This is a genomic window from Eubacterium sp. 3_1_31, assembly GCF_964249515.1.
Taxonomy (GTDB): domain Bacteria; phylum Bacillota_I; class Bacilli_A; order Erysipelotrichales; family Erysipelotrichaceae; genus Longicatena; species Longicatena caecimuris.
Map to the genome: position 1 here is coordinate 91,827 of NZ_CAXUBY010000003.1, position 57,671 is coordinate 149,497.

The 57,671-nt window shown below is 38.4% G+C and carries 45 protein-coding genes (2 of these 45 cut by a window edge); 5 read left to right on the forward strand and 40 right to left on the reverse strand.

The genetic code is table 11. The annotated features are described in order from the left end of the window. The 12 genes from ACESSZ_RS02115 to ACESSZ_RS02170 all read right to left on the reverse strand — a co-directional run. A protein-coding gene (locus tag ACESSZ_RS02115) for an HAD hydrolase family protein (RefSeq protein WP_008687330.1) crosses the window boundary here: on the reverse strand, positions 1-699 show its 5' portion. It extends 594 nt beyond the left edge of the window; the window shows 699 of its 1,293 coding nt (coding positions 1-699); it begins with the start codon at positions 697-699; its stop codon lies off the left edge, out of view. Between the two features lie 62 nt (positions 700-761). Continuing rightward, entirely contained in the window at positions 762-1,715 is a 954-nt protein-coding gene (locus ACESSZ_RS02120) for a type I phosphomannose isomerase catalytic subunit (RefSeq protein WP_008687329.1), read from the reverse strand. A 225-nt stretch (positions 1,716-1,940) separates the two neighbouring features. Beyond that, positions 1,941-4,538, reverse strand: coding sequence for a cation-translocating P-type ATPase (locus tag ACESSZ_RS02125; RefSeq protein WP_008687327.1), 2,598 nt, complete (start codon positions 4,536-4,538; stop codon positions 1,941-1,943). A gap of 250 nt (positions 4,539-4,788) precedes the next feature. Continuing rightward, positions 4,789-6,423: a putative manganese-dependent inorganic diphosphatase gene (locus ACESSZ_RS02130; RefSeq protein ID WP_008687325.1), complete on the reverse strand. Its 1,635-nt coding sequence runs from the start codon at positions 6,421-6,423 to the stop codon at positions 4,789-4,791. 186 nt (positions 6,424-6,609) lie between these two features. Continuing rightward, a complete protein-coding gene (locus tag ACESSZ_RS02135) occupies positions 6,610-7,365 on the reverse strand; it encodes an N-acetylmuramoyl-L-alanine amidase (protein ID WP_008687323.1) in 756 nt (251 codons plus the stop codon). Positions 7,366-7,539: 174 nt separating this feature from the next. Next, entirely contained in the window at positions 7,540-11,046 is a 3,507-nt protein-coding gene (gene nifJ, locus ACESSZ_RS02140; RefSeq protein ID WP_017144701.1) for a pyruvate:ferredoxin (flavodoxin) oxidoreductase, read from the reverse strand. Between the two features lie 411 nt (positions 11,047-11,457). Continuing rightward, complete coding sequence (locus tag ACESSZ_RS02145) at positions 11,458-18,741, reverse strand: MSCRAMM family protein (protein ID WP_008687321.1); 7,284 nt, start codon at positions 18,739-18,741, stop codon at positions 11,458-11,460. 127 nt (positions 18,742-18,868) lie between these two features. Continuing rightward, complete coding sequence (locus tag ACESSZ_RS02150) at positions 18,869-19,000, reverse strand: hypothetical protein (protein WP_008687320.1); 132 nt, start codon at positions 18,998-19,000, stop codon at positions 18,869-18,871. Positions 19,001-19,053: 53 nt separating this feature from the next. Continuing rightward, the gene (locus ACESSZ_RS02155) at positions 19,054-19,863 is read right to left on the reverse strand and encodes a hypothetical protein (protein ID WP_008687319.1); all 810 of its coding nucleotides are present in this window, start codon (positions 19,861-19,863) and stop codon (positions 19,054-19,056) included. A 31-nt stretch (positions 19,864-19,894) separates the two neighbouring features. Next, positions 19,895-20,665 (reverse strand): hypothetical protein, encoded by a 771-nt coding sequence (locus tag ACESSZ_RS02160; RefSeq protein WP_008687318.1) that lies wholly within the window; start codon positions 20,663-20,665, stop codon positions 19,895-19,897. A 61-nt stretch (positions 20,666-20,726) separates the two neighbouring features. Continuing rightward, complete coding sequence (locus tag ACESSZ_RS02165) at positions 20,727-21,188, reverse strand: hypothetical protein (RefSeq protein ID WP_008687317.1); 462 nt, start codon at positions 21,186-21,188, stop codon at positions 20,727-20,729. Positions 21,189-21,262: 74 nt separating this feature from the next. Next, the gene (locus tag ACESSZ_RS02170; protein ID WP_017144702.1) at positions 21,263-21,445 is read right to left on the reverse strand and encodes a hypothetical protein; all 183 of its coding nucleotides are present in this window, start codon (positions 21,443-21,445) and stop codon (positions 21,263-21,265) included. On the opposite strand from ACESSZ_RS02170, the gene ACESSZ_RS02175 reads away from it, so the two are divergent. Beyond that, positions 21,431-22,321 carry a mechanosensitive ion channel family protein gene (locus ACESSZ_RS02175; protein ID WP_008687316.1) on the forward strand — a complete coding sequence of 297 codons (891 nt, stop codon included), beginning with the start codon at positions 21,431-21,433 and terminating at the stop codon, positions 22,319-22,321. The two genes, ACESSZ_RS02170 and ACESSZ_RS02175, sit on opposite strands and share 15 nt — an antisense overlap. A gap of 197 nt (positions 22,322-22,518) precedes the next feature. Here the strand turns inward: ACESSZ_RS02175 and ACESSZ_RS02180 are convergent, their stop codons facing one another. After that, a complete protein-coding gene (locus ACESSZ_RS02180; protein ID WP_008687315.1) occupies positions 22,519-24,261 on the reverse strand; it encodes a DEAD/DEAH box helicase in 1,743 nt (580 codons plus the stop codon). Between the two features lie 341 nt (positions 24,262-24,602). Between ACESSZ_RS02180 and ACESSZ_RS02185 the strand changes: the two genes are divergently transcribed. Further along, entirely contained in the window at positions 24,603-25,121 is a 519-nt protein-coding gene (locus tag ACESSZ_RS02185; RefSeq protein ID WP_008687314.1) for an SECRET domain-containing protein, read from the forward strand. Positions 25,122-25,422: 301 nt separating this feature from the next. Here ACESSZ_RS02185 and ACESSZ_RS02190 read toward each other — a convergent pair whose 3' ends face one another. The 4 genes from ACESSZ_RS02190 to ACESSZ_RS02205 form a co-directional block, all read right to left on the reverse strand. Beyond that, on the reverse strand, positions 25,423-25,806 hold the full coding sequence (locus ACESSZ_RS02190) for a hypothetical protein (protein WP_008687313.1): 384 nt from the start codon (positions 25,804-25,806) through the stop codon (positions 25,423-25,425). A gap of 1,210 nt (positions 25,807-27,016) precedes the next feature. Next, positions 27,017-27,730, reverse strand: a complete 714-nt coding sequence (locus tag ACESSZ_RS02195; RefSeq protein WP_008687311.1) for a DUF554 domain-containing protein — start codon at positions 27,728-27,730, stop codon at positions 27,017-27,019. Between the two features lie 259 nt (positions 27,731-27,989). Then, positions 27,990-28,298, reverse strand: a complete 309-nt coding sequence (gene trxA / locus ACESSZ_RS02200) for a thioredoxin (protein WP_008687309.1) — start codon at positions 28,296-28,298, stop codon at positions 27,990-27,992. 53 nt (positions 28,299-28,351) lie between these two features. Further along, positions 28,352-29,230, reverse strand: coding sequence for a Cof-type HAD-IIB family hydrolase (locus ACESSZ_RS02205; RefSeq protein ID WP_008687308.1), 879 nt, complete (start codon positions 29,228-29,230; stop codon positions 28,352-28,354). Positions 29,231-29,345: 115 nt separating this feature from the next. On the opposite strand from ACESSZ_RS02205, the gene ybaK reads away from it, so the two are divergent. Then, positions 29,346-29,822 carry a Cys-tRNA(Pro) deacylase gene (gene ybaK, locus ACESSZ_RS02210; protein ID WP_008687307.1) on the forward strand — a complete coding sequence of 159 codons (477 nt, stop codon included), beginning with the start codon at positions 29,346-29,348 and terminating at the stop codon, positions 29,820-29,822. 37 nt (positions 29,823-29,859) lie between these two features. Here the strand turns inward: ybaK and ACESSZ_RS02215 are convergent, their stop codons facing one another. The 6 genes from ACESSZ_RS02215 to nagA form a co-directional block, all read right to left on the reverse strand. Beyond that, positions 29,860-30,723, reverse strand: a complete 864-nt coding sequence (locus ACESSZ_RS02215; protein WP_008687306.1) for a Cof-type HAD-IIB family hydrolase — start codon at positions 30,721-30,723, stop codon at positions 29,860-29,862. Between the two features lie 105 nt (positions 30,724-30,828). Then, positions 30,829-31,545, reverse strand: a complete 717-nt coding sequence (gene nagB / locus ACESSZ_RS02220; protein ID WP_008687305.1) for a glucosamine-6-phosphate deaminase — start codon at positions 31,543-31,545, stop codon at positions 30,829-30,831. 140 nt (positions 31,546-31,685) lie between these two features. After that, positions 31,686-31,952, reverse strand: coding sequence for a GNAT family N-acetyltransferase (locus tag ACESSZ_RS02225; protein WP_008687304.1), 267 nt, complete (start codon positions 31,950-31,952; stop codon positions 31,686-31,688). Further along, positions 31,952-32,815: an aldose 1-epimerase family protein gene (locus ACESSZ_RS02230; RefSeq protein WP_008687303.1), complete on the reverse strand. Its 864-nt coding sequence runs from the start codon at positions 32,813-32,815 to the stop codon at positions 31,952-31,954. Before ACESSZ_RS02230 ends, ACESSZ_RS02225 begins: the two co-directional genes overlap by 1 nt. A gap of 52 nt (positions 32,816-32,867) precedes the next feature. Next, positions 32,868-33,653 carry an HAD family hydrolase gene (locus ACESSZ_RS02235; RefSeq protein WP_008687302.1) on the reverse strand — a complete coding sequence of 262 codons (786 nt, stop codon included), beginning with the start codon at positions 33,651-33,653 and terminating at the stop codon, positions 32,868-32,870. Between the two features lie 78 nt (positions 33,654-33,731). After that, the gene (gene nagA / locus ACESSZ_RS02240) at positions 33,732-34,871 is read right to left on the reverse strand and encodes an N-acetylglucosamine-6-phosphate deacetylase (RefSeq protein WP_008687301.1); all 1,140 of its coding nucleotides are present in this window, start codon (positions 34,869-34,871) and stop codon (positions 33,732-33,734) included. Positions 34,872-35,230: 359 nt separating this feature from the next. On the opposite strand from nagA, the gene ACESSZ_RS02245 reads away from it, so the two are divergent. After that, complete coding sequence (locus ACESSZ_RS02245) at positions 35,231-36,430, forward strand: FprA family A-type flavoprotein (RefSeq protein ID WP_008687300.1); 1,200 nt, start codon at positions 35,231-35,233, stop codon at positions 36,428-36,430. 177 nt (positions 36,431-36,607) lie between these two features. Here ACESSZ_RS02245 and ACESSZ_RS02250 read toward each other — a convergent pair whose 3' ends face one another. The 17 genes from ACESSZ_RS02250 to ACESSZ_RS02330 all read right to left on the reverse strand — a co-directional run bounded on the left by ACESSZ_RS02250 (position 36,608) and on the right by ACESSZ_RS02330 (position 56,590). Further along, positions 36,608-38,446, reverse strand: coding sequence for an ABC transporter ATP-binding protein (locus tag ACESSZ_RS02250; RefSeq protein WP_008687298.1), 1,839 nt, complete (start codon positions 38,444-38,446; stop codon positions 36,608-36,610). Further along, positions 38,421-40,442, reverse strand: coding sequence for an ABC transporter ATP-binding protein (locus tag ACESSZ_RS02255; protein WP_008687296.1), 2,022 nt, complete (start codon positions 40,440-40,442; stop codon positions 38,421-38,423). Before ACESSZ_RS02255 ends, ACESSZ_RS02250 begins: the two co-directional genes overlap by 26 nt. 291 nt (positions 40,443-40,733) lie before the next feature. Continuing rightward, positions 40,734-41,918, reverse strand: coding sequence for a sensor histidine kinase (locus ACESSZ_RS02260; protein WP_008687295.1), 1,185 nt, complete (start codon positions 41,916-41,918; stop codon positions 40,734-40,736). Continuing rightward, positions 41,919-42,632, reverse strand: coding sequence for a LytR/AlgR family response regulator transcription factor (locus ACESSZ_RS02265; protein WP_008687294.1), 714 nt, complete (start codon positions 42,630-42,632; stop codon positions 41,919-41,921). A gap of 122 nt (positions 42,633-42,754) precedes the next feature. Continuing rightward, the gene (locus ACESSZ_RS02270) at positions 42,755-43,366 is read right to left on the reverse strand and encodes a thermonuclease family protein (RefSeq protein ID WP_008687293.1); all 612 of its coding nucleotides are present in this window, start codon (positions 43,364-43,366) and stop codon (positions 42,755-42,757) included. 247 nt (positions 43,367-43,613) lie between these two features. Then, positions 43,614-44,534 (reverse strand): SufB/SufD family protein, encoded by a 921-nt coding sequence (locus ACESSZ_RS02275; protein WP_008687292.1) that lies wholly within the window; start codon positions 44,532-44,534, stop codon positions 43,614-43,616. An 8-nt stretch (positions 44,535-44,542) separates the two neighbouring features. Continuing rightward, positions 44,543-45,247, reverse strand: coding sequence for an ABC transporter ATP-binding protein (locus ACESSZ_RS02280; protein WP_008687291.1), 705 nt, complete (start codon positions 45,245-45,247; stop codon positions 44,543-44,545). Positions 45,248-45,355: 108 nt separating this feature from the next. Beyond that, complete coding sequence (locus tag ACESSZ_RS02285; RefSeq protein ID WP_008687290.1) at positions 45,356-46,279, reverse strand: hypothetical protein; 924 nt, start codon at positions 46,277-46,279, stop codon at positions 45,356-45,358. 226 nt (positions 46,280-46,505) lie between these two features. Beyond that, on the reverse strand, positions 46,506-47,864 hold the full coding sequence (locus ACESSZ_RS02290; protein WP_008687288.1) for a PFL family protein: 1,359 nt from the start codon (positions 47,862-47,864) through the stop codon (positions 46,506-46,508). Between the two features lie 14 nt (positions 47,865-47,878). Further along, positions 47,879-48,148 carry an ACT domain-containing protein gene (locus ACESSZ_RS02295; RefSeq protein ID WP_008687286.1) on the reverse strand — a complete coding sequence of 90 codons (270 nt, stop codon included), beginning with the start codon at positions 48,146-48,148 and terminating at the stop codon, positions 47,879-47,881. Positions 48,149-48,268: 120 nt separating this feature from the next. Beyond that, on the reverse strand, positions 48,269-48,784 hold the full coding sequence (locus ACESSZ_RS02300; RefSeq protein ID WP_008687284.1) for a hypothetical protein: 516 nt from the start codon (positions 48,782-48,784) through the stop codon (positions 48,269-48,271). 60 nt (positions 48,785-48,844) lie between these two features. Next, positions 48,845-49,963 (reverse strand): sensor histidine kinase, encoded by a 1,119-nt coding sequence (locus ACESSZ_RS02305; protein ID WP_008687282.1) that lies wholly within the window; start codon positions 49,961-49,963, stop codon positions 48,845-48,847. Then, positions 49,960-51,060: a sensor histidine kinase gene (locus ACESSZ_RS02310; protein ID WP_008687280.1), complete on the reverse strand. Its 1,101-nt coding sequence runs from the start codon at positions 51,058-51,060 to the stop codon at positions 49,960-49,962. Before ACESSZ_RS02310 ends, ACESSZ_RS02305 begins: the two co-directional genes overlap by 4 nt. After that, a complete protein-coding gene (vanR, locus tag ACESSZ_RS02315) occupies positions 51,050-51,739 on the reverse strand; it encodes a VanR-ABDEGLN family response regulator transcription factor (RefSeq protein WP_008687279.1) in 690 nt (229 codons plus the stop codon). Before vanR ends, ACESSZ_RS02310 begins: the two co-directional genes overlap by 11 nt. 393 nt (positions 51,740-52,132) lie before the next feature. Continuing rightward, the gene (locus ACESSZ_RS02320) at positions 52,133-53,053 is read right to left on the reverse strand and encodes a transketolase family protein (RefSeq protein ID WP_008687277.1); all 921 of its coding nucleotides are present in this window, start codon (positions 53,051-53,053) and stop codon (positions 52,133-52,135) included. After that, positions 53,053-53,877 (reverse strand): transketolase, encoded by an 825-nt coding sequence (locus ACESSZ_RS02325; RefSeq protein WP_008687275.1) that lies wholly within the window; start codon positions 53,875-53,877, stop codon positions 53,053-53,055. Before ACESSZ_RS02325 ends, ACESSZ_RS02320 begins: the two co-directional genes overlap by 1 nt. A 559-nt stretch (positions 53,878-54,436) precedes the next feature. Beyond that, complete coding sequence (locus tag ACESSZ_RS02330; RefSeq protein WP_008687272.1) at positions 54,437-56,590, reverse strand: Tex family protein; 2,154 nt, start codon at positions 56,588-56,590, stop codon at positions 54,437-54,439. Between the two features lie 729 nt (positions 56,591-57,319). On the opposite strand from ACESSZ_RS02330, the gene ACESSZ_RS02335 reads away from it, so the two are divergent. Further along, positions 57,320-57,671, forward strand: partial view of a pentapeptide repeat-containing protein gene (locus tag ACESSZ_RS02335; protein WP_008687271.1) — the 5' portion only. 296 nt of this gene lie beyond the right edge of the window; the window shows 352 of its 648 coding nt (coding positions 1-352); its start codon is at positions 57,320-57,322; its stop codon lies beyond the right edge, outside the window.

The window sequence follows — 57,671 nt, forward strand, 5'->3', positions numbered from 1 at the left end:
ATCGTAACAACAGGCACCATTCATAGCAATTAACGGTAACTGCAAGGGAATATCCTTGAGTTCTGATAAAACATCCACCGGACTTTGCTCACTCATGATAGCAATATTGGCATGTCGTTCCAGCAACTGTTTCATTTTTACTTTGGTATATGCGCTGAGTTGTCCTTCTTCATTATATAAACCATGTTCTAAACTAACAACAAATAAGCTGGTATCATGATGATGGTTAGGCAAATGCACACCGTTAATGAATAATGCAACGAAAATACCGATTAATGTATCAATCATACGATTTATGGCAAATAGATAAGGATTTACATCCATTGCATGGGATACGGTTATACTCATAAATACGACACAAGAAATATAAGAAGCACTTTTCATATTTAACAATACGCTTAGATAGATGACAACGATAATCGTTACAGAAATGATGATATATTGAATCAGCATATAGTCCTGAGAAATAAAGCTTTGTTCAAATAATAATACCGCCATGCCGATAAAACCGCCTAAAAAAGTTCCTTTGATACGGTTAAAAGCGACACGTTTACTATTTGTAACATCTTGTTGAATGCATAATACCGCAGCGATACAGGAATAAAACACGATGCCTTCCTGCCCACGCAGCAAATAAATGACAAAGCATAAAAACACCGCAAGACTGGATTTTAAGATACGTCTTCCAATTCTTGGCATCCAATCCCTCCAATCTTCCTTATTATAAGCAGTTTGCTAGTAATTGTAAAGAAAAACGAGGCCTATGCCTCATCCTTCTCATTGCGATAACTTGCTAAAAACAAATCCATCACTCCTTTGAATTCTAACATGCCCATACCATGAGGCACTAGCATGGTTTCTCCTTGACGTATAGGTACGCCCTGAATGCTGCCTTCGCCTTTCACACAGGTATAAAAGGCGAAACGATCATGTTTAAAGCTTCCTTGTGCTTCCACTTGTAAGCGCAGCAGAGTATATAGACCGGGTTCATCCCAATAGCGTGTCACATGAATTCCTCTTTCATAGGCACTTGGATAGACGACAAATGTTGTGGAGGTGTCAGGTATATTCACATTATCATAAACCGCTTTTGGTTGGATATCACGTTTTTTCCCGGTTGCAGGATCAATGCGATCATAATCATATAAACGTAAGGTACAATCTGCATTGCGTGAAATATTGTAAGTCAAGACTCCTTTGCCAATGGCATGTAAGGTACCGCTTGGAATATCAATAAACCCATCCTTTACTGCCTTTAAGTATTTTAATAAATGCACAAAATCATTTGCTTCTGTCATTTGCATAAATTCTTCTTTGGTTTTCGCATGATGACCGAATTGGATTTCTCCATCTTCTGTAGTATCTAAGATGACCCAAGCCTCTGGTTTTCCACGGCCGCCATTATAGTGTTTCGCAAAAGCATCGTCAGGGTGAATCTGGACAGAAAGTTTATCCATAGGATCCAAGATGTTTACTCGAATCGGTAATTCAGCAGTTTCACATTGAAACCAATCCGGTTTTTGTTCATACAACTGAGATAAGGTCATCTGCAATTCTTCCACCATACAATCCGCGTGGTTCTTTAATGCGACAACATTGTACACCTCTCCAAGTGGCGCTATCGTTGTTTCGTAATGAAACTCCTCCCGTAAACGCTTGCCGCCTCCCCACATACGCGGCTCATAAAAGGGGGATATCTTCACAATCTTTTTCATACTATATCTCCTTACTTATCCATCGAATAAAGTTTTTTTACAAAAGTATCTTAGCATACTTTCTGTGCTTCCTCTAGCATGCACGTCAAATTACATTAATACCAAGCAACAAATATTGGCATTTGATTATTTCTATCATAAAAACACAAACGGGATACTTTCTTATCCTTTCACCCATTCTGTACATTATGAAAAAGATGCCCCTAAAAGAGCATCTTTCATACATTATAAATGATGAAACATTTTGTATGCCTGTATCAATATGGTTGGTGTGATGGCCAAACCTACGATTACCAAGAGCTGTTCCCATGATAAAGTAGTTACAGAGAATAAGCCATGCAATGCCGGTATCAATAAGATACAAGATAAGAATAGAACACCTATGATGAATGCTCCAATTGTATACAGGTTTGAAAAAAGACCGATACGATACAAGGAATGTTTGCTGCGACAGTTAAAGCCATGAAATAAACGAGCTAAACACAAGGTCGAAAATGCCATCGTCGTAGCAATCTCCCAACTGCTTTTTAATCCTATGAAATAAGCACTCATGGTTACCAAGGCAATCAATATACCTTGGATGCCTAATTGCTTCATAGTGGCTGGGGTTAAAATGCCTTCCTTAGGATTGCGTGGTTTCTCTTTTAAAATATCCTTAGTTGAATGTTCCATGCCGATGGCAATGGCTGGCAAGGAATCTGTTACAAGATTAATGAATAACAGATGCACTGGTAAAAAAGGTAGTGGTAATGCTAATAAAGAAGCCGCAAGTACACAGATGATGCCGGATAAATTCCCGCTTAATAAATAAATGATGCTGTTTTTAATATTGGCATAGATATTTCTTCCGGTAGCTACTGCTTTTACAATCGTCGCAAAGTTATCATCTGTTAAGATCATGCTGGCTGCATCTTTACTGACTTCCGTACCGGTAATACCCATGGCAATACCAATATCTGCTTGTTTTAACGCCGGTGCGTCATTTACGCCATCCCCTGTCATCGCTGCGATATGCCCCTTCTTTTGCCATGCATGAACGATACGTATCTTATGTTCCGGTGCCACACGTGCATAAACCTTGATGCTTTCTAAACGTTCCATAAGCTCTTCTTCACTCATAGCATTTAATTCATTGCCATCAATACATACATCGCCATCCTGGTAAATACCCAATGCTTTGGCAATACTACGGGCAGTCACCTTATGATCGCCTGTAATCATCACCGGTGTAATGCCTGCGCGAAGACAATGTTCCACAGCTGCTTTGCTTTCTTCACGCGGTGGATCCATTAACGATACCAGACCAAGGAAAATGAGTTCTTCCTCATCCGCTAACGTAATTTTAGTATAGCTATCCGGTAAGATTCGATAAGCAAAGCCTAAGACTCTTAGCCCTTGATCGGCAAATTGCATATTTCTTTGTAAGATTTCCTGACGCTCTTTCTCATCGATTTCATGAATCCCATCTGCCTTCATGATATGTGTCGTCTTTCGCAAGATTTCATCACAAGCACCTTTTAACAGCAATGTCTTTTTCCCATCAATAACATGTAAGGTAGACATCAGTTTTCGTTGGGAATCGAATGGATTCTCATCAATTCTTGGATATTTGCTTCTTGTTGTCAACTCATCAATATGGTGCAATTCTAATAGATCGACCAATGCCAATTCTGTAGGATCGCCAATGCGCTGGGAAGGCGTTGTCTGTGCATCACAGCATAAAGCAAAACCTAGCATCATCATGCGCTCCAATGGACGTCCTTCTTCCATATTGGCAGCGGCTAGTAAGGTATTGTTGCAATATACTTGTTGTGCAGTCATTTTATTTTGCGTCAGCGTACCGGTTTTATCGGAACAAATGACGGATACACAGCCTAAGCTTTCAACAGAATTGATATTTTTAATGATGGCATGTTCCTTTGCCATTTGGGATGTTCCCATCGCAAGCACGATCGTTACGATACTGGCAAGTGCCTCTGGAATTGCCGCAACTGCTAAAGCTACCGCAAACATCAAAGCATCTAAGATAGGATTTCCTTGCCATACATTTAAGCCAAAGACAATGATACAAATTGCGATGATTGCCATACTGAGCTTGCGGCTGAAATCATCCAATGTCAACTGCAATGGTGTCTTTCGCTCTTTTGTCGCATTCATCAACGTGGCAATTTTCCCGATTTCCGTTTGCATGCCAATGGCTGTGACAACGCATTTGGCTCGTCCATAGGTGACAAGACCGCTAGCAAACACCATGTTTTTTTGATCGCCCAATGCACATTCTCCATATAATGGCGCACTGCTTTTTTCCACACTTTCCACTTCACCGGTCAATGCACTCTCATTCACCTGCAATGAATAATTTTCAATGATTCTGGCATCTGCCCCAACAACATCGCCTGCCTCTAGCAACATGATATCGCCAACCGTTAATTCACTGCTTTTTACCTCCATCGTTTCACCATCACGCATAATGCGTGTATGAGGTGTAGAAAGCTGCTTTAATGCATCCAATGATTTTTGGGCTTTCACACTTTGATATGTTCCCAAAAATGCATTTAAGGTAATCACAGATAATATAACGATCGTACTTTCCACTTCTCCGCTAATCATCGAGATAATACCAGCCACAATCAAAATGATAACAAGCAGATCCTTAAATTGTGCTAAAAAAATCTGCCAGATTGGTTTTGCCTTAACTTCCTCTAATACATTTTTGCCATAGCGTTCCTGACGTTGCAAAACTTCTGTTTGGGATAAGCCAGCTTGCTTTGTTTCCAACAGCTGCAGAGTTTCTTCACATTCCATCTGATAAAACTGTTTCATCTAAAAAACCTCACTTTTCTTATGAGCACTTCTATAGTCTTGACCGTTTTATCAATAAAAAACAAGACTCATAAAAAGTGCATTCCTTTTATAAGTCTTGTCATATAAAGAATCTGACCAGAATAGGTTCTATTCGGGGTTGTTGACCAGATCCGCACCACGTATATGGTACTGACTACTCCCTTATTGTTAACGATTTTATCATTGTTTGTTCATAAAGTAAACCATAAACCACAATTTAACACAATCTTTACAATTCCCCCAACTGTTTTGAAAGAGCCGGAATGATTTGTTTTTTACGTGAGATTACGCCATCCACAAAATATAAATCATCCATGATATCTTCCTTAAATGCTTCATCTACTACACCAGCTAAAGGACCGATAAATAAGAGATTACTGCCACTGCCATCAGCAGAAGTAAAACACATCATCAATAAATCAAACTTATTGATTGCATTGATGGTTTCCATGTATTCTAAAAAGGCTTCGCGAACTTCTACGATTTCTTGTTCATCCGCAATATTAATCTGACCAATGGCGATACGCTTACCATCAATATTATATTCTTTGAAATCATTATATAAGATTTCTGACATCGTTCTTCCTTTAATGGTTGCTACGGCACCAAACATTTCCTTTGCTAGGGCATCAAGATCAACTTCTGCTAATTCCGCAAGTCCTTTGGCGATTTCTTTATCTGCGGGTGTTGTCGTTGGTGAATTAAAATTCATTGTATCAGAGATAATAGCACAGCATAAAATAGCTGCCGTTGTTTTTTCCGGTGCAATATGTGCTTCCTGATACATTTTCGCAATGATCGAGCAAGTACTGCCAATAATTTCATTACGGAAACGAATCGGTGTCGTTGTTTCTACATCTCCGATGCGATGATGATCGACAACTTCCAATACCTCAGCTTCTTTTAAATAATCGATACTTTGGCTTAACTCATTATGATCAACCAAAATAAATTTTTTCTTCTGATAATTTAATAGGTGATATCGTGAGATGGAGCCTAAGACCACCCCTTGATTGTTTACGACCGGATAAGAACGGAAACGACTCTTCGACATCTTATTGTAAACATCATCAATATACGCATGATTGTTAAAACATATGATCTTCCGTTTCATGATCATTCCTACACAAGGTGCTTTAAACACTCTTCTAACCGTACATAACATACTGAGATCAGTTTTGATAATCGTCGTATGTTTTTCCTTTGCTAAACGTTGTATGCCCTGGGAAATAATATCCACATCAACTAAGATCAGACAGGCTGCCCCATCTTGGATGACACGTTTTTGTAATGCCAAATCATCTCGCATGATGACGATACTATCTTTATAACTAATGTCCGCATAACAGTCTTTGCGACTGCCTAGGATATGCACTTCCCCATTGGGATGATAGCGTTCACTTTTAAATACATACTTTCCCTGTAACACCTTTACGATATTGTCGCTTGGTGTATTGCGCATTAACGTTTTATTTCCAGGCCCCTTATCATTTAATAAAATATTGGAAATATCCGACATGGACACAACTCCAATCAGCTTCTGTTCTTTATCCACAACATATAATGCACTTGTGCGATTGGCTGCTATACGCTCCCACGCCTCTTTGATCGTACATTCTTTTCGTATGATCAATGGATCATCAAAAGGTACATCATAAAGCTTTACTTTTGCATTTTGTATATACACCGGTTCATTCACATGAAATTTCTTTAAAACAAAATCCGTCTCTGGATTCAGATCGCCAATGCGGCAAGCAATAGCATTCATTCCCATCTTCCGTTTCAATTCTGCATAGGCAATGGATGCGACAATGGAATCTGTGTCTGGATTCTTGTGACCGATGATATGAATGATATCCTTCATACAGCACCTTCTCCCTTTTCTATAGTATCATTTTACCTTATCTGTCATGATTATGCCAGTAAATGCATAAGAAAAAGAGTGCAATTTTTGTCAAATGATAGCGTTCGCACTCGTTTGGTTTTATGATGCATTGTATTTGGCTTAGTTCTTCTTTTTCGTTCTTATGAATATCTTCTCATGTACCTATTATGAATGTTTCTTCTTTTCATCTTGTAAGGTCTTATATATTCCCTCAGCAATCTTATTCGCAAAAGCTTTGCGTCTGCCATCCTGCAAGAGATATGCTCGATCACGCTCGCTTTCCAGAAATCCTGCCTCTAATAAGACACTTGGCAATTTATTCTTATACAAAACTTGTAAAGGGGAAATAGCGACATCCTTCAACCCACGATCCATTGTATAACCTAATGTGTTAACACTGGTCTGGATATGCTTGGCGAAGTTTAAAATCGTTTTATCGTTATAATCGCCCCATATTTCAAAGCCACTACCCGTTTTGGTTTCACTGGCATTGGTATGAATCGATACAAATAGTTTTGCCCCACTTGTGTTTGCGATCTGAACACGTGCATCTAGATCCTTTATATTATCTGCAGGCCAAGCAACGTCATCACTCTCTCTTGTATAACAGACAGGAATTCCTTTTGCTTCTAAGGCAGCCCCTATATCTTTTGTTAATGCCAGCGTTACATCTTTTTCAAGAACCCCATTAAATTCGCTGCCACTATCATATCCACCATGTCCGGCATCCAAAACCACCTCAGGAATGGGATCTATCATTTTATGTAAGGCAGTGGATATCGGGTTATCAGGATGATAGATGTATAAATACAGCAGTATGCCAAGTAACACAACTAACTCTGTCAATAGAATGAAAAGAAAGCGTATGGGACTTTTTCCTTTTTTCTTTTTCCTTCGCTGCACTCTTTTCTTATTTGCCATACATCCACCTTCTTTGATGATATTCATTATAACAAAATATGCCTGAAATTCCTACATGACGTTAGAAAAGTGTTTTCTAAAACATGAAGAATGAAAAAAAGCATGATGTTGTATGCCTATCGCATAGCAGCAGATGAAAAAAGCTGACACGTTTGTGCCAGCTTTACAAGTTTCTTACATTGATTCTTTAGCGATAGCCAGTAATCTCTTATGACGTTTCATAGCATCTTTCTTTGTCTTTTCAAACATTTCGTATGCTGTTTCGCCTTTCAGCTTAGGCAGCTGAGAGTAGCGTGTTTCCGTCATCATGAAGTCTAACATCTTATCGTAATCAGGCTCTTTAGAGTCGATTGTCAAAGGCTGTTCTTTTCTTGGGTCATAACGATACAGATCGAAGTAACCACATTCTACAGCTTTCGCCTGTGTTCTCTGGTGGTTAGCTAAACCGCCCTTGATACCGTGTTCAGCACAAGGAGAGTAAGCCAAGATCAGAGATGGTCCATCATAGCTTTCTGCCTCTTTGATTGCTTTCAGTGTCTGTGCCTTATTTGCACCCATAGAGATAGCAGCTACATATACATGACCATATGCCATAGCAATCTGTCCTAAATCTTTCTTAGCTGTTGTCTTACCACCAGCTGCAAACTTCGCGATAGAAGCTGCCTGACTAGATTTAGAAGACTGACCACCTGTGTTAGAGTAAACTTCAGTATCTAATACCAAAACGTTTACGTTCAAATCGTTTGCCAATACATGGTCTAATCCACCGTAACCGATGTCATAAGCCCATCCGTCACCACCGACGATCCAGATAGATTTGCTTACTAAGTCAACTTCAGCCAATTCTTTTACAGCTGGAATGTCAGATTTAGCAGCCAATTCTTTAATCGTTGGAGCAATTGCTCTTTCCGCTTCACGATCACCGTGAACTTCCAGATACTTAGCAAATGCATCTTTCAGAGCTGGTTCAACATTTTCCATGTTGTCTTCCATAGCTTTCAAGATACGAGCTTCTTTGTAGTTCTGAGATAATGCCATACCATAACCGAATTCTGCATTGTCTTCGAACAGAGAGTTCGCCCAAGCAACACCTTCACCGTTTGCATCATTTACAAATGGAGTAGATGGAGTTGAAGAACAGTAGATCATTGAACATCCAGTAGCGTTTGCAACCAACATGTCTTTACCGAATAACTGAGAAACCAGTTTGTAGTATGGAGTTTCTCCACATCCAGGACAAGATCCACTTACTTCAAAGTAAGGCATCAAGAACTGAGAACCCTTCACTGTATCTGTTGGGAAGTATTCTGTTTTGTATTCTGTTTGTTTGAACAGGTAATCTGCCAATGGTTCCTGATCAAGTTTTTCATTGATATCAACCATTTCCAGAGCCTTGTTACCGCCCTTACCTGGACATTCAACAGCACACAATCCACATCCTACACAGTTAGCAGGAGTTACCTGGATACGGTATTTCAAGTTTTCAACACCTTTACCCATTGCCTGGATTGTCTTGAATTCCATTGGAGCGTTAGCAACTTCTTCATCTGTCAATAAGAATGGACGAATCGTTGCATGAGGACATACGAAGCTACAGATACCACACTGGATACAGTTTTCTGGATGCCAAGTAGGAACCTGAACAGCAATTGTACGTTTTTCATTAAATGCTACATTATTACGGATAGAACCATCCAGTAAGAAGTCTCCTGCAAATGCAGATACTGGCATATCGTATCCTTCCAAACCGTTGATAACTGCGACATGGTTATCGAAGTATTCATCACCAGTCAGTTTACGATCTGAGTTGTAAGGCAGATCAGCCCAAGTAGGGTCAACAGCGATTTCAACCAAGCCGTCTTTACCAGCATCGATAGCCTTGTAGTTCAGCTGAACAACAGCATCACCCTTCTTAGAGTAAGATTTCTTAGCAGCTGCTTTCATCAGATCAACAGCCGTTTCTAATGGCATGATCTGCTCATTCAATGCGAAGAATGCAGACTGCAGAATGGTATTTGTTCTACGTCCCATACCGATTTCCTGAGCAATCTTCGTTGCGTTGATGATGTAGAATTTCGCATGTTTCTTAGCCAACTGTGCTTTCATACGATTTGGCATATGCGCAACGATTTCTTCCTTAGAGAATGTTGTATTCAGCAAGAAAGTACCGCCTTCTTTAATATCTTTGACCATGTCATATTTGAACATGTAAGCGTCTAATGAACAAGAAATGAAGTCAGCGTTGCTGATGTAATATGTTGAGTGAATTGGAGAATGTCCAAAACGCAAGTGAGAACGTGTTACACCACCGGCTTTTTTAGAGTCATATGCAAAGTAAGCCTGTGCATACATATCTGTGTTATCACCAATGATCTTAACCGTAGATTTGTTTGCAGAAACGGTACCATCAGAACCTAATCCCCAGAACAGGCAGCTAGTGTAGTCTGCAGGGATATGGAAGTTTTCATCCCAAGGCAAGCTCAAATGCGTTACATCATCATTGATACCAACAGTGAAGCCATTGATCATTTTTTCTTCTTTCAAGTGATCAAATACGCCCTTAATGTGGTATGCCTGCGTATCCTTAGATCCCATACCATAACGTCCACCGATGATTTCGATATCTGTATCTTTTAATGCAGCAAGTACATCTAAGTACAGAGGTTCACCAGTAGCACCAGTTTCTTTTGTACGGTCTAATACAGCAATTTTCTTCACTGTCTTAGGCAATACAGCAGTTAAGTATTTTACAGAGAATGGACGATACAAGTGAACCTTGATCATACCAACTTTTTCACCCTGTGCAACTAATGCATCAATGGTTTCTTTTGCAGCTTCTGTTACAGAACCCATCGCAACGATGATACGTTCTGCATCTTCAGCACCATAGTAAGTAAATGGCGCATATTCACGTCCTGTGATCTCGCTGATTTTCTTCATGTAATCAGCAACGATATCAGGGATTGCTTCAAAGTGTTTATTTCTAGCTTCGACACCCTGGAAGAAAATGTCGTCGTTTTCAGCACCACCACGGGTAACTGGGTTCGTGTGTGGGTTCAAAGCATTTTTACGGAATTTAGCCAAAGCTTCCTGATCGATCAGGTCTTTGAATACTTCAGTATCCATTACTTCAATTTTCTGAATTTCATGAGATGTACGGAATCCATCAAAGAAGTGCAGGAATGGTACAGAACCTTTGATTGCTGACAAGTGAGCAACACCAGCCAGATCCATTGCTTCCTGTACAGAGTGGCTTGCCAACATACAAGCACCTGTCTGACGGCATGCATATACGTCTTCGTGATCACCGAAGATGTTCAATGCTCTTGTAGCTAATGCACGTGCAGCAACGTGGATAACGCCTGGCAGACATTCACCAACCATCTTATAGATGTTAGGAATCATCAGCAACAGACCCTGAGAAGCTGTAAATGTCGTAGCCAGTGTACCTGCCTGCAATGCACCGTGTACAGCACCAGCAGCTCCACCTTCAGACTGTAATTCAGCAACTTTTACTACGCTGTCAAAAATATTCTTGCGACCTTGAGTAGCCCACTGATCCACAACTTCAGCCATTGGTGAAGATGGAGTGATTGGGTAAATCGCAGATAGTTCGGTAAACGCATAGGCGCAATGAGCCGCAGCTGTATTACCGTCCATTGACATAAATTTCTTAGTCATTTGTTTTCCTCCTTGCATAACTTTATACTCCCATATTATAAAACTAAATTTGTGATTTTACTAGGTATTTTCTTGTATTTTTATGAGTTTCTAACTATTCTTACTCAAAAATTTCCAACTTTGAAAAGTTTGTTGCTTATTTTTTCACAAATTGTAAATAAATGATTTACAAATGAAAGAAAAGAGGCGTTTTCATCCTCTTTTCCTTTACCGATATTGTTATTTAGGCATGTGAAAAACCTTATGGATCCTCGTTTTTCATATGCTTCATTTCTCATGCATCAGTTCTTATAAAAGCCTTCCCCTCTGCTCTTTTTCTCTTTCAAAACATTCTGATTCGCAAGGCTTTCTCCACCTGTTTGCTTGTTTTTTTCATCATTTAATTCTTTTCCATTCCCTTATTTATTTCATTTATTGAATAACGATGGTCAGATCATCTAACTCGCTGCCAACATCGTAAAATAAATCATTACGGGTATTAATAATGGTGATCGTGCGTGTCGCATCACTATTGATATCCACGCTGGCTGTACTTGTTTCCTTTCCATCATCAATGATATAGCTGACGGCATAAGGACTGGACATTTCTTCGATCGTATAGCTTTGATATGCCAGATTTTCCAATCGCTCACTGAAGCCATTTTCCTTATCCAAAGTCACCATGCGCTCAAAGTCATTTCCACTGACTCGGATAATGAAGCTTTGCGTGGTTGGTAAGACCAAAGAACCATCTTTTTGACGCAGGCGTTTGGTTAAGGTCATCGTTCCATTTTGTACGTTAGGCAGACGATTGATGATACCGATGATATTGGTACGCTGGGCGGTTGCCTCAAAACGTGCTTCATCTAATAATTCAGCGGAATTCACCAAATATTGCACAGGATATGGAGAACCAATCTCACGAATTTCATACATGCCGCTTGGATATTGCGTCAAGGAACGATGCCAAGAATTTGCTTCGTTTAACTCATAGCTGTCACGAATATTTTCACCGATGATTTCAAAGCGGAAAACCTGTCCGCTAGCCGGTGGTAGATAGTTATCCTCATTATCCAACATATATTTAAATACTTCAATTGTATTTTGATTGATGGTTCGCTCATTAATGACTTCTACGATATGGCGTTTCCCCGGAGTAATGGTAACCGCTGCACTATCGGTTTCCGTTCCGCCATTGACACGATAGGTCACCCGATAAGCATCCTGATCAATTTCGCGAATATTATAAATTCCTTCACTTAAATCCCGTAGTGTATACGTGAACGCATTGCCCCCATTCAAAAGAAGTTGCTGCTGGAAGGAAGCATTGGATACCTCAACCACATATTCATCCCCATCGGCTGGACGTACCAGCGTACCATTTGCCTGACGGATAAATTTTGTAATTTCTAACGTCGATAAGATGGAAGCGCGAGTATTGAGAATCTTTACCGTATGCATCGTGCCATCAACATCAAACGCAGCCTGCTCGCTTTCTTCTTCATTATCTACAATATAAGAAACCTGATAATTTTTTGCCAGTTGCTCAATGACCTGATATCTTCCCCTTGGCAAGTCATTCACATGAATCTGCCAATTATTATCCTTATCTAATATAAAGCGACGTTCATATACATCACTGATGATATCCACATCAAAACGTTCATGATCATTTGGGACGACCAATTGACCTTGGGCATTGCGCACTACTTTATTAATTGTCAATGATCCAAGTGTACTCGTATTGCTTGTATTGATCATCAAAACCAGATTACGGTTGCCTTGCACCCTGACGATGCCATGACGTACCTCACTGCCGCCATTGACGATAAAGCTGACTTCATCATTTGTGTCGACCTCATCAATCACATATGTGCCATCCATCAGATTGCTAAGCGTAATCGCAAAACGATTGGCGGCATTTAAAGTAAACACCTCATTATAACCCGGTTTTGATACATGAACACGAATGCTGAAGGAGGCAGGAGGTAATTCTAATTCTCCACTTGTCAGATTGCGGACATATTTTTCGATACGGATACTGCCGGTTTCCTTTGGTTGTGCATCAATGATATTTACCGTATTGACATTATTGCGAACCGTTACCACAGCTCTGGCAACTTCGCTGCCGCCATTGATGATGAAACTCACATCATCCTGTGCATCAACTTCATCAATCACATAAATACCATTTTCCAGATGATCTAAACGAATCATCCAGTTATTCTCTTTATTTAAGATAAAGTTCTGATTAAAGCCTGGTTTGGATACATGCATGGTAATCTGGAAATCATTGGATGGTTTTACAAGAGCATGATTTCGACGAATAAATTTCTCCATCAAAATACTGCCGCCAGGCTGTTTTCGCGTATTGATGATTTGTACGGTATTACTATTTCCCGCTACTTCAACGATGCCATAATCACATTCACTGCCGCCATTGACGATAAAGCTGACCTTATCGCTAGTTGTTGTTTCCGCAATGACATATTGTCCGTCTTCTAAATGCTCCAAAGTAGCCATCCAGCCATTTTCTTCATTCAGTGTGACCAGCTGATTGAAATTTGGTTTTGAGATATGGAAGACATATTCCCCTTTGGTTGGTCGTATGAGTTCCCCATGCTCACGTACATATTTAGCAAGTGTGATACTGCCATGTTCTCTTTCATGGTTCACCACTTGCACACTTGTCTGATTGCCTGCTACCTTGATAATTGCCTCATCCAAATGTTGTGTGCGATTGATGATATATGAAACGCGTTCACCATGCAGCTCTATCACCTCATACGTACCAGGACGCAGATTCTTTACACTTGCTCTAAAATCATTTTCACTCGTCAAGGTAAAGGTTTTTTCTTCTCCATTGCCCCTTACCATGACTTCAAAAGATCCACTCGTTGGACGAATCAATAAATCACCACTCATGATATATTTCGAAATGTCAATACGTCCCAACTGTGTCTGATAAGGATTAATAACATTGACGGTGTTGGCATTGCCCTGTACATGCACCATGGCCCGTTTGCTTGGGGTGGCATTGTTTACTACATATAAGACATCACGACCACTTTCCTCACTTACCTCATACCAGCCATCCTCTAAATTCCGCACACTGGCATAAAAATGATTGGCATGATTTAATAATACCCTGCTACTATGCGTTTCTCCTTTGATCATGATCCAATACATAGCATCAACATCCGGATAACGATAACAACCTTCTTCATCCTTAAGCAGTTTACATATTTCAATACTTCCCTGATGGTGCGTTGTCTCATTGATGATCTTCACCGTATTCATCGTATTTGCAATCTGCAGCTGCGCCTTTTCACTTTCCATTTCGCCATTGACAATATAGCGCGTATCCTGTGCACCCAACTCTTTTACTTGATACATGCCCCATGCCAGATCCTGTAAATGCACACGCCATTTATTATCGGCAGATAGTGTCAGCACCTCACGGAAAGCATTTGGTCCACTTACTTCCACTTCATATTCCATATCGGTATCCGGACGTTTGAAACAGCCACAATTTTCATCACGGATGACCTTGCTGATTTCCAGTGTGCCTTTTGCACAATTGGCTACATTCACACTAGTGATACGCATATCCTTTTGTTTCAGCACAATGTCCACACTTGGCTGCTGCACGCCATCTACCAGATAATAATGTTCATCAAACGCTTCATTTGTCTGCTGCATGATACGATATGCACCACGATCGACTTCCACACTTTGACACCAATGATTTGCCTGATTTAAAACGAATGTTTTTTTCTTCTCTTGACTGATCACATCCATATAAAAGACATCAGACGCATTTGGAGATACGATATCCTGCGTACAATTTTTCACCACAGCCTCTAAATGCAATTTCACTCTGCTTGGTTGACGGTTAATTACATGCACCGTAACATCGTCTTTCCCCACTTCAAAATAACCGCGCTTACTTACTTCCCCATCATCGATTTGATAGACAACATCAGTTCCGCCATGCACCTCGATGATTTCATAAACCCCGCTTTCCTGCTGTTGCAGCACCTTCGTCCAATGATTTTTTGCATTTAGTTCAAACATCTGCTTGCGCCCATTATGCAGCAGTGTAATCTGAAACTGCTCCTCTGGCTTAGGCATCTGCAAACTTCCATCTGCATCCTGGATATGCTTTTGGATGGTGATATCCGCTTTTTTATTGGAAGATACCACAACATTGACACAAACATGTTCTCCATTTAATTCAATACATACCACATCTTCAAATACCTGACCTTCGATTTCAAAACGCACCTTGTAATTTCCTTGAACACTTACCGTATATGCCTGTGGTTTCAGATCACACAAGCAATCACAAAATTCATTTTCATCTTGTAAGGTTAACGTATATTCTTCCTGTTTGCTTGTAACTGTGACAGCTATCTCATCCTTTGGCTTTGGCATCAATAAGGTACCATCCTCATCTATGCAGCCTTGAAATTCAATACAGCCCTTCTTTATTGCATGATTGATAATCGTAACACAAACATCCTGTTCATCAAGATCAACAACAGCACTTTCACATGGCAATTCATTGACAATATAGCTGACATGATCCGCATTTGCTTCACGAACTTCATAATGACCTTTTGGCAAATCATACAGACGCATACAGAAATCATTCTCATGCGATAAGACGATTTTACGTTTATACTCTTCACTTTCCACAATGACATCAAAACGTTCCCAGCGTTGTGGGCGGCGCAGTGTGCCATCTTCATCTTCTACTTGCTTGTTGATTTCCATACAGCCAATGAAATCTTCTTCATTTATCAGCGTGATATGCTTTTCTTCTCCATCATATAAGAAATAACCGGTATCTTGTAAACTACCGTTGATATCAAACAGTTTGCATTCATGCTCTAGTTCACTAATTTCATAATGCTGCTTTGCCAGATTGGTAAGACAGACACAGAAGTCATTATCGTGATGCAATTCATAAATCTCATGACAGTTTTTACCTTTTAATAAGATACGATAACAGCTGTCAGGATCTGGCATAATGATACGATCAGCACAGCGCAAACGCTTTTCAATACATACCATACCATGCATACGTGGTGTATTGATGATATCTACATCGATATCTTCCATACCTAAGGTAACATCAGCTGAGGCTACCGGTTTCCCGTTTATGCGATAGGTGACATCATAATCCTCACATAACTCGCGAATGCTATACTGTCCCTCTTCTAAATCATCAAAATATACACAGAAATCGTTGCGTTCATTCAGGTGGTACGTGTGTGTAAAACCTCTGCCCTTTAATTCAAATGTGAAACTATCTTGAGGACAAGGCATGACAAGACTTCCATCCTCTTGCTGTACATATTTAGTAACGGTTAGCATTCCACTGCAATCTCTAACTTGATTAATGATACCAATCGAAATATCATTTAATCCCAATGTCACCTTAGCAAAATTAGATTCTTCACCATTGATGACATAGCTGACATGATACCCCATCGTATCCTTTTGAATGATACGATATACTCCTTCAGCCAGATCATCCAATAATACACACCAACCATTGCTGGCTTTTAAGGTCGTATGCACACAGGTGTCAACACCTTCCACAAGAACATCAAATGCCTCTTTGGGCTGTGGAAGACGTGTCGTTTTATCACAATCCCGAATAAGGGTATATAGTTTTAAACGTCCGCTGTGTTTACGATGATTGATAATCAAAACTTCCTGATTACAGGTTCCCAGATAAACAAAGGCTTCCTCCATCACTTCACGATTCACCAGATAACTGACATCATAATTCTCACAATCACATTCACGTATCTGATATTCTCCCGGCTGTAAGCCTTCTAATAAAATACACCAGTTATTGGAAGAGCGCAGGGTATAGTTTTCACAGAAACAAGGACCGCTGACTTCCACACAAAATTCTTCATCTTGACTTGGTTTTACCAGCTCTTGACTGTTGGTTTCTTCATATTTACAAATTTTTAAAATACCGCTGCTGCAAGTACGCACAGAATTGATGATTTTTACCTCGTTGTCGCAACAATCATCAATCACAAAACGCGCACTGCTGCATTCTTTCCCTCCATTGACCTGATATTGTACCTGATACTCTGAATCACTGCATTCTCTGACTTCATAGCCTCCAAAACGCAGATCACAAAAGCTCATGCACCAGTCATTATCAACATTTAATTCAAAATCACGTTTACAGAAATAAGAGCTCAGTGAGACTTGAAAGCACTCATCTTTTTGAGGCTTTACCAAATCACCATTGGCATTACGGACATATTTACAAATACTCACACTGCCCCGATTGCGTTCTTCATTGATAATCGCAACACTGTTACAGCCTCCACACATGATATCAACAATGGCACTGGTACGCTCTGGTCCATCGTTCACACGATAGGTCGTCATATAATCTTTATCTGAACATTCTACGACCTCGTAACAGCCTTCACAAAGATCTGCCACATCGACACAAAAATTATTATTGGCATTTAATAAGAAGGTATCATTACGACCACAACCACACAACATGACCTTGAAAGAGTCCTTCTTATCCGGCTGTGTGATACAACCATCACAGCGACGAATAAACTTACAGATGCGAAGAGGACTTTCTTGTTGTGGATTACAGGTATTGTCAGGATCGGTATTAATAATCAGCACCGATGCTTCCTCACAGCTGTTTAATTCTAAATTGGCATAATTTGTTTCTTTTCGCCCATTGACGATATAACTGACCTCATAGCTGGCATTATCGCTGATTTCCGTAATATCATAATAGCCCGGTTCCATATCGAATAAGGTGACACAGAAATTATTTCGCTCATTTAAACGAATGATGCGATCTTGATTCCAGGCGATAATACGGACCTGAAATTCTTCAAAACGATTTGGCCGGCATAATTCACCGCAAGTGCTGCGAATGTATTTCTCAATGGTTATGCTGGTCGTATCACTTTGGGCATTGATGATTTGCAAATGATTTTCACCCTGTGTCATTTCAAAGACATTATCGACATTCGCCACATCGTTAAAGCTATAACTGACAGAAAAGCCTCGCTGTGGCATTTCTTCAATTGTATAACGATTTCCCACACGCAGTTGCTCAATGACGATGTGAAATTGGTTTTCCACATTCAAAGTGAAGCATTGTTCACATCCTCGCATATCCACGATACGTATTGGAAATTCCCATTGCGGATCTATTGGCATACGGCAGCCATCACGATCCAGCACTACTTTTTCAATATGCAATGATGTTAAAGGAATGCGACGATTGATAATTTCAACTTCTCTTGTTTCGCTTGATCTCTCGTCAAAAACAAAATTGATATAATCCATTTCACTTTCTTCACCATCTAGTTTATAGGTGATGGCATATTCGTCTTCATGTAACATCTGTTGGCCATTTTCATCCACCTGTACTAAAGCCAACTGTACTCCTTCCACATATTCCACTACGACACTGCCCGTACCGCTTTGCGCATCAATGGGAATATCATATTCACGGCATACGTCCTGTGAATCGCAAAGTTTGACATGACGCGTCGTTTCATGCAGCCATGGCGTTCCATCTTCCTGCTGCTCTCTTACTGTAATCCGCATGGTTCCTACAAAATCACAGGGATCATTTTCTATCGTTTCAAGAAAGCTAATGTGCAGCCTGTTTGCCAAGACTTCCTTTAAGCGTTTGCTCATCTTCATCCTCCTATCGTATATAAGCAATCCAATCCTTATACATTCTAGTATATGAGCCCGCCCAGAAATTGTTCTATGTACCGTTCGAAAAGATAGGCAAATTCCACATCATCATTTAAAAAAACCGCTAATTCCAAAGCGGTTCTACTTGAATAAGCAAATAAGGCTGATCATCCTTGCGTAAGAAATGTATCCGCAAGGTCACATACGTATCGTCTAATTGAAGTGTAATAACGATCGGTATAGATACTTCATTCATCCATTCATCATCCTTTACCTTATAGTATGTTCCTATTTCAACATGTCACAAGCTTATACATGAATATCATCATCAAAAATACAAATTAAGACCATATAATAAAAACTTAAAGCAATGCACATGATTATGCCATAAAGTAGAGAAAGTATTGCCGGTATCGCAATATTCACATTATCCAGGACACTTGCCATTAACGTAAACAGTTGTAAAAAAGGATTTGCTCGTGTCATGATATCAATAACGGCCGTTGCCGGAACCAATGAAATAGAAATCTCAAACATCGCATCCATACAGCTATAATATATGGCAGCGATTGCTCCCAAAGCAAGCAATGAGTAAAAGACGGATTGATAATGTCGTAAAATAATCAGCAAGGCATCTTTCAATATGCGCAAGGGATGCTTCTTACCATTTAGTATTTCCAAAATAGCAAATACTTGCCAGGGAATATAAAGCATAAGCAGTAGCAGCAAGATTGGTGTCAATAGATATTGTAAAAACGCCAGATCTTGATTTTCCATAAGTAAGTAGGATACAAAACTGCCCCCAGCCATCAATAGAAAAAACACACTTTGGGTCATAATCAGCGGTATGCGACAAGCTTTCATATCCACACGCAAATCATCATCTCGCTTTTTCTTTAGAAACTGATACAATACCAGCATGTACACATAAGCAGAAACAATGACTAACACATATAAAATCCCATAAAATAATAGGGTATTTCCATTCCAATACATGAAATTCGCCAAAATTGTATATACGGAACAATACAAAAAGCTAGTCAGCATTAAGAGCATGACAAAATTCTTTACTTGTCCTTTAAGATTTGTAAATTCCATAAATTCTTTCCATGCTTTCATATCCTTACCTCATTTTTCTCTATCAGATTTATTACGAGCGTTCTCTGCTCATTTCATATACATTTGCTAAAAAGGTATACAGCACGACAAGTATTACATATTGTACTAAGAAATACACAATACAAAATGCTAATAACAGCCAGATCGTTTCCATATGATCTGCCCCTTGCTGAACAAGTGTTAACAAAGCCTGTTCTAAGGAATCGCTCTCCTTAATAAATGGCTTTAATACCATGCTTAAACCAATTTGCGATAGGATATTCCACAGCACATAGAAACCACCTGCCCAAAATAAGGCGGATGCCTGTACTTTCATAATGTGCAATGGTTTTATGAATAAATCTTTAATGTGTGTATCCTGATCATAGATCAGCCAGGCAATGCAGGCATACCAATAGACGAAAAACAGGCTGAGAAACGCAGATACCAGCATGTATAAGATTGGTAAAAAGGCACATACACTGACAGCTATCTGCAAAAACAGTTGCAACAAGCTTAAGCATAAACCAATGACAATCTGTTCACCGGCCTTAGAAAAAGAATAGCGGATATCCTGTTTGCGGAAACGTAAACTTCTGACCCTTTGAATAAACAGAAAGAGCATCGTATTATTGACCACTACACAAAGCAGCGATAATGCCAAAGAAAGCAAGGTTGCTCCTAACCCATTACCCAAAAAACCGCCAACATTTTGGATGAGTGCTATTAGTAAGGAAACAAACAGCAGCCATCCATATAGAAATAGGAAATGCCCTTTTAACTGCGTTTTCACCTGCATCTTGATTTCATGATAAGTATCCATGTCCATCTTCCTCTCAAACACAGTGTATTATATCATATCGTCCGTAAAGAAAAAAGCAACATTACAATGCATGCTGCTTTCCTATGGCTTTTTCACAGGGAGTGGACACATACGTAACAAAGTAACGTGCCACCTTTTTTCTTCCCAAACATTTTAAAGCAATGCTTTCCTGATTACGCAATACGATATTGAGTACATCCAGATCATTGCGACTGCTGCTAATACTCCATTTTTCAACATCTTCCCAAAACAGCAAGAAACATTCATCCTTGCCATTATTTAAATAAAAGATGGCATATTTATCATAAAACTCAATCAACGTCACATCTTTCACAAACAGCAGATAATATAAAAACATGAACGTAATAACGATACCAATCAGATATAGACGCGTAAACATCAATGCTAAGCCTATCGCAATACAAACCAAGATAAACAGATAAGGTTTTGCGTTGATATGGTCAATCAATTCTCCATCTGTGGGAAGATTTCGGATTTTTAATATCTTACTTCTAACGTTCATCTTCAGACACCTTCTTATCTAAAATTTATTATATCTGAAAATTTATTTATATCAATAATATCACACAATTCCACTTATTTACTTAGATATTTTCGACAATCATCCTCTACATTTCCATATTCTTCTGACATTGCCTCTTCACTGCAAGCTTTTGACGTTTTTCTCTTATGATCCACTTCTTTTTCTTTGACAAAGCATACAATCTGACATAAGATAATCTTGTTATAGAAAGGTGGCGTCACATGGACATTTTTCATGAAATCAATCAATGGGGCAAAGGCTCTGTGTTTAAATATGGATTCTTAGATACCCTAATGATCATGTTATGTTTTCTAGTATGCGCTTATCTGTTAAAACGTCTTATCAATCGTTCTATTAAGCGCCATGTTAAAGTAAATACCAGATTTGTTATGCGCTTAGTGAAAATCACGTTATATACCATTGCTATTTATGGCTGTTTATCCCTATTAACACCATTTGAAAGCGTACTGGGCAAAGTATGGGGATCTGCCGGCATCATTGCGGTTGTGATTGGTTTCGCGGCACAAGAGGCTATGGGGAATTTTGTAAATGGTCTTTTGATCACAACGTTTAAACCATTCAAGATCGGGGATTTGGTTAAGGTCAATCAAGGGGAATATGAAGGCTATGTCGTTGATATTTCCTTACGGGATACCGTCATTCAAACATATGAAAACACCAAGGTGATCATACCAAACAGTGTTATGAATAAAGCGGTATTGGAAAACGTTAGTTTAAATGACAATACCAAAGGAAACTTTTTAGAATTGGATATTAGTTATGAAAGTGATATGGATAAAGCTATGCGCATCATCAAGGAAGAAGTTATGGCACACCCTAATTTTTTGGATCATCGCAGCCAAGATGAAGTTACAGCTGGTGTAGAACCCGTCATCGTCCGTCTGATACGCTTTAACGATTCCAGTATTACTTTGCGAACAACGGTTTATTCTACGTCAAATGCGGAAGGCTTTGCTTTACTATCTGATTTAAGAATTGCCATCAAGCATCGCTTTGATGCTGAGGGGATTGATTTTCCTTATCCACATCGCACAATTATTACAAAATCCCAACACCCGAATGCTAACGACGATTCTATAGAAACAAGATAACTTGATAAGAAAAATGACTTCGGAGAACCTAGGCGATACGTTCTCCTTTTTTATAATATTTTCAATATCTTTACAGAAACAAGCCCTTTTCATGTTATTTCTTTACATGTACTAACGATAACCGTAAAAACAATGGAAAATTGAAGGAACACTACTTATATAAAAAAAAGAGGCACTATGCCTCTAACAATCTTTCTTTACTTTGCTTTCCTTTTTGCACTTTTGCGAACACTCTTATCATGATTTCCAGGACGTTTTGCTCCTCTTCGTGTGGAACCATCCCCAGCATGACGATTGTTTCGTCTAGATGCATCACGAGTGTTATTTTTTGCCCCATCACGGCGATTCGTCTTGCGTTTTGGCGCACTGTCAATTTCAACCATGACTTCCTGTTTACGAATGGTCGTACGCTGCATGTTATTCAACACAATGTCTACTTTATCTGCTGCAATATCAACCAAAGAGAAATTTGGTCGAACATCAATACGTCCAATCGCTTTCGGACTCATGCCACATTCTTCAATAATTGCCGCCACGATGTTACCAGGTTGAATGCCATGGGTGCGACCTACGGAGAATTTCAATGTGATGGCATCAAAATCTGATGCATAACGTTTTACATTTTCTTCTTCCTCAATATCAATGACCTCATTCTTATAGTTCATAGAAATCAAAGCACTGATGATATTTTCAAGGGCAATGCCATCTGCCATCAAAGCATTGGCAATTTCTATACTTTCTTCCGTGATTCCTTCATCGCAAGCTTCTTTAACTTTGGCAATAAAAGCATTACGATTCGCTTCCATCATTTGAGCACTGGTTGGCAGGGCATGACGAGTGATATTTGTTTTTGTATAGCGGATGACATCTTTGATAGCACCGCGCTGTTTTCCCCCACTGATTAATGTGATAGCAAGTCCTTTTTTACCGGCACGACCCGTACGCCCTACCCGGTGTATGTAATATTCCATATCCTGAGGAATATCAAAGTTTACAACCAGATCAATATCGTCTACATCAATACCTCTTGCGGCAACATCTGTCGCAATCAAGATAGGACTTGTCCCATTACGGAATTGTTCCATTACACGGCTACGGAATTCTTGTTTCATATCTCCATGCAAGGAAGTCGCTTTAATATCATGCTTATTTAATTCTTCGCATAATTCATCTACCATCTTTTTGGTATTACAGAAGATCATACACAGATCAGGATCATAATGATTTAAAAGAACCCGCAAGGCATTCGCTTTTTTGCCTCGTGGTGCTTCATAATAAATCTGTTCCACAGTATCTATCGTACGTTGAGAAGATTTAATTTCTACACGTACAGGATCTTTTTGAAACTGTTCGGTGATTTTTAAAATCGCTTGTGGCCATGTAGCTGAGAATAAAATTGTCTGATGCTCATTATCCGCCGGCATCATAGAAAGAATCTCTTCAATATCTTCCTTAAATCCCATGTTCAGCATTTCATCTGCCTCATCCAGAATGATCATGTTGACATCCTGCAATTTCAAGGTACGGCGATTTAGATGATCCATAATTCTTCCTGGTGTACCTACCACGATACCACAGCCGCGTTTTAACAGCTGAATCTGGCGATCAATGGGCTGACCACCATAAATCGGAACAATTTTTACACCTTCCTTATACTTGGAAAACTTGCGCAGTTCAGTTGCGACTTGCGTCACTAATTCTCTGGTTGGACAGATGATCAGTGCATTTGGAAACTTATTTCCAGGAATAACTTTTTCGATTGCTGGAATACCAAATGCGGCTGTTTTACCTGTTCCTGTATTAGAACGACCCAGCACATCTTTTCCTTCCAGAATGCATGGAATGGATTGTGCCTGAATGTCGGTTGCATTTTCGTATCCCATTTCCTCAACAGCCTTCATAATTTCGCTGCTGATTGGTAATTCATTAAATGTTGTCATTGTTACCTTCTTTCTATCATTCGCGATAGCTTTCACTTGACGCGATAACTCACTAAGTTTATCACATGTTGTTTCACACCGTCAATTCATTTCTTTTACATACTACCCAAAAAAGACCTAACTATTCGCATATCTCCCATATGTATCAAAATGTAACCTCTTTCCTGAAATACAAAGATGTGCTATAGTTAAAGAGGAGTAAGTTTACATGAAAGCGTTAAAACCGCAGATGATACGCATACTCATCCCCAATTACATTATATATATACCAATAACCGTCATCAACCACGGTTAAAAAGGTTGATAGAAAGGAAGCGTATATTGTAAGAATGACTGCTTAGATGCGTCATTATTCAGATATACCAGATAATCAGATGAAATTACGAAAATTACTGGCTGTATGGCTACTGTGTTTCGCTATGGCCGGCTGTTCTTCCAACGATAGTCCTTCCATGGAAGAAATCGATTTCCGTTTAGAAAATGCAGGATATGAAGTAACAGGCTATAAAGGCTCGGAAGATAAAATTATCGGTATGGTAATTATAAAACTCAATACAAAAATAACGTTAACGAATGAAAAAGGTAAATTGTCCAGCATTACGTATATGGATACGTTATCAAAAAATCAATATACCATTGATGTAACCAATGATTCTGCCATGTCCATCGTTAATCATAAACAGCAGGTATGCATGTATGATATTGAAGGTGGCAAGCAACAAAAAAATCCATCCATCTGTGATCAAAAGGATGAAGAACACGGCAAAAAATTGCATGATGATTTTTACGCTTTCTTAAAAGAACTTGATATTGATGTATCTGAATTGACGCAATATTACAACTGGTTTATGACGGATTAGGATGTTTCGTTGATTAACCTTTTGATATCTATGCAAGTCCTTCCCTTTTATCAATATCTAATTGAGTAGGAGGAAACAATTGAGTTTCCAAGCTCTCACACCACCTAGTATGTCCCATACCTGGCACACCACATAAAGAAGACCCTGACAAACAGGGTCTTCTTCACTATAGGGGATAGAATGATCAATACGTAAATAGGGATAGTCTTCGGGGATTATTTACGCATAGTAGCAGTTCTCACTGCCATCGTTAGTATACAATATAGCGAATAGAAAGATTTGTCGAATTATGTCAGACGCTTCATTTTTTTTCACAAATCGTAATTTGGTCCTTTATGAAATCATAAAAATCTTCATATAATACAAATTGTATGGCATTCTCTTGTTCATAAGCAACATAACAAATATCACGGCTGTCATAAATAATTTCATAGGCATCCTGCTTTGTATAGATGATTGATAAAGGTATTTTATAACGCGTTTTATTGCCGTTTACCATCTTATCTTCATATGCATAATGCGTACTAACATAAACCGGATATGTTACAGACATGATCTGCATTTCACCTTTTTCAATATCCGGAAGATAAAAATCAACATCATCCTGCTCAATATAGGCATGAGGGAATTGCTGTTTCGCCGCCGTAAGTATCTTTTCTTTATCTAAATTCAAAAAACTTATCATTTTTTACACCTCCCCATCATGGTAACATGATATCACATAACCATGGTTGGATTCCACATAATTTACCACAGATTCAACATACTTATCTGATGACTTTTTACTATACTATAGTCAGCAGGAAGGAACTAACCTCCTGCTAAGTATGACATATTTTCCCCTCAAAATTTCATACTTTCTCCCTTTCAAAAACATAATAATTTAAAGAAAAGAAACGAGAGCTTCCCCCTAAGTTCGCGTTTCTTTTCTTTATCCTATGCAAGAGATGTCTATCTAGCCAAAGCCTCATCGCTACAGATAAAAAATGTTATCTGCAGAGCCAGCAGAACATCACATAAGATTCTTCATACCTTCCTATTTCCATAGTACGAATAGAAAAAACCGCAGTTGCTATGATGTACCCTTAAAAGTAGACCTAAAATCAAACGATGGAAGGCCGATCAAAACATGGCTTTCCGTTGCTAATAAGCGATCCTTCTTTTCAGTTTCCCATAATTCAAAGAAAAACAATGCGATTTACACATAATTTTCCATACTCCTTACATACTTATCTCACATCTTTTTTGTATACTATAGTCAGCAGGAAGGGATATGACCTCCTGCGGTAAGTATGATGATTCCCTCAAAAATTCATACTTTCTCCCTTTCCATTTAATATACTATAATTTATCAAGCAAAAAAGACGTTTCCCCAAGTAACGTCTTTTTTGTTGGATGTTCTATTTTTTTAAGGCATATGCTTTTTATAAACTTCATAAAGTATTAGGATGAGCAGATTATAGATTTTTGTTTTAACCAAATTCTTTCATCACAAATTTATAACTTATGGATATGATGGCTTTTTATTATACTAGGTGTGTGCAAAAGGATTTACCTTACCTATAAATATGACCAATTTTCCAAATGACAAATCACACTACTCTTTTCCATAAATTAAAGGAAAAAGGTACAACGCCTTTTTGTTTATGATTTAATAAAAGAAAGAATACCTATCTCTTTTTTTCCAGAAAATTTCTCACATATTTTTACATGATTCAACGAAACTTGTCTGACATCCTTTTATTATACTATAGTTGACAGGAAGGAGTTCCTGTTAGAAGTATGACTAAATTTCCCCTCAAAGTTATTCATACTTTCTCCCTTTCAAAATTGAGTTTGAGTTAAGAAAAGAAGTACCATCCCTCAGGTACTTCTTTTCTTTGTATAGATATAATTTAGAAAATAAGCTGCATCAGCTCATATAATATCGGCACCAATAACGCAGGCAATAGATTGCCGATACGTATCTGTTTGCCAAAAAACAAATTAATACCGACACCAAAGATCAATACCGATCCAACATAAGATAAGTTTTGAGTCAAAGCATCAGAAAAAATAGGCGCCATGAAGGATGCCAGTAAGGTAATACCTCCTTGATATATGAGTAATGGCAAGGCCGCAAATATTACACCGATTCCTAATGCAGAAGCAAATACCATGGAGATAACGCCATCCAAAATAGCTTTTGTGATCAACATAGTAGGATCATGAAGCAAACCATCCTGTAATGCCCCAACGACTGCCATAGCCCCCACACAAATAATCAGACTGTTACTGACAAAACCCTCCACAAAGCGGCTATCACTGGATTTAGTTAGCTTCTTCAGATATTCTGCCAATGCCTCCATACGATCTTCTAGTCGTAATGCTTCTCCCAATAATGCCCCAATGCCTAAAGAAAAAATTAACAGCATAGTTCCACCGGAGATAAGCGTTGCCCCTTCTACCTTCATCATGCCACTGATAGCACCGCTAATCCCTATAAACATTGTACAAAGCCCAAGAGCTTGCATCAACAAATCGCGCATACGGGAAGGCAAACCGCCTTTCACAAATAATCCGATACCGCCACCGATAACAACAGCTATTACATTGATGATCGTACCCATGTCCCAAACCCTCTTTCTATCTTGTGTTTCACTGTACACGGAAGAAAAGTAATTGTCAACAAATATTTTCAAACATATGACATTTTCTTTCATATAACATGAAAATAATATCATTCCATTTCCATCACCATGTAAATTTTGTCGTTTAGCTTAATCTGTAAGCGCAGAAACACATAGGCAAAAAAAGAATTCCTGTAAGATCCATGTTAAACAACAGATCATACAAGAATACGTTTCTATTTATAGTAACGATGTTCTTTTAGATAACTTTCTTGAGTTCATTCATTAACTGTGCTTTTGGCATAAAGCCCTGTAGCTGTGTCATTGGCTGTCCATCTTTAAAAATAATCATAGTAGGAACTGACATGATGCCAAAACGCATTGCCAATTCACCATCCTGATCGACATCTACCTTTACAATATCCAGTTTTTCTTCTACTTCCTTTGCGACTTCTTCTAATACCGGAGACAGCATCTTACAAGGACCGCACCACGTCGCAAAGAAATCAACTAAGACAACACCTTGTGCAATTACCGAATCGAATTCAGATTTGTTTATAATTTTCATAGTCATTACCTCCAACTGTTTACAGTATAGCATGTTTTTTTTATTTCATGCATTTAAATGCCCAAATGCTTATGAATTGCGGCCACGATTCCATCTTGCATATTGGTAGCCGTCACATCATCCGCAATTCTCTTTACATTCTCCATCGCATTTCCCATGGCAATACCAAGCCCAGCCATCTGCAGCATTTCTATATCATTTTCCCCATCACCAATCGCCATCATCTCATCCAGTTTGATACCGGTAAGCATTTCTAATTTCTTTAATCCATATGCTTTTGTCACGTTTGGCATCATCACTTCTAACCATTTATCACTTGTTAAACCGATCCAATAACGGTCCTTTAAATCCTCTTTCGCCCGTTTAGCGACTTCTTTCATGACATATGGCCAATAAGTTACGGATATTTTATTTACATCTTCAATAATCTCTTCTTTTGTATGAATATAGCGTAAATCCGGATAACCTTGACGATTATCCATCATAAATTCAAATGCTCCTCCGGTCCATGGAAAATCATTTGGCAAAGAATGCAATTTGCGATACGCTTTCTTTTCTTCCAATAAAGCCGGTGGATTATAATCATACATTCCCTCATCCATATTTCCTATGATTTCTACTTTCCATTTTGAGAAATAGGTAAATACTTCTTGAGCGTTTTCTTTTGGCATCCGACCATCCACATGACGCTTCGCATGTGCCAGATCATACACCGCCATACCATTAACCTCAATCAAATAGCCGCCATATTTCTGCATCTGTAGCTGTTGTGCATACGGTAATAATTTAGCATAACTGCGCCCGCTTGCCAAAGCTAAGATGATTCCCTTTTTCTGTGCTTCTAATAATATATTTTTGGTATTTTGCGAAATGGTATTATCACTGCGTAATAAAGTGCCATCCATGTCCATTGCGATTAGTTTTATTGTCATAAACACCCTCCCAGCATAAGATGCATCTATGTTCATTATACACATTTTACGATGAATTTCATTACTTTTCTCATTTGCAAAAAAGTGTTATACTACTGGCAATGGAGGGATATCAATGAAATTGCAGAAGACCAACGCCATGCGTTTGTTAGATAAAGAACAGATACCTTATGAAGTATTTACTTATGCCCATGGCAAAGAAGCTATCGGTGGTACACATGTTGCTGAGTTACTTCAACAAAATCCCGATCAGGTGTTTAAAACGCTAGTGACCATTGCCAATACCAAAGAATATCTTGTCTTTGTGATTCCGGTGGCACAGGAATTAGATTTGAAAAAGTGCGCAAAGGCAGCAAATGTTAAAGCTGTCGAAATGATTCATGTAAAGGATATAAATAAAATAACCGGTTATATCCGCGGAGGTTGTTCTCCTATTGGAATGAAAAAAAGCTATCGAACCTTCCTGCATGAAAGTTGTTTAGCTTTTTCCACGATCATGTTTAGCGGTGGCAAGATTGGTTATCAGATTGCCATGGAACCAAGAAAACTGATAGCACTTATTCACGCTCAAACAGCCGATATCATAAAATAAGGTCCTCTAATAGGACCTTATTTTATGATCTACCAGACTATTTTTTAGCCCTTGCAGGATAAAAAATATATTTATCCAATGCTTTCGCGATTCCCATCTGATCATTGGTATCCGTAACATCATATGCATAACGTTTTAACGATTCCATCGCGTTCCCCATCGCGATTCCATAACGGACACTTTGAAACATGGTCAGATCATTTTCGGCATCGCCAAAGGCCATCATTTCATCTGGCGAGATATGATTTTCTTTACCGATTTTCAATAAAGCACTTCCCTTACTGACACCCTTTGGCATAATCTCGATCCATGCCGGTCCGACTTCGAGTATGTCATAATCACTTAATTCGCGGCGAATACTGTTCAAATGCTTTTTAAAATATGCGGCAGTTTGAATCAAAACGAATTTATTTATATCCTGTGTGATTTCATATTCACAATCCTGAATAGGTAAAAAGCGTCGTTTGCCTTGATTAAAACCATAATCCATTGGTGCACCAAACAGTAAGCTGCGGATTTTTTTCTTTGCTTTTAACTTTTTGCTGATGAAATCATAGTTATCATAGCCACAACAACTAATAACTTCAAAATCGTATTTCTTTCCCAAACGCATAACGTTTTTCGCATCTTCTGCCCCAAAAACGCCATCTACATAATATTCCTTTTTTGCAAAATCATAAATGATCTGCCCATTCACACCAGCAACGAAATTTTTCCCTTCTTCCAAATGCAAAGGTTTACTTACAAAGTCAATTCCACCTTTATCACGTCCTGTCGCTATCGCAATACTGATTCCCATTTTTTGCACTTCTAGTAAGCGTTTCTTCGTTTCCTCATCGATGGTTTTTTTACTTGTCAACAAGGTACCATCTAAATCTAACGCTATCAATTTTATTGCCATATCCTCACTCACTTTCATTCTCCATTATAGACCAAACATAAAAAAAGTAAATGTTTAACAGATAGAAAAAGAAAAGAGGTTCTTCATCAAGAACCCCCATGTATCTTATAATTTAGCTGCAGCCTCTTCATCAACGATAACGACAACATCCGGATGATTTTGTAATACAGATGCTGGACATGCTGGATCTACTGGTCCATTTACCATTGCGGCAACGGCATCTGCTTTATTTGCGCCAGAGGCAACCAACAGAATCTTCTTAGCTTTCATGATAGTAGCAATACCCATGGTAATTGCCTGTGTAGGAACTTTATTAATATCATTTTCGAAGAAGCGAGCATTATCAGAACGTGTTTTTTCTGTTAAGTCAACAATGTGCGTTTCTTCAGTAAATGGTGTACCTGGTTCATTGAAACCGATATGTCCATTTCCACCGATACCTAATACCTGAATATCAACACTGACATTTTCCATTGCTTTTTCATAGCCTTCACAATCTGCTTTTGTATTTCCATAAGGAACATGAATCTTATCTTCTGGAAGATCAATGCCATGGAACAGATTTTCATGCATAAATGTCCAATAGCTTTGGGAATGGTTACGGTCAATACCTACATATTCATCCAGATTGAATGACTGACATTTTGCATAGCTGGTACCATTTTCTTTATGATCCTTGATCATATTTTCGTACAGACCGATTGGACTGCTTCCCGTAGCTAAGCCTAAAACAGCTTCGGGTTTATTTGCTACTACTTCTTTCATCACCTTGAATGCTTCTGCACTCACTTCATCGTAATTCTTAACTTTAATTACTTTCATTAAATTTCTCCTCCTTGCATATTACACACACCCTTATTATAACGCTTTGTTAAAGCCTTTTCAATGTAGAAAGACAAAAGAATGATTTTCTCAGATAGCAATTTCTATTGCATTATAAAAAGGCAAAATTTGCCTTTTTACTACATCCAGTACGTAGCATATTCCTTATGTTTTTCCGCCCATTTAAGAGCATAAGAGCACGTCGCTGTACTTTTGCGTTGTTCCTTTTCTAATAGACTTTGATAAGCTGCCATCAGTTGTGCGGCAACGCCCTGTCCACGCAGACACTCATCAACAAAGGTATGATCAACATTATAATAATCTCCTTCATCTGTATAGGTCAGCTCTGCCAACAGTTTGCCCTCTTGCATCAGATAAATACGCCCGCGTTCCATCTGAAAATGCACTAGAACACCTCAATCGTATAAGCTGTGGTAAATGTTTTGCCTGGGCTTAACAGCATCGTGCCTTCACGATGGTAGAAATCTTCTTTGACCTCACTAAAGTCCGCATGTCCATACCATGGCTCTAAGCAAATAAATGGAGCACCTTTTTTTGCTGTCCAAATAGCGACATATGGATAACCGGCAATGCTGATAGTAGCCCCATGACCCTTAGGCCCTTTTAAGGTCAGATAGGCACTTCTAGCGTCTTTATAAATTAAGGTCGCAAAGTTTTCGATTTCTTCATAGCTGCATGGCATGTCTTTGATCACAACATCCTTTAATTCATATGGATGTTTTTTATCAGGATCAAATACCAACTGTTGCATATGCTCTTCGTTCGTGAAAGATAAAGTGTATTCCTCAAATTTCTCACCTTCACATAAAGGGCAGTTAAATCCCGGATGTAAGCCAAAGGTAAATGGCATTTCATTTTCTCCGGTATTTGTAATATGATAAGTAATCGTTAATTTATTGTCTTCTAATGTATAAGCAATTTCATAATGGAATGGGAATGGATACTGTGCTAAGGTTTCTTCGCTGCTGTCAAGTTCCATGATAACTTCCTTACCATCGTCTTTTTTACAATGTAAGGTTGCATAACGAATAAGACCGTGATTTTTCATTGCATACGTCTTCCCATCAATCTGATAATCCTTTGTATATGTGTTTCCGATAATTGGAAACAGTGAAGGATTTTTGCCTCCCCAGTTATCATTATCACCTTGCCACATATACTGCAAGCCAGTTTGTTTATCCGTAAAGCTGTAAATTTCTCCTCCTTTTTCCACAAAGGTTACTTCATAACGTTCATTTTCCAGTTTCATGCGTACATCTCCTTTTTTCTATATGTTTATTATATCACGAATATGATATCGCTTAGATAAGATTATGTTCTTTACAGAAATGATATAAACCATCCTCATCAATATGGCCACACACCACATCCGCAGCCGTCAATGCTTTAGGATTTGCATTGCCCATGGCAACACCAACACCGGCTGCCTTTAACATATTGACATCATTAGCCCCATCGCCAAAGCATATGATATCCTGCATGGCAACGTTCCATTTCTCACATAAATGGGCAATTCCTTTACTTTTATCTATATCACGGGCAGTAATTTCTAAGGTATGACGTGAATGTTCCACAATAAAGCTTTCTTGTAATAACTGCTTTATTTCTTCTGCCTGCCGTTGTTCACTCGGATAGGCTAGCATATTATACACCTTTTCATTTTCATAGGGCTTTTCTATTGGCATATTTAAATATAGTTTAAAAAATTCATCAAGGATGCGAGCATCACCGTAATGAGCGATGCAATCATCAGCGAAAGTAGAATAGCGTACTGCTATTTTTTCTTTCTTTGTATAGTCTAATAATTTCTGAATTTCATCCGTTTGCATAGGACTTTCTTCAAATACTTCATTTCCTTCCATGACCAAAGCACCACCATCATAAATACAGGCATCAAAGGCAAATTCACGGAAAAAGCGGGGCAGATTGCTTGTTTCAAAACGGCATCGGCTGGTCGCAAAACCAACCTTATAACCATTTTCTTTTAACTTATGTAGGGTATATTGTGTAGATTGGGGAAAATCATGTACACGATGGGTATACAAGGTACCATCTACATCAAAAAATAAGGCTTTTATTTTCTTCATAGCTTACTCCTTTACTTCATCATCAAACATCTTACCACAGAAAAAGCGGCATGGACACCCATACCGCCTATTTTCTTTTTAGAATGCTTCTTTTCCTTTTAAGTAAGTCATTTCTACTGAATAATCATCATTTAATACAACGATATCCGCATCATAACCGGCTACTAATTTACCCTTACGATCATCAACACCTAAATATCTTGCTGGGTTGATCGTACAAGAATTGATGGCATAATCCCAAGGAATCATTGCCTTTTCAACCAATACCTTTAAGCCCTGGTTTACTTTTAAAGTAGAACCAGCTAAGCCTTTGGTATCTGTCAAATGTGCACTTCCATCCGGATACAATTCAATCTCATTACCACCGAACAATACTTTGGTACCTACTGGCAAGCCCTTTACCATTAAAGCATCAGTAATCATGATCGTATAATCTCTTCCTTTTGCCATAAACAAATCATTTAAGGCATCTGGTGTAGAATGGTTTCCATCACAGATTACTTCACCAAATGTATCACGGAAACGCATAGCAGCGCCAACCAAACCTGGTTTACGGTGATGGAATGGTGTCATACCGTTAAAGATATGTGTCATACCGGTAGCACCATTAGCGATTGCCATACCAGCTTCTTCGATCGTTGCAGCAGAATGTCCAATGCTGACACGAACACCTGTTTCTGCACAATATTTCGTCAATTTGAAATCGTCATCTTGTTCCGTAGCCATGGTGATAACTTTAATTAATCCATCAGCGGCAGTTTGATAACGTTTGAATTGTTCTACATCTGGTTTTACGATACACTGTTCAGGCTGTGCCCCCTTGTATTTCATATCCAGATAAGGTCCTTCAAAATGAATACCTAAGATTTCCGCACCTTCATAGCCTTCCTTCACTACATTAGCTACATTGCGTACTGCTTTGGTTAATACTTCTTCTGTCTGCGTAATTGTTGTAGGGCAGATGCTGGTAACACCTTCCTCAGGAATGTTCTTCATCCAATTGCGCAATCCTTCAGGCTCTGCATCATTTGTATCAAAGCCATATGCTCCATGTGTATGGATATCAATAAATCCCGGCACAATGCGTTTGTCGCCATAGTCTTTATCTACTTCCTTAGCACCATAAGCCAGAACGTTTTTGATTTTGCCATCTTCAACTTCCAGCTGAGCTTCTAAGAAGTGCCCCATGACCCATACGCGTTTACTTTGAATAATCATGAAAAAATCCTCCTTTAATCATCCTTTTTTATTCTCTTTTATTATACTCCAAACCTTTTGATAAAGAAAGAAACGCGACTTTTTTTTCGTTTTTTTATTCCTTTTCCTCTTTCCTTAAGATGCATTCCACAAAAGTTATGCTTGTGTATGATAGATCCGCCTATTCTTTATTCTTATTTATTATTAGTAAGTTCTATAGTAATTATTAGTGAGTTCTATGCTTTAATTTAACAGAATTTTCTGATTTCTTATAAAATGTCTTAATTTTTAAGCATATAACTTTCATTTTATATAAGAAAAGCATAGAATAATCAACGGTAAAAGTGATAAAATTAACAATACGAAAAGGAGTGATTGAAATGAAACAAGCCATTCAATTAAAAGAAAACATGTATTGGGTAGGTGTTCATGATTTTAACTGCCGCCATTTCCACGGGGATCTATTTCCGATTAGTGAGGGGACAACCTATAATTCCTACCTGATCGTTGATGAGCAGATCACCTTGATTGATACGGTGGAGGAAGAATTTTTTGACATTATGATGGAGCGCATTCATTCCATCATTGGGGACAAACCAATCGATAATGTAATCGTGCAGCATGCTGAACCAGATCATTCCGGAGGTTTTGTGAAGTTCATGCAGGCATATCCAAATGCGCAGCCATACACTTCCAATGCCGGTGTGAAAATTATGTTGAAGCAATATTTCAAGGAATATGATTATCATAAAGTAAAAACCGGTGATACCCTATGTACCGGTGACTATACGCTCACCTTTGTGGAAATGCCGATGATTCATTGGCCGGATAACATGCTGACCTATGTGGATAAAGCAAACATCGTCTTTTCTAATGATGCCTTTGGGCAGCATATAGCAAGCTATGATATCTTTGATGATGCACATGGTTTAGCGAAATGTATCGATCGGGCAAAAGACTATTATGCAAATATTGTAATGCCATATGGTATGCAGGTTGCCAATAAATTAAAACAGATTCAAGAAATGGGATTACCAATTGATATGATTGCCCCTGCGCATGGCATCATATGGCGTACATACATAAAGGAATTATTTGATGCTTACCAGGAATTTGCAACATTTGCCGCAAAAGATAAAGTGGTTATTGTGTATGAAAGTGTTTGGAAGCATACCCAGATGATGGCAGAAGCATTGGCAGAAGGACTTGGAAGAAATGGGATTTGTGTAAAGATCTTTAAATGTTCCCTAACTTCTCCTGCTATTATTATGAAGGAATTACTGGATGCTAAGGCTATTTTAGTAGGTAGTGGTAACTACAATAATGCTATGGCACCAAGCATCGCTGCTTTCTTAGAAAAACTAGCTAGCTGCAAGGTAAAGAATAAAAAAGCTCTGGGCTTTGGTTCCTATGGCTGGGCGGATGTAGTGACAAAGCAGGTAAATGAACGTCTTGTACGAGCTGGCTTGCCTTTATTACAGGATGGTGTGGTATCACAGAATTATACACCAACCCAAGAAGATCTCGATGCTTTAATGGAACTAGGTAAAACGTTAGCAACAGAAATAAAAGCAAATTAAATATTAAAAAATTCTTACTCCATACGTACTTCAAAGAGGCACTATGATGAGTGAGAATTTTTTATATGCGTGCTTATTATATGTGTGCTATTCTATGCGTGCTTTTCTATGTGTGCTATTATGAAAGATACCACAACATTGTAACTATGATAACAACTGCTCGTATGCGGATATTAATTACACATAATATTTGGCTTGTGCCTTCCACATTTTCGCATACACCTGTTTTGTATCCTTCATCAATTCCTCATGCGTCCCTCGCTGCAACAGTTGTCCATGATCAAATACTAGAATATCATCACAGAAACGACAGCTGCTCATACGATGAGATATATAAATACTTGTCTTATTTTTAACCATGTCGTGAAAATGCGTATAAATTTCATATTCACTAATCGGATCTAAGGCACTGGTAGGTTCATCAAGAATCACAAAAGGTGCATCTTTATACAATGCTCTAGCAATCGCTATTTTTTGTGCTTCCCCACCAGATACATCTTCGCCATCCTTTTCTCGATAAAACATAGGCGTTGCTAAACCATCCTTCATGCGTTCTACACGCTTTCTTACTCCCGCCTGTTGTAGCACTTGCCAAACTCTTGTTTCATCATACTGCTGTTCACATGCGACATTTTCTCCTACCGGAAACTCGAAAAGAGTAAAGTCTTGAAAAACAGCCGCAAACAGATTCAGATATTCTTGATAATCATATTTACGAATATCAATCCCATTCAAAGTGATAGAACCCTCACTCACGTCATATAAACGGCATAATAGCTTAATAAAAGTTGACTTTCCGGCACCATTTGGCCCAACCAGTGCAATCTTTTGTTTCAAATTCAATGTTAAGGATACGTTTTTTAATACGTAAGTATTCGTATTCGGATAAGCAAAACTAACATTATGAAAGGCTATTTCAAATTCATTGTCTAAACGTTTTTCAACAGGCAGTGTACCGGTATCCAACTTATTCTCTTTTTTCATATATTCACTATAATAGCTTAAATACCCTATCATCGTACGTAACTGCCCATTATTTTCTACCAAAGATCGCAAAGCTTCATTTAATTTGGCTATCGCACTAGAATATTTCGTGAATTCCCCAATCGAAATAGCGTGTGAGAAGAACTTTAACGTGGCAAATATATAGGACAATAACATAACGATATGATTGATAAAAACATAAAATAAGGTGGATCTGCGTGTATATTGCCACTCTTTCCTAAGCGATTGATTCAATCGTTCACATAATGCATTCCATGCCTGTAATAACATTGGCTGCATACGATAGATACGTACATCCTTTCCCTTATCTGCATGGAACGCATAACTATCAAAATATTGCATTTCCTGATGCACTGACATATCATGCTCAAATATCTGCAAATTGTTTTTATTGACATACTCTGCGGATTTCCCATATAACAGCAGTAAGCTGATAAATAAGACACATAGTGTGCAAAGCGAGCCAACAGGTGTCAGAAAAAAGCCAAGTACCCCCGGCATCCTCTGCCCATATTTTTGACACAGTTCCAAGAGCAATACGATAGCAATGCTCACCGATAACAGATGTTGTACCATTTCGGTATAAATTTCAAGCAGCAGACCAAATCCTCCATGAATCGCCATTGCCGCATCCGCTTGTGAAAAAGCTTCTAAGCCTTCTTTATCCGCAAATGTCGCATAGTCTAGATCAATCGTCTTTAAACAAATCATCGCATTGAACTGACGATGAACAGACATGGAACGAACCTGACTTTTGCTTTTTACATAATCCAATAAAAGCCCAAACAGTAAATTAACGATTAACATGATGAGAATGGTATAACCGGCTTTTTCCCAATGCTGTTGTAATAAAGCATCAATAATGATGGCACTAAACAAGATTTGAAGATAAGGGGATACAGCTTCCATGGTATGGCGTAATAAGAAAATTGGTAAAGCAGAATGATCAAGACGATAGATAAAACGTAAAAGCTGAAAGCCTTGTTTATGCATTTGGTATAATTTCTTCATTCCTTCCAGCCTCCTTTTGATAATAATGTGCCTGCATCTGAAACATCTTCGCATAAGCTCCCTGTTTCTTAAGCAATTCCTCATGACTGCCTTCTTCGATGATCTTACCATGCTCTAAAAATAAAATACGATCAGCGAAACGGGTACTGCTTAGACGATGTGAGATAAATAACGAAATCTTCCCCTCACTTAACTGGGCATATTTCTGATAAAGCTCACTTTCCGCAATTGGATCTAAAGCACTGGTAGGCTCATCTAGTATGAGAATAGGTGCTTTTTTATATAAGGCTCTCGCTAACATCAGTTTTTGTATTTCACCGCCACTTAACAAAACACCATCCTTTTGCAGATACGTAGTAAGATGTGTATGAATTCCCTGTGGCAGCTGATCAATCTTATCTTGCAGACCGGCCTTTTGTAAACAGCTTAAAATACGTTCTTCATCATAGATGGCATAGGTATCGCCACACTGCATCTTCTTTAATAATCGATTCATAGCAGCATCTTTGCTCTTGAGCGTTTGTTTGTCCTGGCTAGTCGTACAGGCAACATTACTGGCAATGTCAAAGGCAAAAATCTGTGAGTCTTGGAAAACGATGGATAACATCGAAACATATAATTCATGAGGAATTTGTGCAATATCCATATCATTTACATAAATATGTCCGGATGTTAAAGGATACAAACCACATAACAGTTTTACCAGTGTCGTTTTGCCGGCTCCATTCATACCAACCAAAGCAATTTTTTCATTGGCATGCAAGGTGATATTAAAATGCTCAAAGATGGGTGGCTGCCCCGGATAAGCAAAGCTCACATCCTCAAAACGTATTTCATGACATTCTTTCAGCCTATTATCTTCAAGCGCATTTGTAGCTTCAAGATGCGTTTTTGCGTTTTCTTGTGGTTGAGATGTAGTAGATACTTCTGGAACTTCTTTACTCTCCATAGCCACCGTTTCTTGTCTGCCTTCCTTTTGATCTTTATCTTCCTGTGCCAGATATGCCTGTAGAAACGATACACTCAAAGACTCCTGATTCAAGATGGTCAACGTTTCAACAATTGTTTGCATCCATGCTGTAAAACCACTGACAACACCTAGGTAAAGCAAGAACTGTGCAACATCCAAATCTCCATTGATCATGAGATAAAGCAAATATCCATAAGCTGCCCCATCCCGTAGAAAGGTCGCCATTCTAGCGGCAGCATCTGCTAAAAAGCGTTTCTGCATGACATCTTGATAAATCGTTACTGCTTCTTTACGCAAGCGTTCAAAATTATCCGCAAACCATGGAGCTAAATGATACATGCGAATATCTTTGGCTTTTTCCAAATTGATGCTATCATTCTTCATACCCCAAAACTTACCATTGTTCTCCCAGAAGCGTCCCATCTTTTGGTATTCATAAATATTAGCTCGCCGTTTTGCAAACGCGGCTGCACCACCGGCAATCATAATCAAAAACAGTAGAAATGGCTGCAATTGTCCAATGCAAATGGCATATAGCAACAAACCTAACACACTGCTGGCAAGTGATATACTGCTTTCTAACAAAGCTCCAACACCATGACTGCTTCCCTGCAACAGCGCCTGGCGAATTTCCATTTCCATCTCGTTATTCTCACCATTCTCTAAGCTCAAAAGATCCATATGCACACGCCAATTATAAAAACGATGCATGTACAATGCCATTCTCAACATTTCAAAGATGCGCATGTTTTGCGCATGAAACCATGTATCAGCCAGATAAATACCTAGAATCCCGACGATCCATATACTCAGTTTCTCACAGATCGTAACAAGATCTATCTGATGTTCCAACAAGCCAACTAAATAAACAGGAAGCAGCATCAGAAGAATTGGTGCAATGGTTTTTAAAATAATTTCCAACACCATATACACATAATATTGTCTTCCACAACAACCGATATCTTTTAATAACATCCGCATATTATCTTTATAGCGATAGTTCTTTCGTATTTCTTCTCTAGTCATAACATCAACCTTTCTCATACCAACAGTCAATACATGAAATCATGATTTCATAACGATTCCTAACCGCAAAACAATCCTCCTATTTCTCCATTGTTTGACAGTTCTTAAGCTATCGTATGACTTCTAAAATGTTTCTATGGAAAAGTATAACAAAACAATAGTAAAAAAGACATTTCATTCACGAAATCCCTTTTTTCGTTCATAAAACGTCGTTTTCTATATGCCTTTAAAAGAGAATATTATCCCTTTCTATCAGAACATTGCAAAAGGTGCATATCGTGAAGCTATGCTTTATGTGCAAGCTTCGATTGCTGCTTCTTCATCACAGGATACAATCGGCAACATGATTTCACTAACGAATACACCAGGTTCATTCTGCAAGTTTAAGTAACCATCATAACGTTCAACCGTTAACTTTACCCGCTTCATGCCATGCCCATGATTTCCACGCTTTTCACTGATATAGCTCTTTTGATTGAAATTCAGATCTTCCATAGCTGCATTCGTAAACGACATATACAGCTGTTGCTTCACAATCTCTATATAAATCCTGATAAAACGTTCCTTTTCCTCTAACATCTCACATGCTTCAATGGCATTATCTAACAAATTGCCAATGATAACACATAAATCAATATCACGTATCGCAATATGTTTTGCGACATGTGCTTTACACTGCACATGTATCTGCTTTTGTTTTGCGATGGTCAACTTGGAATTGAGAATCGCATCAACCATCAAATTACCGCTTTTTACCAAAGCATCAACACTATCGAGATCTTTTTCCAGCTCAAACAAATAGGCATCTGCCTCTTCATACTGTCCTAACTGCAAATACGCTTTTAAAGATTGCAAATGATTATGATAATCATGCCGCCAGCCACGCATATTCATATAAACACTTTTTACTTCCGCATAATGATGCGCCATTACATCTTCTTGAAATGCTCTGGTATTTTTCTCAAAGTTCGCTGCATATTGCCCATGCAAATACTGCACCATTCCTATCCATAGCAACAAGAAAATGCCTGCACTTGGCTGTTGCAACGCCAGATAACAAACCAGCACGCTAACTCCACTATGTAATAACAGCATAAACCAAGTGACATGTAACTGTAAATACAATAAGATACCATACTGTATCGCAACCATTGATAAAGCAATGATCCAAACAGGCGCTGCCAACAGCCATACCATGACAAGATAATCGATGAAAAACGCAAGTATGCTAAATAGACCATATCGCAGTTTATCATACAAGGTGGCATCACAATAAAAGAAAAGAAAACAATACAGCAGAAAGAACCCACTTAACCAAATAACAAATTGAACATGGAGCATATACCCTATCCCAAAACTACATAAAATCAACAGCCACAATACCATATGTTTAGTTTTTCCAGAATCAAAATGGAAAAGTTGTAACTGTAACAGATAAATGCTGCATAAGGCAAATGCTATAGCCAAGAGTTCCATTTACATAGCCTCCTTAAAATGATGGGCAATAAAGGCCTTGCTCAGCAGACGGTATTTCCCTTTGGGAATCGGTATGCATTGTCCATTGCTCATCCATAGCGTTTGTGTATTGATTTTTTCGATAGCCTCAAGTTGAATCAGATAACTGCGTGATAAATGAAAAAACAGGGATGTTGGTAACGCTTCCTCCATTTCCTTCATTGTTTTTTTCACATGATAACATTGTTTTTTCGTATAAACATCCAAATAATGACCATCACTTTCTACATACAGGATATCTTTTACAGGAAAGCGCAGCCACTGTTTATCACAACATAGAGCGATGGTTGGCTGCTGTGTATTTAGTTTCTCTATTGCCTTATCTAAACAAGCGAACAGCTGTTCTTTTTTTATAGGCTTCATCAGATAATTTAAAGCCTGTACATTAAATCCATCATAAACATAATCACTGACACCGGTAATAAAAATGATGATTGTATCCTTGGAATACTTTCTGACGAGTTTTGCCAGCTCCATGCCATTTAATCCTTTCATTTGGATATCTAATAATAGAATAGGGATGGCATAGTCTTCCTGATAAGCAAACAAAAGGGCATCCGCATTGGAATAGCATTCGATTGTCAAAGGTTGATGATAAATGTTTTGATATTCTTCCACATAGTTTGCGATAAGTTGCAGCTGCACAGCCTCATCATCACATATTGCGATACGCATCAAACCCCTCCATTCTGTTTCCATTATACGCGTTGTTGCTTTATCTTACAAGCATAGGAAAAAAGAGCCTTTCCTTGCCTAAGTTTGGTTTATGCAGGTGGCTCTTGCTTATAGAAGAAGCATTATTTCTTCTTTAATTGTTTCATGCCCTGACGAATCAGTTTTTGTTTCTGACGTTTCCCCTTCGTAAAGAAAACACCAATAAAGATTAATAAGATACCGCCAACAGCTGTTAAATAGTATGGTAATTCTGTCTTTTCTTCTTCATATGTGCCATCACTCCACATGTTCAGCTTTTGTTTTTTGGCTGCTTTTTCTAAACTCTTTAATTCATCGGTATAAGCATAATCCCCATAGATATATTTGACTTCGGCTAAGCCTTGCTTCACCAATTCTCTTTGTAAAAGCTTCCCATCCGCATACACCCAGGCTAAGGTTCTGCCATATTTATCTGTTTCATCACTGCCATCATCATACTCTAATTCTATTGTTTTGGCATTGGTTAAGGCATCACACACATAGGCACTAGCTTCTTTTCCATAAGGTTCTTTTTCCTTTGTATATTCCGGTGCATTTATAGCCAGAAAACGTATCGTTGTATCTTTCCCTTTGACTATGAAATGTGCTGTATCGCCATCCGTACATTTACTGAAGGTAACCTTTTGTTTTGTATTTGCCTGGACTGGCAATAGACATATCAAGTATACCAAACATAAACAAATGAATTTCTTCATCCTATTCCTCCTTTATAAGACTTTTATTATACTAGATACCACCTACATTGAGCAAGTCGCTTTTAAAGATGCAGGTATCCTTTGTGTAGATATGCAGGTAACCCTTCGTGTAGGTATGAAACTAGCCCTTTGTGTAGATATGCAGGTAACCCTTCGTGTAGGTATGAAGCTTGCCCTTTGTTAATACTGATGCTTCTTAGGTAAAAATACATGTGCCACCGATATCATCAATGAAAAAAGATGAATCCTATTTCAAGAATCCATCTACGATAACTTTTTCTGCTTCCTCTACACTTAAGCCAAATGTCTGCAATTTCACCAACTGATCGGAATTGATCTTTCCAATAGCTGCCTCATGCACAATTTCCGCATCCACATGATTTGCTGCGATTTCCGGAATTGAGCTGATCTTTGCATGATCCATAATGATGGAATCACATTGAATGTGCGCACGGGATTTATTGTTTCCAATGGCAATAGGGTGGAATACCTGAATCGAGTCATCCTTCCCCACCGAACGGGATACGATTTGCACAACGCTGTCTTCCCCATTCAAATTCACGGTTACATCACTATGCGCAGTCTGCTTGCCATGTGTCATTAGTTTTTCATTGATGACCAACTTGGCATGCGGACCTAAGTTCGCTTCGGTTTTACGCATCGTAGAATCTACACCTTTGATCTGGCTCATATCCATCTGCGCATAAGCACCATCTTCCATGTGAATGATCGTTACCGGATTTAAGATACGACCACCACGGCCATTACCTTCTCCATAATGCTTTTCAACATAGCGCACCTTTGCGTTTTTTGCGATATGAAAGGTATGAATGCCATCATGCTGAGATGTATCACAGCCATCGTTATGAATACCACAGCCGGCAATAATCTCCACATCTGCATTTTCACCTATGTAAAAATCATTGTATACAACATCCTTAATACCGCTGTCGGTTAAGATAACCGGAATATGTAGACTTTCCCCTACCGTGTTGGCATCGACAATGATATCAATGCCCGGTTTATCCAATTTGGCATTAATTCTGACATGCTCAGTAGAATGGCGTTCAATGCCTTCACCATTCTTTCGCAGACTAAATGCACTTCCCGGCATAAAGCCACGTATATCGGCAATTGTCTGTAACAAGTCTTTTTCCATGTTTTCCATATGCTCACCTACTTTTTCAATCCGCAAGGCTCAAATTCATTCATCAAAGATGGCAAAATAGCCTCGCGTGTTCCTCTTGTTTTCATGCGACCATTCTCAATGATAATGATTTCATCCGCCAGCTGCATGATCCTTTCCTGATGCGAAATCAGGATGATGGACTGTTTAGATTGTGCCTGTAAATGCTGGAAAGTTTCCACCAGCTTCGCAAAACTCCATAAGTCGATACCTGCCTCCGGCTCATCAAAGATGGACAGTTTTAAATCTCTGGCTAAGATTGTCGCAATTTCAATACGTTTCACTTCTCCTCCGGATAAGGAAGCATCCACATCACGGTCTAAGTAATCCTTCGAACACAAGCCGACATCACTTAAATAGCTGCAGCAGACATCTTCATCCAGATCCTTGCCATGAGCAAGTGATAACAAATGCCGCACACTCATGCCTTTAAAACGTGGGGGCTGTTGAAAAGCATAACCGATTTTACGTTTTGCTCGCTCATCAACACTTAGTTCGGTGATATCTTCGCCATCAAATAAGATCTGTCCACTTGTTGGCTTCTCGATTCCCATGATGATCTTGGCAAGGGTAGACTTCCCTCCGCCATTTGGTCCGGTGATGACTGTAAATTGATTATCCGCAATTGTCATCGTAATATCATTTAGTATATGTTTTCCTTCTACTTCAAAGGATACATGCTTTAATTCCAACATCTTCATCGCTCCTTTATATCGCGCTTTTTTATTTTATCACAAAATTTGGAAAATATAGCATGATTTGATTGGAAAGCATGTAAAAATAGTAAAAAAAGAAGAACAGGTCTACTCATCCTGTTCCATTTCATCAAAAAGCCTTTGTATTTTTGTATGTAATGCATTTTGTCGTTCTAAACACTGACACTTTTCATCCAATAGCTGATCTTGTAAAGCAATGATATTTTCAAGTCCTGCTTTCAGTTGTTCATGGCTTTTATTAATTCTCGAATACGCCATAAAATCAAAGATGAAATTATCAAAGAAGATATCTGCTGTACTTAGCCAGCTCTCTATTTCCATTGGCGCGATATCAATGCTATGCACATCCTTAACTTCCTTTTGTAAACGTAACAAATCTTGTTGCAGTTGGGCAATTTTTTTCGATGCTTCTTTTACATGCGAATGCTTGATCATGGATGTCATCATACCGCCTCCGGCAATATCCATCATGCCCCAATCAGATGCACTGCTCATTTCAGATACAGCGAAACGTAACTTATCCGTAACAACATAGCTTGCCGCAATAGCCTCTTGCAGTTCTTTATCCAATAATTGTTCCTGTTCCAATTGGCTGTATAGCTCTGCTGCCTCTTTGCCATGTTCCCCTTGCAAAGCTTCCTGTTTTTGCATTTCTTCCAAAGCGCCGCGTAAAGCATCTTCTTGAGCAATTTCTTCTTCGCACTTTACTAATTCGGCATTGGTGATTTCTAGGTCTTGCTGTAGTCGACTGACTAGGATAGCTGCTTTAACAGCTTCCTGTTCTTCTTTGACTAAGCGCTCTTCCTTATCTTTCGCAAACCAGGCTGCTAAGCTGGCTAAAGAGGCATGCTGGAGTTTTTCAACATCCTGTTGTTCTTTTTCTGCGATATGCATTGCCACTTCCAGTTTCTGGCTGATTTCTTCATAGCGCTGTTCCAATTCTCTTTGATAGTCTTTTAAACCTTCTATTTTTGATAAGCGATGTTTTATTTCTATTATACTTTCATTCATATCCGTTTCCCCTTTCGTGTTATATCGTAATGTAAAGGAATATCTAATAGCGTTAACCATCCTTATAGAATTACGATTTTTGCAAGTCGCCTTGTAATTACACGCAACACTTCCCTAGGATGATTCTATATGGAATACAGATAACTTCTTGTATCTTTCATACAATCATACTGAACAGAAAAAGTCTAAAAGCTATCTTCCTATAGTTTTTAGACTTTTGTATCATTTAATTCTTCAAGCTCTGTAAAGGAGCTGGTATTCTTCCCATTCGATGAATCATGACAGAATTATCACTCTGATTAATTTTCATGATAGGGCCACTTCCTAACAAACCGCCAAATTCCAGTTCATCACCTGCTTGTTTACCAACTGCCGGAATCACACGAACTGCTGTTGTCTTAGAATTCACCATTCCAATTGCAGCTTCATCCGCAATGATACCACTAATTACCTCAGCAGTTGTTTCACCAGGAATTACAATCATATCTAAACCTACGGAACATACCGCTGTCATAGCTTCTAATTTTTCCAGGCATAAAACACCGGCACGTGTCGCTGCAATCATACCGGCATCCTCACTGACCGGGATAAATGCTCCACTGAGACCGCCAACCGTGCTACTTGCCATGACACCGCCTTTTTTTACCGCATCATTCAGCATTGCCAGACAAGCTGTCGTACCATATGCCCCACAAGTCTGTAAGCCCATTTCCTCTAAGATATATGCTACGCTATCACCGACAGCCGGTGTCGGTGCTAAAGAAAGATCCACGATACCAAATGGTACACCTAAGCGCTCACTTGCCAAGGAGCCAACCAATTGACCCATACGTGTGATCTTAAAGGCTGTCTTTTTGATGATATCCGCAATCTCATTCATCGGCGCATCCTTAGGAGCTTTCGCTAACGCAGCCCTTACCACACCCGGACCAGATACACCTACATTTATGACACAATCCGGTTCTCCAACACCATGGAAAGCACCGGCCATAAAAGGATTATCCTCAGGCGCATTACAGAATACAACAAGCTTTGCTGCTCCAATACAATTGTTATCTTTTGTCAGTTCAGCCGCTTCCTTCACCATACGACCCATAAGCTCTACTGCATTCATATTAATGCCTGCCTTTGTGCTGCCAACATTAACAGATGCACACACATGCTCCGTCTGTGCTAATGCCCGCGGGATGGATTCCATTAATTCGCGATCGCCGGCTGCACATCCTTTCTGCACTAATGCGGAATAACCACCAATAAAGTTAACCCCTACTGCTTGCGCACACTTTTCCAATGTCAATGCATATTTTACAGGATCACCGCCACTAGCAGCTACCAACATGGCAATCGGTGTAACCGAAATTCGCTTATTAATAATAGGGATACCATATTCACGAGAAATATCTTCTCCTGTTTTGACCAGGTCTTTTGCCAACCGCGTAATCTTATTGTATATCTTCTCACAAGAACGATCGATATCACTGTCGCAGCAATCTAATAAAGATATACCCATGGTAATCGTACGAACATCTAAGTATTCTTCATCGATCATCTTTATGGTTTCCAGAATATCATGTACATTTATCATAGACAATTCTCCTTCTAAATTTTATGCATGGAATTAAAAATATCCTCATGCATGACGTGGATAATTAAACCTTCTTTTTTTCCTACCTCTTCCATATGCTGTGCAAAATCACTCAAGGATGTATTACCTTTTGTAATATCAATCAGCATGATCATCGCAAACATATCTTGCAGCAATGTCTGTGAAACTTCCAGCACATTCATATTCGCCTTTTCGCATTCTACACTGACTTTCGCCAGAATGCCTACCATATCTTTACCAATTACACTTACTACCGCTCTCATCTTTTTGCCTCCTCTTAAATCTTATCTTAAATTATACTGTATAGTGAAAAAAAGCACAACTATAAATCTAAAAAATGTATACATGTGTATTTACACCGCATACATTTTAAAAGAATATACCTATTTAAACGTCTCATTTGCAATTGCCATTGGCTGTAACTCAAAAGGTTCCCAAGCCGCCTGCAACCCTTCTAGATTACAAATAAATTCTTCTTCGCGATAAGGGACATCCTTCTGCTGCTTTAAACAGTCCGCAATCTTAAGGGACATCGCATTTGATAGTTGCACGATTTTTCTACCTTTCACTATATTCTTACCATCAAGTAAATATAACGTGCAGGTATAACCACTGCCTGTAGCAAAATGTGTAAACAATGTTTCATCATAATCGTTATCATGCACATTAAATACGAAATCACTCGTATCAATCGCATCCTCCAATGTTAATAAGAAGATGGCGATATCATATTTATATACAAACGCTATTTCCAAAGGCTGTTTCTTTAATGCCTTCAACTCGAAATCCGTCCATGTTTCATCCTTGATCACAAAGACAAATTCGTGATCGACATAGTCCATAACCGTTCCTTCCTCTTCAATGGCTATCGGAAATTGCTCATTTACTTCACAACGCATACGCTTTCTTTCCTTTCTGTACTATTCACTTCATGCATAAGCCACCAGCATCCTTTCAGCTTATGCATGCGCTACTTCTTTCTCCAAAGTTTCTTTGGGCAAATCAATATAAAACTGCAAGGTATCCTGCAAAGAACTTGCCCTAAGGATGCCTTTATGCATATCAACAATCTGTTTTGCAATACCTAAACCCAATACATGCTGCTTACCACTTCCATGCAAATCCTCTAAGCGATAATAGTTATGGAAAATATGAGCAATCTGATATGCGGACAAATGAGGAACACTGCCTTTCATCACAATCGTATAATGCGCACTATGCTCCATAAGCTGTATAACAATGGTACTATTGGCATCCCCTAATGCAATCATATTCCGTAATAAATCACGCAGAACTCTGGCAATCTTGTCATTATCCGCATATAAGGGCAGCTGATGTTCATACTGCACATCCACTTTCATACTCTTTTCTTCCAACATTTGATAATATTCATCCAACACCTGCTCCACCATGCGATCCAAATACATATGCTCCGGTGTCCATTTCGCATAACGCAGATTGAATCGAGTGATATCAAAGAACTCATTGATCATCTCTTCCAGATCCATGGATTTATAAAGAACACTTGCCATAAACTCCTTACGTAATTGTGGCGATATTCTTTGTTCCTTTTCTAACAGTTCTAAATACATTAAAATATTTGATAAAGGCAATTTTATATCCTGTGCTAATAAATAAATCAAATCCTTCTTCTTTTCTTCATCCTCTAAAGCTGCTTTCTCATTGCGCTGATAATCCTCCGCAATGGATAAGATTAGTTTTTGGGTAGGCTGCAACTCTTTAGGAAAATTTAACTTTTCGCGTTGCTTTTCCAAAACATCATCCATACCTTCCATTAACACGCGAAGATAGTTTGACAGCTCTCGGCATAGAAAATAAACAAGCATAAAACCAGTAATGGCAATAATGGCAGGTAAAACAATAGCAAAAATCTTCTTAAAGGTTGAAAATGGGTCACCATCTATCAAAAGTACTTTTAAAAAATCAATGACAATGCCATTTAATACATTATCAAAAATATACAAGATCGTAGCTCCACCTAGGCTCAATGCCAATACAATAAAGGTATATTTCAGCACCAAGCGGCGTTCTAAGTTTTTCAAATATCGCTCTTTCATATCGATGCCCCTAACGTATAAGGTAGATGCAGATAAAAGGAAATCTCATCGCCATCTAATTCTGCATGAATATCCCCATGATGCAGCTGCATAATTTCTCGCGCAATTGCTAAACCTAAGCCGGCACCACCACTGCTGGAACTGCGGGCACTCTGTGCACGATAAAATTTATCAAACAAATGTGCAACGGCTTCTTCCTTCATATCCTCAGCTTTATTGCGATATAATAGTTGAATGCCCTGCTCTTGTTTTGTGACCGTAATATAAATGGTCGTATCCGGTTTTGCGTAATTGATAGCATTACGCATCAGATTATCAAATACACGCTGTAGTTTATCATAATCACCATCAATCAACATATCTTGTGGGATTTCTTCCTTTAATTTAAGACCTTTTCCTTCTAATAAAGGATAAAAACCTACCAATTGCTGCTTTAACATCATAGTCAAATCAATATGTGTAACATTCAGTTGTGACACCTTATCATCATAACGTAAAACTTCAGAAAACTCATCAATCAATTCATTTAAACGGTTTGCTTTACTATGTGCAATGGCTAAAGAAGATGCTTCCTGTTCTTCATTCAAATGATGATCCAAAATGTGATTGATATAACCAATCATTGATGTTAAGGGGGTTTTCAGATCATGTGCCAGATACATTAATAATTCATTCTTATGCTCTTTCTTTTGTGCAGACACTTCTTCACTCACACTGCGTTTGGCAAGCAAATTTTCGACTTTCTTTTGAGCCTCCAGAAATTGTGGAAACATTTTGAAAAATAAAGGCTGCTTACGCAAAGGTTTTCCTTGTAGACAGAGTAGTAAGGCATCCATGCTGTGAAAGAAAGATACAATAAAAAATAACAATAAAGCGATAAACCCAATGGTGAATAACAAGGTATTAATCTCCCATGAATGCTGTAAATAGTAATAATAAAAATCCCCATTGCTTAAAGTTCCTTTACTGGCTTCTAACCCAGCTTTACTGCCGATCATGGCAATAAAGAGTAATAAAACTGCAGATACGATAAGCGTCAACAGCAGAAACCGCAGAGTCAATTGTTTCCGCAGCTGCTGATACCAATTATTCTTCAATTTTATACCCTACGCCCCAAACCGTTTTAATAAATTTCGGATTACGAGGCGGTTCCATCATCTTCTCTCGCAAGCGGCGAATATGTACCATCACCGTGTTATTGGAATCAAAATATTTTTCTTTCCACACAGCTTCAAACAATTCTTCACTAGGAACGACTCTGCCACGATTCTTACATAAATACCACAAAATCGAAAATTCAATCGGTGTCAGATTTAAAACTTTATCATAAAGTGTGCATTGATGAGAATCATTATCGATGATAAGTCCTTTAAAATCAATCACATTTACATTATCCTTTGTTGTATTATATTTCTTATAACGACGCAATTGTGCCTTTACTCGTGCTACCATCTCCAGCGGATTAAACGGTTTGGTTATGTAATCATCCGCTCCTAATGACAATCCCTGAATCTTATCCATATCCTCAATTTTAGCCGTTAACATGATAACCGGGAATGTATATTTTTCACGTATGATCTTGCATATCTCAAAGCCGTTAATCTTTGGCATCATGATATCCAACATTGCCAAGTCAACGGGATTATCCTTTATAAAACGCAATGCATCTTCGCTGTCATAAAATTCGTGGACCTGATATCCCTCATTTTTCAGATACAGGGTGACAAGGTCAGCGATTTCTTTTTCATCATCCAGTACCAATATTCTTGTTTGCATAGTATCCCTCCATGCTTGTATTATAACAAATCCTTCACATAAATTCCTTATCTAAAAGAAATGTAAGAAAATTGTAAGCCACAATCTTTAATTTCTGTCTCTTTTTCTTTTATACACGCTTATAAACGTGAAAGTTTACAGATGCTTATGAATGGAAAAAATGCTTATGAATATAAAAGTTAACAGATGCTTATGAACCTAAAAGCTAACTGTAACTTATGAATGGAAAAGCTAATGAATGCTTATGATCTTGCATGAAATTGTACATTACTTGCCATACTGGCTAGTTACTTATTCTTTAAATCACAAAAGATTTCTATCAAATATCACAAAAGCTACTTGTATGAAAAAAGAAGAAGGAAAGGCTCTCCCTCTTCTCTTTATCGATATGTATTATTCTTCAATAACTGCTTTAACAATATCCTTACTAGTTAAGCCATATTTTTCCAACAAGCCAGCAGGTGTACCACTTTCTCCGAAAGTATCCTGAACGCCAACCATCTTAATTTTTGTTGGAGCATACTGGCTCAATGTTTCAGCAACTGTACTGCCCAAGCCGCCGATGACACTATGCTCTTCACAAGTAACGAATAAATCATGGCTCTTCGCCAGTTCTACCAATAAATCTTTATCAATTGGTTTGATCGTATGCATATCCACTACAGTTGGTTCATAGCCTTTTTCCTTTAGCTCATCATAAGCCTGTAATGCTGCTTCGACCATAATGCCACAAGCTATGATTGCGACCTTTTTCCCTTGACGTAGGACATTTCCTTTTCCAACTTCAAACGCCATATCTTCTGAATATACCGTTTCCACTGCACTTCTGCCCAGACGAACGTAGCAAGGTCCATCAATTTCCGCCACAGCACGGATAACTTTATCCGTTTCCACTGCATCTGCCGGACAAATGACAGTCATACCAGGAATGCCTCGCATTAGGGAGATATCTTCAATGCTTTGATGACTGGCACCATCTTCACCAACCGTCAGACCGGCATGTGATGCACAGACTTTCACATTCAGATGTGGATAACCGATAGAATTACGAATTTGTTCAAAAGCTCTACCAGTCGCAAACATGGCGAAGCTAGATGCGAAGACGATATTACCACTTGCTGCCAGACCTGCCGCAACAGCCATCATATTGCCTTCTGCTATTCCCATATTATAATGCTGTTCAGGTGCTACTGCTTTGACTTCTTTTGTCTTTGTTGAACCAGACAAATCAGCATCTAACACGATGATATTTTTATTTTCTTTTGCTAATGCCGCTAAAGTTTTCCCATAAGCTTCACGTGTAGCTACTTTCATTATTTATTTCCCTCCAATTCTTTGAGTGCATCCTGACACTGTTGCGCACTAGGGGCAACACCATGCCAACCTGCCTGATTTTCCATGAAGGAAACACCTTTTCCTTTCACCGTTTTCGCGACAACTACCGTAGGTTTGCCCTTAACGGTTTTCGCCTCTTCACATGCCTCAATTACAGATGCAAGATCATTACCATCTTCCAGCGTAATGACATTCCAGCCAAAGGCTTTAAATTTTTCATCAATTGGTGAAGGATTCATGACATCACTAATCTTGCCATCAATTTGCAATCCATTGTTATCTACAAATGCCAAAAGGTTATCCAGCTTGTAATGAGCAGCTGCCATAGCTGCTTCCCATACTTCACCTTCTTGACATTCACCATCGCCTAACAATGTGTATACACGATAAGGCAGTTCATGATACTTGTTCGATAACGCCATTCCTACAGCCGTTGAAATACCTTGCCCTAAAGAGCCGGTTGACATATCTACCCCAGGCAACTTACGCATGCTAGGATGTCCCTGTAAACGAGAATTCAGCTTACGGAAGGTTGCTAATTCTGTTTCTTCAAGAAATCCTTTTTCTGCTAATACAGCATACAACAGCGGTGATGCATGTCCTTTTGATAACACAAAACGATCACGCTGATTGCTCGTCAGATTGTTCTCATCAATATTCATCTGTGTGAAATAAATAGCCGTCGCAATTTCCACAGAGGATAAACTTCCACCCGGATGACCAGATTTTGCTTCTGTCACCATTTTTACGATATTCTTTCGGATATTCGTCGCATGTCCCTTTAATACGTCGATTTCTGACATTCCTTAGTCCTCCTTATAATTACCACGTTTATTATACTATAAAATCTTTATTTTTCATAAGGAAATTACGTTTTGTGTAAAACTTTCGCTTGCCTTTATTACAAAGCGATATCGTCAATATTTAGTTATATGGATACTACATGTCACATGTTTAGAAATGATGAAATTTTAAATTTAAACTGTCAAAGAAAGCTTGGTTTTCTTCACTTTTTAGCTGATCGTGATTTGCATTGCAAATGATAAAAAAATGTTGATCAGATATAAAAAAAGATCATAATAAAATTAATTCCGTTAGGTTGTAAAGGATAACGCACATCATTCTTTATGAAAGTGGTTCTACTTATCCATATTAAATAAAGATGAATAGATGATGTTCTTAACGTCGCATCTTTAAGAAAAGGATGTGTTTTTTAATCGAAATGATCCTGCGGGTGAAAAGACCAGCACGTCATTTGCTTAGAAAACACATCCATATCTTCATTATAAAGTACTTCCATTACTACCTGATACTATTTTTATCATCATTGACTAACCAGTACCCTCTTCATCAACCACAGCTTTATTTTTGCAATGGTAACAGACTAAGTTGTACTTTTTGTTTTTCTTGATCAATATTGTATACCCAGACTTTGACAACATCTCCTACAGCCACAACTTCACTAGGATGTTGCACTCGCTGACGGCGCATTTTTGAAATATGTACTAAGCCGTCTTCATGCAAACCGATATCTACAAAAGCACCGAAGTCCACAACATTACGAACAACACCTTCCAATTCATCTCCGATATGCAGATCTTCCAGCTCCAATACATCACTTCGTAAAATTGGCGCATCATAGCGTTCACGATAATCACGCAATGGAGAACGTATGGCATCTAAGATATCTTCAATCGTATATACATCAGCGCCTAATTCTTTTGCTAAGGCTGAAGATGTCACTTTTTCCAAAGAAGCTCTTGCTTCCTCGCTTCCCATCATAGAAGGTGTTAAAGCAAATTGGGCAAGAATTTTTTTCGCCAAAGCATAGCTTTCAGGATGAATAGATGTTCGATCTAAAGGTTCATCACCGTCTTCAATGCGCAGGAAACCAGCCGCCTGTTCAAATGATTTTGCTCCGACCTTTGGAATTTGCTTTAACTCGATGCGGTTTCTTATTTCACCATGGTCTTCACGATAGGTCACAATTGATTTCGCGGTGGCTGCACTTAAACCAGATATATTTTTCAATAATTCACTGCTGGCAGTATTCACATTTACTCCTACACGGTTCACTGCTTTTGTAACGACAAAATCCAAACGTTCTTTTAATCGTTTCGTTGGCAGGTCGTGTTGATATTGACCAACACCGATAGATTGTGGATCTATTTTAATCAATTCTGCAAGTGGATCAATAACTCTTCGAGCGATTGATATAGCTGAACGCTGTTCTACTTGAAGATCCGGAAATTCTTCACGGGCGAGCTTACTGGCAGAGTATACGGATGCTCCTGCCTCACTGACGATGGTGTAAGACACCGCAAGGTGATAATCACGTATCAACTTTGCAACAAAAGCTTCGCTCTCGCGACTGGCTGTACCATTGCCAATTGCGATGATTTTTATAGGATATGTTTTTAGCAAATTCAGCATGATACTTTCGGCTTCTTTTGTCCTGGCATTTGGCTGATGGGGGTAGATGACACTGATTTTCAATAGCTTTCCGGTTTCGTCTATTACCGCAAGTTTACATCCTGTACGAAAAGCTGGGTCAAAGCCTAATACCATTTTTTGTTTCATTGGTGGTTGCAACAATAGTTTTTCTAAATTCATAGAGAATACTTCGATTGATTGTTCGTGTGCTCTTTCACTCAGTTCATTGCGAATTTCTCGTTCTACGCTTGGAAATGCAAGGCGTTTTAATCCATCCTGCACAGCTTCTTCAATATAAGGAACCGCTGGACATTGGCGTTTTTTGGTGAATCTCTGGATAGCCCAATTCAGTTGATAATCTTCATCAAAATCTATGGAGACTTGGATGACCTTTTCTTTTTCTGCACGATCGATTGCCATGATACGATGACTCGCTAGGGTGGAAATACGTTCATTGTAATCGTAATACATTTTATACACTTTTTTTGTATCTTCATGTTTCTTTTTCTCTTTTGTCACTAGGCGTCCATAATGTTCCATACTGTTTCTGATGCGTTTGCGGATTTCAGCATCATCACTAGCTTTTTCGGCAATAATATCTTTTGCCCCTTGCAAAGCATCTTGAATAGTTGGTACATCTTCTTTTATATAATTTGCTGCTTCTTGTGCGACATTTACGTTTGGCAGTAGTTTTAATAACCATTCAGCAAGTGGAGCAAGACCTTTTGCCTGTGCATCTGTTGCACGGGTTTTGCGTTTTTGTTGATATGGTCGATATATGTCTTCTACTTGTGACAGCTTTTCGCATGCTTCAATTTGTTTTTTTATTTCTTCTGTTAATTTTCCTTGTTGTTCAATAAGACGTGCCACGTCTTCCTTACGTTTTTTTAGGTTTAGCTGATATGCATAATTTTCCTGAATGACGCGGATTTGTTCTTCATCTAGACCATTTGTGACTTCTTTTCGATAACGGGCGATGAAAGGGACCGTATTTCCCTGCTCTAGTAGATCTAAGGTGTTTACCACTTGTTTTTCACTGATATTAAGGGATTTTGCAATTGGTGTGATAATCATTTGTTCCATTTTAATGTCCTTCCTTTATTTGGTTTTGGTTAGTGTTCTATAACTTGTCAATTTTACGCATAAGTGCTTTGAATGAATATGTATCTTGAATATCATATGCTTTGAATGAATATGTGTTTTAAATATCATGTGTTTTAAACGAATATGCGTTTTGAATTAACATGTATTTTGAATATCATGTATTTTGACTGAATATGTAGGTTTAGATGGAGTAATCAGATATAAAATACGATTCATGCTCTCTTAAAATGATAATATAAAAGCAAAATATAGAATCAATCCATGTATATAAAATACATGATATCATTATAAGACGAAATACCAATGATTGGCAAGTTTAGTTTATTTCTGAAAGGAGCAGATTTTTGAAAAAAAACAAAAAATTGGCTTTGATAATCGTCAAGATATAATCATAAAAAAGATGACTATAGTTTTTAAAAAGATTCACTTTTATCATAACGCTACTTCATCATATTTTATAAGGAATAGATGTAAAAGGACCTTTCTACATTTTTTAGGTTTATAATTAACGTGAAAGACTCTTTTTCACTATATGTTGTCAATGAGTAAGGATTAAAGTAAAAACTATACAAGATTATTCTTTTCATGATAAAATTTTGCACCATGATCAAAAAGTATATAGACTTTCATAACATGGGTGTTATAATGAATCCATTAGAATTTACTTAATAAATTTAACCGTTATACACAAATAACTTGGAGGTTTAAATGAAAATTGAGAAACCAAGAATACCCTCATATTTAGAAGAACAGACAGAATTCCACAAAATGGTGGAAGAGGAGCCCTATCTACAAGGACTAAGTTTTAAAAATTGTCTAATTACTGAACCAGAATTGCCATGTCTGCATTTGGATGGCATAGTATTTGAAAATGTATGTTTTGAAGACTGTAATTTTCTTAACATTGACATGATTGATGTCATTTTTGAAAATTGTGAATTTAACAATGTTGTTTTTAGTGATGGTGCCATACATCGCACTATTTTCAAAACATGTCGCGCAATGGGAACACAATTCATTGATTGTGTGTTACATAATATACAATATATTGAATGCAATC

What these genes read in the sequence shown, in the direction of transcription:
- ybaK (WP_008687307.1), top strand. Translation starts at nt 29,346, where the DNA reads ATGAAATTGCAGAAGACCAACGCCATGCGTTTGTTAGATAAAGAACAG.
- ACESSZ_RS02320 (WP_008687277.1), bottom strand. Translation starts at nt 53,053, where the DNA reads ATGAAAGTAGCTACACGTGAAGCTTATGGGAAAACTTTAGCGGCATTA.
- ACESSZ_RS02235 (WP_008687302.1), bottom strand. Translation starts at nt 33,653, where the DNA reads ATGAAGAAAATAAAAGCCTTATTTTTTGATGTAGATGGTACCTTGTAT.
- nifJ (WP_017144701.1), bottom strand. Translation starts at nt 11,046, where the DNA reads ATGACTAAGAAATTTATGTCAATGGACGGTAATACAGCTGCGGCTCAT.
- ACESSZ_RS02250 (WP_008687298.1), bottom strand. Translation starts at nt 38,446, where the DNA reads ATGAAGAAATTATACCAAATGCATAAACAAGGCTTTCAGCTTTTACGT.
- ACESSZ_RS02195 (WP_008687311.1), bottom strand. Translation starts at nt 27,730, where the DNA reads ATGGGTACGATCATCAATGTAATAGCTGTTGTTATCGGTGGCGGTATC.
- ACESSZ_RS02125 (WP_008687327.1), bottom strand. Translation starts at nt 4,538, where the DNA reads ATGAAACAGTTTTATCAGATGGAATGTGAAGAAACTCTGCAGCTGTTG.
- ACESSZ_RS02275 (WP_008687292.1), bottom strand. Translation starts at nt 44,534, where the DNA reads ATGGAAAACATGGAAAAAGACTTGTTACAGACAATTGCCGATATACGT.
- ACESSZ_RS02270 (WP_008687293.1), bottom strand. Translation starts at nt 43,366, where the DNA reads ATGAAGAAATTCATTTGTTTATGTTTGGTATACTTGATATGTCTATTG.
- ACESSZ_RS02300 (WP_008687284.1), bottom strand. Translation starts at nt 48,784, where the DNA reads ATGCGTTGTGAAGTAAATGAGCAATTTCCGATAGCCATTGAAGAGGAA.
- ACESSZ_RS02260 (WP_008687295.1), bottom strand. Translation starts at nt 41,918, where the DNA reads ATGGAACTCTTGGCTATAGCATTTGCCTTATGCAGCATTTATCTGTTA.
- ACESSZ_RS02185 (WP_008687314.1), top strand. Translation starts at nt 24,603, where the DNA reads ATGCGTCATTATTCAGATATACCAGATAATCAGATGAAATTACGAAAA.
- ACESSZ_RS02280 (WP_008687291.1), bottom strand. Translation starts at nt 45,247, where the DNA reads ATGTTGGAATTAAAGCATGTATCCTTTGAAGTAGAAGGAAAACATATA.
- ACESSZ_RS02330 (WP_008687272.1), bottom strand. Translation starts at nt 56,590, where the DNA reads ATGGAACAAATGATTATCACACCAATTGCAAAATCCCTTAATATCAGT.
- ACESSZ_RS02205 (WP_008687308.1), bottom strand. Translation starts at nt 29,230, where the DNA reads ATGACAATAAAACTAATCGCAATGGACATGGATGGCACTTTATTACGC.
- ACESSZ_RS02150 (WP_008687320.1), bottom strand. Translation starts at nt 19,000, where the DNA reads ATGAATGAAGTATCTATACCGATCGTTATTACACTTCAATTAGACGAT.
- ACESSZ_RS02160 (WP_008687318.1), bottom strand. Translation starts at nt 20,665, where the DNA reads ATGGATACTTATCATGAAATCAAGATGCAGGTGAAAACGCAGTTAAAA.
- ACESSZ_RS02255 (WP_008687296.1), bottom strand. Translation starts at nt 40,442, where the DNA reads ATGACTAGAGAAGAAATACGAAAGAACTATCGCTATAAAGATAATATG.
- ACESSZ_RS02245 (WP_008687300.1), top strand. Translation starts at nt 35,231, where the DNA reads ATGAAACAAGCCATTCAATTAAAAGAAAACATGTATTGGGTAGGTGTT.
- ACESSZ_RS02155 (WP_008687319.1), bottom strand. Translation starts at nt 19,863, where the DNA reads ATGAAAGCATGGAAAGAATTTATGGAATTTACAAATCTTAAAGGACAA.
- ACESSZ_RS02190 (WP_008687313.1), bottom strand. Translation starts at nt 25,806, where the DNA reads ATGATAAGTTTTTTGAATTTAGATAAAGAAAAGATACTTACGGCGGCG.
- ACESSZ_RS02130 (WP_008687325.1), bottom strand. Translation starts at nt 6,423, where the DNA reads ATGAAGGATATCATTCATATCATCGGTCACAAGAATCCAGACACAGAT.
- ACESSZ_RS02215 (WP_008687306.1), bottom strand. Translation starts at nt 30,723, where the DNA reads ATGGCAATAAAATTGATAGCGTTAGATTTAGATGGTACCTTGTTGACA.
- nagB (WP_008687305.1), bottom strand. Translation starts at nt 31,545, where the DNA reads ATGAAAGTAATTAAAGTTAAGAATTACGATGAAGTGAGTGCAGAAGCA.
- ACESSZ_RS02305 (WP_008687282.1), bottom strand. Translation starts at nt 49,963, where the DNA reads ATGAAAGAGCGATATTTGAAAAACTTAGAACGCCGCTTGGTGCTGAAA.
- nagA (WP_008687301.1), bottom strand. Translation starts at nt 34,871, where the DNA reads ATGATTATTCAAAGTAAACGCGTATGGGTCATGGGGCACTTCTTAGAA.
- ACESSZ_RS02295 (WP_008687286.1), bottom strand. Translation starts at nt 48,148, where the DNA reads ATGAGAGCGGTAGTAAGTGTAATTGGTAAAGATATGGTAGGCATTCTG.
- ACESSZ_RS02170 (WP_017144702.1), bottom strand. Translation starts at nt 21,445, where the DNA reads ATGAAAAATGTCCATGTGACGCCACCTTTCTATAACAAGATTATCTTA.
- vanR (WP_008687279.1), bottom strand. Translation starts at nt 51,739, where the DNA reads ATGCAAACAAGAATATTGGTACTGGATGATGAAAAAGAAATCGCTGAC.
- ACESSZ_RS02230 (WP_008687303.1), bottom strand. Translation starts at nt 32,815, where the DNA reads ATGAAACTGGAAAATGAACGTTATGAAGTAACCTTTGTGGAAAAAGGA.
- ACESSZ_RS02325 (WP_008687275.1), bottom strand. Translation starts at nt 53,877, where the DNA reads ATGTCAGAAATCGACGTATTAAAGGGACATGCGACGAATATCCGAAAG.
- ACESSZ_RS02180 (WP_008687315.1), bottom strand. Translation starts at nt 24,261, where the DNA reads ATGACAACATTTAATGAATTACCAATCAGCAGCGAAATTATGAAGGCT.
- ACESSZ_RS02165 (WP_008687317.1), bottom strand. Translation starts at nt 21,188, where the DNA reads ATGAACGTTAGAAGTAAGATATTAAAAATCCGAAATCTTCCCACAGAT.
- ACESSZ_RS02290 (WP_008687288.1), bottom strand. Translation starts at nt 47,864, where the DNA reads ATGATAAATGTACATGATATTCTGGAAACCATAAAGATGATCGATGAA.
- ACESSZ_RS02120 (WP_008687329.1), bottom strand. Translation starts at nt 1,715, where the DNA reads ATGAAAAAGATTGTGAAGATATCCCCCTTTTATGAGCCGCGTATGTGG.
- ACESSZ_RS02285 (WP_008687290.1), bottom strand. Translation starts at nt 46,279, where the DNA reads ATGAATGAAAGTATAATAGAAATAAAACATCGCTTATCAAAAATAGAA.
- ACESSZ_RS02145 (WP_008687321.1), bottom strand. Translation starts at nt 18,741, where the DNA reads ATGAGCAAACGCTTAAAGGAAGTCTTGGCAAACAGGCTGCACATTAGC.
- ACESSZ_RS02175 (WP_008687316.1), top strand. Translation starts at nt 21,431, where the DNA reads ATGGACATTTTTCATGAAATCAATCAATGGGGCAAAGGCTCTGTGTTT.
- ACESSZ_RS02135 (WP_008687323.1), bottom strand. Translation starts at nt 7,365, where the DNA reads ATGGCAAATAAGAAAAGAGTGCAGCGAAGGAAAAAGAAAAAAGGAAAA.
- ACESSZ_RS02265 (WP_008687294.1), bottom strand. Translation starts at nt 42,632, where the DNA reads ATGCGTATCGCAATATGTGATGATGAGGCTGTGCAGCTGCAACTTATC.
- trxA (WP_008687309.1), bottom strand. Translation starts at nt 28,298, where the DNA reads ATGAAAATTATAAACAAATCTGAATTCGATTCGGTAATTGCACAAGGT.